Raw genomic sequence first — 46,734 nt, forward strand, 5'->3', positions numbered from 1 at the left:
GACCCATCAGCCCGAACATCCCGTGATGAAGGCGTTGGTCGCTAACGACCGTGAGGCGTTTTACGTCAGCGAAATCGACTCCCGCGAGCGCACCGGCTATCCGCCGTTCGGCCGGCTCGCCAGCCTGATCATTTCTGCGGGCGACCGGCCGACCGCGGAAGGCTTTGCGCGCCGCCTCGCCGCTGTGGCCCCGATCGACGAACGCATCCAGGTGCTGGGACCCGCCGAAGCGCCGCTTGCAGTGATCAAGGGCCGCTATCGGTTCCGGATCCTGGTGAAGTCGCTGCGCAATGTCGACCTCTCGGAATATTTGCGCGAGTGGCTCACCGCCGGGCCGAAGACCAAGGGCAACCTCAAGCTCGAGGTCGATGTCGATCCGCAGAGCTTTTTGTAGCTGCAGCAACGTCTCCCCCCGTCATTGCGAGAAGCGAAGCGACGAAGCAATCCATCTCTCCTCATGCGCGGAGGGATGGATTGCTTCGCGGAGTCTGTCATCGGGGCGCGCGTTCGCGCGACCCGTTGGCTCGCAATGACGGGGAAATAGCTGTGAAAACAAAAAAGCCTGCCGTCATTTGCGACGGCAGGCCTTTGTTGCCGCGGAAGGTTCCGCGACGGTTACGCAACGCAACGCTTACGCGATCTGATGGACCGGAAAAGGCGCGCGATCGCGCGCTTTACGAGACGACTTCGGCAGTGACGTGCCCAACGCCAGCGCCGGTCAGGCCGATGGCCCGGGCTGCGCCCTTGGAGAGGTCGAGCACGCGTCCTCGGATGAAAGGACCACGGTCGTTGATCGTGACGATGACGCTCTGGCCGCGATGGGTGACGCGGAGCTTGGTGCCGAACGGCAGCGAGCGATGGGCCGCGGTCATGGCGTTCTGATTGAAGCGCTGACCAGAGGCAGTCTTGCTGCCGGATTCATTGCCGTAAAAGGAGGCCTTGCCCGAGAAGCCGTGCCCGGAGCCCGACGGGCTGATCGAGGCATTGGCGTCCAGCCAATTACTGCTCTTGGCCTTGTGAGCGTGGCTGGCGTGATGGCGGTGATGCCTGGATTTTGCAGAAGCTTCGGTGACGGCGCCACCGACCAGGAGAGTTGCGGCGATCAAGGCAAGCGCCGTGCGCGACCGGGTTAGAGTTCCCGGCACAACTTTATTGGTATGCAACATTAAACTAGCCCTCAGATAGTATTGCCACATGCGTGGCAAATGGAACCCCCGTCCCAGTTTCAGTGAGGGCCGTTTGATGAGGCAATGAGGCATGAATTGGGCAGTAAATCGGGAATGTCTCGGGGTGACATATCATGTTACCGAGATCGCTAATCGAGCGATATTCCGTAATCTTGCGTGTTAACAAATTTTTAACTAATTCAATACTGTCCATTACTCGCGAATACGGTCATTCGCATGCGTGGACAGATTAAGGTAAGTAAAGGGCAAATGGAGAGGATCAGGGCGGTTCGTTCCGAACGCTATCGGTCATAGCCGCCATGCAAATACGGGCGGAACAAATTGGCCAGTCGGGGACCACTCCAGATCGCGTGCACCGGCGGAGTCATTCCGGCGCACCGATTCCCCATCAAACCGCATTCGACCCGGGCCTGAAACCGGGCCTGAAAATTGACGTGCGACAAGGCACCGCCTGAACACGCGGTCATGTTGCACCTGCGCGCTCGCTATGTTAGCAAAGCCGCGATTTTAACGATCCCGGCACCTCTCGTGCCGGTCGAAAATCGAAGTCCCGCTTGAATTCCAAGGGCTTGGATCGCTAGGCGCCGCTACCCGTGGCGACGGTTTTTCCCTTGCGAGTTTGACATCTGAAAAGAGCGACTCTGTGGCTGCTGAAGATCCGTCCGTTTCGGGAGTGTCCGGCCGTTATGCTACGGCCTTGTTCGAGTTGGCGCGCGAGGAGAAATCCGTCGACGCGGTAAAGGCCGACCTCGAGAGATTCGAGGCCATGCTGAACGAAAGCGCCGATCTCAAGCGCCTCGTCCGCAGCCCGGTCTTCTCGGCAGACGCGCAGGCCAGGGCGCTCAATGCCTTGCTTGATAAGGCCGAAATTACCGGCATTTCCGCCAAATTCCTTAAGGTGTTGACCGCAAACCGCCGGCTGTTCGCCGTGGCCGATGTGATCCGCGCCTTCCGCGCGCTGGTGGCTAAGTTCAAGGGCGAGGCGACCGCCGACGTCACCGTCGCCGAACAGCTCAGTGACAAGAATCTCGACGCGCTGAAGACCGCACTGAAATCGGTGACGGGCAAAGACGTCGCGCTCAACGTGAAAGTCGACCCCTCCATCATTGGCGGCCTTGTGGTCAAGCTCGGCAGCCGCATGGTGGATAGTTCGCTTCGCACCAAACTCAATTCGATCAAGCACGCGATGAAAGAGGCAGGCTGATGGACATCCGCGCCGCGGAAATTTCCGCGATCCTCAAGGACCAGATCAAGAATTTCGGCCAGGAGGCTGAGGTCACCGAAGTCGGGCAGGTGCTGTCCGTTGGCGACGGTATCGCCCGCGTCTACGGTCTGGACAACGTTCAGGCCGGTGAAATGGTCGAATTCGAGAACGGCACCCGCGGCATGGCGCTGAACCTCGAAACCGACAACGTCGGTATCGTGATCTTCGGTGCCGACCGTGAGATCAAGGAGGGCCAGACCGTCAAGCGCACCCGCGCCATCGTCGATACGCCGGTCGGCAAGGGTCTGCTCGGCCGCGTCGTCGACGCGCTCGGCAACCCGATCGACGGCAAGGGCCCGATCCAGGCCGACAAGCGCATGCGCGTTGACGTCAAGGCGCCCGGCATCATTCCGCGCAAGTCGGTGAGCGAGCCGATGGCGACCGGCCTCAAGGCGATCGATGCGCTGATCCCGGTCGGCCGCGGCCAGCGCGAACTGATCATCGGCGACCGCCAGACCGGCAAGACCGCGATCGCGCTCGACACCATTCTGAACCAGAAGCCGCTCAACGCGCAGCCGGACGAGAACATCAAGCTGTATTGCGTCTACGTTGCGATCGGCCAGAAGCGCTCGACCGTTGCCCAGTTCGTCAAGGTGCTGGAAGAGCAGGGCGCGCTGGAATATTCGATCGTCGTCGCTGCCACCGCATCCGACCCGGCGCCGATGCAGTACATCGCGCCGTTCACCGGCTGCACCATGGGCGAGTACTTCCGCGACAACGGCATGCACGCCGTCATCATCTATGACGACTTGTCCAAGCAGGCCGTCGCCTACCGCCAGATGTCGCTGCTGCTGCGCCGCCCACCGGGCCGCGAAGCCTATCCGGGCGACGTGTTCTACCTGCACTCCCGCCTGCTCGAGCGCGCAGCGAAGCTCAACAAGGACCAGGGCTCGGGCTCGCTGACGGCGCTGCCGGTCATCGAAACCCAGGCCAACGACGTGTCGGCCTACATTCCGACCAACGTGATTTCGATTACCGACGGTCAGATCTTCCTGGAAACCGACCTGTTCTTCCAGGGCATCCGTCCCGCGGTGAACGTCGGTCTGTCGGTGTCGCGCGTGGGCTCCTCGGCGCAGACCAAGGCGATGAAGAAGGTCGCCGGCAAGATCAAGGGTGAGCTGGCGCAGTACCGCGAAATGGCGGCCTTTGCGCAGTTCGGCTCCGACCTCGACGCCTCGACCCAGCGCCTTCTGAACCGCGGTTCGCGCCTGACTGAACTTCTGAAGCAGCCGCAGTTCTCGCCGCTGAAGATGGAAGAGCAGGTCTGCGTGATCTGGGCCGGCACCAACGGCTATCTCGACCCGCTTCCGCTCAACAAGGTGCGCGCCTTCGAGGACGGCCTCTTGTCGCTGCTGCGCGGCAAAAACGTCGAGATCCTCAACGGCATCCGCGACAGCCGCGATCTCTCCGATGATCTCGCGGCCAAGCTGAAGAGCGTGGTCGAAGGTTACGCCAAGACGTTTTCTTGATGATTTGCCGTTGCGGCCCGGCGGATAGCCGAGCCCGACGAAAGAGTGGCTTGCGGTCGGGTGCCAGACACCGGATCGCCGGGGTGAACTGAGAATGGCTTCACTTAAAGACATGCGTGTCCGCATCGCCTCGACCAAGGCGACGCAGAAGATCACCAAGGCGATGCAGATGGTCGCGGCCTCCAAGCTGCGGCGCGCGCAGACCGCCGCCGAAGCGGCCCGGCCCTACGCCGAGAAGATGGATGCGGTGATTTCCAACATCGCCGCTGCCGCCGCCAGTTCGCCGGGCGCTCCGGCGCTGTTGGCCGGCACCGGCAGGGATCAGGTGCATCTCTTGCTGGTCTGCACCGGCGAACGCGGCCTGTGCGGCGCGTTCAATTCGGCGATCGTGCGTCTGGTCCGTGAGCGCGCGTTGTCGCTGATGGGCCAAGGCAAGGACGTCAAGATATTCTGCGTCGGCCGCAAGGGCTACGACCAGCTCCGCCGCACCTTCGATAAGCAGATCATCGAGCACGTCGATCTGCGCGGGGTTCGCCAGCTCGGCTTCGTCAACGCCGAGGACATCGCCAAGAAGATCCTGGTACGGTTCGAAGCCGGCGAGTTCGACGTCTGCACGCTGTTCTATTCGCGCTTCAAATCCGTCATCGCGCAGCTTCCGACTGCCCAGCAGGTCATTCCGTTGGTGGTCGAAGAGCCGGCCGCCAATGCCCGTCCGTCGATCGCTTACGAATACGAGCCGGAAGAAGACGAGATTTTGACGCGGCTATTGCCGCGCAATCTTGCGGTGCAGATCTTCCGCGCGCTGCTGGAGAACAATGCCTCTTTCTACGGCGCGCAGATGAGCGCGATGGACAACGCCACCCGCAACGCCGGCGAAATGATCCGCAAGCAAACCCTAGTCTACAACCGAACCCGTCAAGCCCAGATCACCAAGGAGTTGATCGAGATCATCTCCGGCGCCGAGGCGGCGGTCTAGCGCACGAACTAACCGACGGTCGTTCAAGTACAGAATTTCGAAGGAGAGCAATTCATGGCCACAGCAGCTAACCAGATCGGTCGCGTCACCCAAGTCATGGGCGCCGTTGTCGACGTGCAGTTCGAAGGTCATCTGCCGGCCATTCTCAATTCGCTGGAGACCAAGAACGGGGGCAACCGTCTGGTGCTGGAAGTCGCGCAGCACCTCGGTGAGTCCACCGTGCGCACGATTGCGATGGACGCTACCGAAGGTCTGGTACGCGGCCAGGAAGTGACCGATACCGGCGAGCCCATCGCAATTCCGGTCGGTGATGGCACACTCGGTCGCATCATGAACGTCATCGGCGAACCGATCGACGAAGCCGGTCCAATCAAATCCGAAGGCAAGCGCGCCATCCATCAGGAAGCGCCGACCTACACTGACCAGTCCACTGAAGCCGAAATTCTTGTGACCGGCATCAAGGTCGTCGACTTGCTCGCTCCCTACGCCAAGGGCGGCAAGATCGGCCTGTTCGGCGGCGCCGGCGTCGGCAAGACCGTGCTGATTCAGGAGCTGATCAACAACGTCGCCAAGGCCCACGGCGGTTACTCGGTGTTCGCCGGCGTCGGTGAGCGTACCCGCGAAGGCAACGACCTCTATCACGAGTTCATCGAGTCCAAGGTCAACGCCGATCCGCGCAATCCCGATCCGAGCGTGAAGTCAAAATGCGCGCTGGTGTTCGGCCAGATGAACGAGCCGCCGGGCGCCCGCGCCCGCGTCGGCCTCACCGGCCTGACCGTCGCTGAGCACTTCCGCGACCAGGGCCAGGACGTGCTGTTCTTCGTCGACAACATCTTCCGCTTCACGCAAGCCGGCTCGGAAGTGTCGGCGCTGCTCGGCCGCATCCCCTCGGCGGTGGGCTATCAACCGACGCTTGCTACCGACATGGGCGCGCTGCAGGAGCGCATCACCACGACGCATAAGGGTTCGATCACCTCGGTGCAGGCGATCTACGTGCCGGCCGACGACTTGACCGACCCGGCGCCCGCCACCTCGTTCGCCCACTTGGACGCGACCACGGTGCTGAGCCGCGCGATTTCGGAAAAGGGCATCTACCCGGCGGTGGACCCGCTCGACTCCACGTCGCGCATGCTCTCCCCGCTCGTCGTCGGAGAAGAGCACTATCAGACCGCGCGCATGGTTCAGCAGGTGCTGCAGAAGTACAAATCGTTGCAGGACATCATCGCCATTCTCGGCATGGACGAACTGTCCGAAGAGGACAAGATCGCGGTGGCCCGCGCCCGTAAGATCGAGCGCTTCCTGTCGCAGCCGTTCCACGTCGCCGAAGTCTTCACCGGCTCGCCCGGCAAGTTCGTCGACCTCGCCGACACCATCAAGGGCTTCCGCGGCCTCTGCGAAGGCAAGTACGACCATCTGCCGGAAGCGGCGTTCTACATGGTCGGCACCATCGAGGAAGCCGTCGAGAAGGGCAAGAGGCTGGCTGCTGAAGCTGCCTAGTGACGATACGGGCGCTGTCTCTGATCCTGGCAACTGCTGGGATCCTGTTCATCGCCTTTCTGGCAGGTTCGTGGAATAAGGCTGCCTATGGGTTGGGGTGCTTTTATGCGAAACAACCGCTCGGCTCAGCGTGTAATCCTCAGGAAGGTCTGAGCGCTTTTCTGGGGTGGTTTTTTCCGACTGCTGCAATTCTATACGTCGTTTGGGGCCTTGCATTTGCAGCAAGAAAATTGATGAAGGCAAAGTAGGACCGCCATGGCTACCTTCCATTTCGATCTCGTCTCGCCCGAAAAACTCGCCTTCTCCGGCGAAGTCGATCAGGTTGACGTTCCCGGCGTGGAAGGCGATTTCGGCGTACTCGCCGGACATGCGCCGGTCGTGGCAGCGGTTCGTCCGGGCATCCTGACGATCACCGCGGACGGCGCGCACCAGAAGATCATCGTGCTCGGCGGTCTTGCCGAAATGTCGGAAAATGGACTGACGGTGCTGGCCGACGTCGCTACGTCGATGGCCGAGGTCGACCGCGCGCAGTTCGCCGAGACCATCGCCGAGATGGAAGCCAAGCTCGCCGAGAAGGAAGGCACCGAGCTCGATCACGCCATCGAGCGGCTGGACCACTTCAAGAGCATCCAGATCGAGCTCAACGCCACCGCTATGCACTAAGCCCCGGGGCACCGCTCCGGGGCACAATGAAGACCCTGACACGCCAGCGCTCGTCACACGGTGACGGGCGCTGAGCTTTTTTGCGGCAGTATTTCTCTCGCAAGGCTGCTCCCCAGGCACGGCTCGGAACCGCTCCAGCTAGCGTCGCTGAACCGAGCCGCTGCTCTGGCTGCTGCTTGCTTCGGTGGCCGGTCCCACCGCAACGGTAACGCTTTGCGGCGCGCCGGAACGCTCAACGGTCAATCGCACCTGTTCGCCTATCCGCGCGAGTCCGATCCGGTTTCTCAACTGCGCGGCAGAGTGAATGGGGCGGTCGTCCGCCTTCAGCACGATGTCGCCCTTACGCAGGCCTGCCAATTCGGCAGGCGAGCCCGGGCTGATTTCGGCAATCCGGGCTCCCTCGCTGCGTCCGCCGTCGGTCGCGGGATTTAGTTCGCGCAGCGAGATGCCGATCCGGCCACGCTCGACGCGGCCGTTCTCGACAATCTGTTCCATCACGCGCCGCGCCATATTGACGGGGATCGCAAAGCCGATGCCGACATTGCCGCCGGCCGGCGAAATGATCGCTGAATTGATGCCGACGAGCTCGCCCTTGAGATTGACCAGCGCGCCACCCGAATTGCCCGGGTTGATCGCGGCGTCGGTCTGGATGAAATCCTCATAGCCCTGTCTGCCGAGCCCGATCCGGCCGAGTGCACTGACAAGGCCGGAGGTCACGGTCTGGCCAAGCCCAAACGGATTGCCGATGGCGAGGACGAAATCGCCGACTTCGAGCGCGTCACTGTCGCCGAACGCGATCGCCTTCAATGCGGACGGCGATTGAATCCGCAACACCGCAATGTCGGTGCCGGGATCGCGCCCGACGACCTTGGCCGACAATTGCCGACCGTCCTTGGTCTTGATCTGGACGGTGGCGACCTGGTCGACAACATGGTTGTTGGTCAGGACATAGCCTTTCTGCGCATCGACGATGACGCCGGAGCCGGTCGCGTTGATTTCCTTCTCGAGTTGCTTTGGGACGTCGAAAAACTCGCGGAATAGCGGATCGCGGTAGAGCGGATTGTCCTGGCGGATCTTGCCGTGCACGGCGATGTTGACCACAGCCGGCGTGACCTCGCGCACCAAGGGCGCCAACGTCGGTACTGTGCCGCCGGTTCGCAGGTTCGGAATTTGTCCCGAGGCCTGAGTTGCAATAGTCGCGGCGCCGACCAGGCCCGCCAGCACAATCGCGAAAAGTCGGTTCACGTGGGTTCTCGTCCGCGGATTAGAAGGGGTCGGATCAGGAGCCGGCTTGCGGTGCCGCGCCGTGCTGCAAGGCAAGCCACGGCCCCGCCCACAAAGCGGCCGCGTGGTTAATCCATGCAATGGCCAGAATGGCGGGTGTCAGCATGATGAAAGCCCCCGAACGGCTGTTTTCCAACGCGGCCGCCATGGCGTGCTGATTTCGACGTGCCGCTGGAGTTCTTCATCGCCGTCAAGCTGACGCAGAGCGGCGAGAATGTCGGCGAGGCGGATGGTATGATCCATGCCCGGAATCTCGCGCAGGCTCGGGCAGGATTCGACCGCGAACATGTCGGATGCCCACGACGACAAGATCACCCGCTTCTCGGCGTCGGAAAGCTGCTGGTCGTTCAATACTTCATTTGGGGAGCCGTAATGTGCGGCGGGATGAAATAACGCAAATTCAGTGGTGCTCAGATCGGCCTTGTTCATCGACAGGGTCTCCTTGCTCTCCTTTCGATCGAGACGTTGGTGGTGGCGACGGCGCACTGCGCCGTCGCCAATTTCGTCACTGATTGACGATGGGAATACGCTTGACGGCCGATTGCGCCTGTTCGGATTTCGGTAGCGTGATGGTCAGGACGCCGTCATGGAATTTGGCTTCGGCCTTGTCTTCCTCGACGCCATCGAGCGGGATTTGCCGCTCGAACGCACCGTAGTAGCGCTCCGAGAAATACTTTCCGCCATTATCGGTCCGTTCGGATTTCTTTTCGCCGCGCAGCGTCAGAACGCCATTGGCGATCTCGACCTGAACGTCTTTTTCCGTCAGCCCGGGCAGCTCAGCCGACACCTTCAGCTCCTTGTCGGTCTCGTTGAGCTCGATGCGCGGCCATCCGAAGCGACCTTCCATCAGCGGACTGCCAAAGCGGGCAGGCATCCCGAAGCCGCGGAAGGCCTCGTCGAACAGCCGGTTCATTTCCCGGTGCAGGGTGAAGAAGGGATCGAAGCTGTCGCGCGTTGGCGCAAGCTCCTGGTTTCTCGACCAGGGGATCAGATCACGAAAAGCCATAATGTCCTCCTTACAGAGATTGTTGATGTTGCTTGCATTGGCTCGCGCGCGGCCGGTTATCCGCGCGCCGAACCGGTACTGCCGAAGCGGCTTAAGCCGCCTTCTGCTCGATCTGGTGGGAAGCGCCGGCGTTGCCGATCGGGATGCGCCGCGGCTTCATCGCGTCAGGCACTTCGCGAACGAGATCGACGATCAAGAGGCCATCCTTGAACGAGGCCTGCTTGACCTGCACATAGTCGGCGAGATTGAACACCCGCCGGAACGGCCGCGCCGCGATGCCGTGATAGAGGTATTCGCGTTGCTCGGCGTCGGGCTTCTTGCCCTCGATGATCAGTGTGTCGCGTTCTGCGGTTACGGCAATATCGTCCATGCCGAAACCGGCAACCGCGAGCGAAATCCGGTAGGCGTCTTCGCCGCAGCGTTCGACATTATAGGGCGGGTAATTGTCGTCGGCCGAATGCCGCAAGCTGCTATCGAGCAGGTCGGCCAGATGATCGAAGCCAATCGTGGAACGCCACAGGGGCGAGAAGTCAAAGGTCCTCATAGCCAAGTCCTCCTAAGAGCAAGATGGATACGAAGGAGCGTCGGACACCATCCGGCGCCCACTCAACTCGCCGGACCCAGGCTGGCATCCGGCACCGCTGTCGGCGGCAAAAATCGAATTAGAAATCGATCGAAAAGTTTCAAGACCGGCGGGCCAAATTTTCGGTGCACCGTTACGCCGGTGGTCGGATACTTAATCGGGCGGTAAGCCGCCCGACCCCGGTCCCGCCGATGCCGAAGGCGCGGTTCGCACAACCGGATGAAGCCGGGCGCGCTCAACAATTTGCCCGATATTGCGCCCCGAGTGCTGGGCCTGCATCTCATTCGGCCTTTGGCCGACGGCGAGCAGCATGAACAAGGCTCGGTAGCCATGATAGCGGGCCGCCGGCCGGCTGCGTTCCCTGCCGCTCATGATCGGCCTGCCGCTCTCGTCCGTTACCCGCCATTCCCAACTGCGGCGACGCTTGGTTACGATCACGTCCTTCATGTCAGGCCACCATTGGGTCACGCCGGTTATTCCCGGCCCTGGCAAGACCAGCCAACAACGGCGCGCCGCCATGGACATGTCAGGCTGCCGACGAGATCGGCGGCCCCGGTCTATGCGAATGCCGCCCCGGGGCCTGGAAGGTGAGCGGAAATGTAGAGGCAGCGAGTCGTTCCAGAGCCGACTGTTCTTCGGAGAGCCGTTTTTCGATGTACTGTTGTTCAAGCTCTGTCAGCCTGGTTTTAAGAAGCCGGCGATAACGGTCGATGTTGTTGCGGTGTGTACGCAAGCGGGCCAGTTTTTCGTCGATCATCTTCGTCGTTCCTTGACGGTCGCTTTCGTTCCTCTGCGTGAGTAAGAGCGGTGAAGCCGCTTTGCGCAAAAAATATTCAGCAACGAGCCGCTGTCAAGCGCCTCGCATCCGCCCTCTCGCAGACTCAGCTAAAACTAGGACCTTTTTCGGTTCTGATTGGAATCTAGCGGGCGAATTCCGCGAACTGCTGCACCACCATCCGGTACACGTCGCGTCGGAACGGCACTACGAGGTCCGCGACACGGTTGAGCCGTTCCCAGCGCCAGGAATCGAATTCGGCCGGCTGGCCGTTGCGCTGTGTCAGCGGATCGATCTCGTCGTCGCGGCCGGTGAACCGCAATGCGAACCATTTCTGCCGCTGGCCGCGGAATTTCGCCAAGCGATGGTCGACTGGCCCATCATACGGCGGAAATTCGTAATTCATCCAATCGGTCTCGCCGAGGTATTCGGCGCTGACCGCCCCGGTCTCTTCCCAGAGTTCGCGCATGACGGCATCGCGCGGGTTCTCATTGGCGTCAATGCCGCCCTGCGGCATTTGCCATTCCAGACCCGGCAAGATGATTTCCGGCCCGTCGTCACGAAAGCGGCGGCCGATCAGCACCTGACCGGAGGTGTTGAACAGCGCGATTCCCACGTTGGGGCGATAGGGTTTGTCGGACATTGCAGCCGTCACTCCGGGCGCGCGCTGGCGCGAACTATGGTGCGCAATTGCGCACCTGAGAATCTCGAGATTCTCCGATGTGCACTTGCACATCGTAGTTCATGCTTCGTATGCCCCGGAACGACGGAGCACTGCTTGGAAGATGCGTCATGCTAACCGCCTGCAAGGCTGGCGAATTCCTTGACCACGCGTTCATAAACCGGCCGCTTGAACGGAACGATCAGGTTCGGGAGATTCTTCATCGGCTCCCAGCGCCAGCTCACGAATTCGGCCTTGTGCCCTCCGCCGCCGGGACTGGCGACGTTGATCTCGTTGTCCTTGCCGGTGAAGCGCACCGCGTACCATTTCTGCCGCTGCCCGCGATAACGGCCCTTCCAGGCGCGGCCTGCCACCGTGCGTGGAATGTCGTAGATCAGCCAATCCGGGACTTCGCCGAGCTTCTCCACCGAGCGAACGCTGGTTTCCTCGTAAAGCTCGCGCTTGGCGGCCTCCCAGGTGTCCTCGCCGGGATCGACGCCGCCCTGCGGCATCTGCCAGACGTGGGTTTCATCGACATGCTCGATGCCGCCGGCGCGCCGGCCAATGAAGACCAGCCCGGCCGCATTGATCAGCATCATGCCGACGCAGGTCCGGTAAGGCAGGTCCTCGTAGCGCGCCATCCCGTCAGGACTCCTTTGCCTGCAGCAAGTCCACCCGCAAACCGGCCGCGGCGGCGCAGTCCGAGGGAGTCCGGATTGCTGCCATCAGTTTGATCTCTAGCCTGATTTTGATTTCAGCATTGCCGTTGTCAATGGCACAAGCATGATGCCGCGGGCCTCAAGAGTCTTGATCCAGGCGGCAATCCGCTCGATCGAAACCGGTAGCGCCGAGGCGACGCCCACGGCCAGTCCGCGCTCCTTGGCGAGCGTCTCCAGTTTCACCAGCGTCCGGTCGATTTCGGCCGAGGTCGGCACCGCATCGATGGTGAAATCGGCCTTGGCGAAGGGCATCGATTGGGCTGCCGTCAGGGACGGCGCCGCGCTCCGCGGCGAGGAGCCGTCGTCGAGATAGCCGAGGCCGCGCTTGGCTGCCTCTCGGATGATCGGCTGCATCACCGTGTCGGTCGCCGTGAAACGCGCCCCCATGAAATTCGCGATCCCGGCATAGCCCTGGAACCGGCTGAGGTGCCAATACAGCCGGTCGATGTTCTGCTCCGGCGTCAGCGTCGTGAGCAGGGTCTGCGGGCCGGGATCATTATCGGGATAATCGAACGGCTCCATCGGAACCTGCAGCAGGATCTCATGGCGCTGCGCGCGGGCCCGCTCAGCCAACTTGGCGGGATCCGCCCCATAAGGCGTAAACGCCAGAGTCACGGCCGGCGGCAGTTTCATGATGGCATCGGTCGTCTTGGCAGCGCCGACGCCGAGGCCACCGATGACGATGGCGACCACCGGCATCTTTGCGGCCTTGGTGCGGTCGGCGTCGGCTGCGTAGACGGTGAAGGGTTTCAGACCGTCGGCAACTGCCGGGATCATGCCGTAGCGCGATTTTTCCAGGAGCCGCTGGTCGATGCCGGCCATCGCGGTTGCCGGTGCGGAGTCTGAGCCGGATTTGTCGGCGGCATCGCTGCCGATCACGACGTCCTGGCGCTTGCCGCTGGAGCCATCGATGATGGTGATGGTCTTGTTGTCGCCGGCCGGAGCCTGCTGGGATGGACTTTTTGCGGCCTGTTCGGTGTGGCCGGAAGTCGCCGGCTGCTTGTCGTCCCCCGCCGGCTTGCGCAATGCAACGCGCGCGACGGGCTCGCCACCCAGTGGGTTGTCCGTAAACAGAGCGATCGTCAGGAAGGCGACCAGGAACAGGCCGAGCAGCATGGCCAGCGCCTGCACCGCGGTGAACGGCAGCCGAAACCGCCGCTTCTGGCGCTCCGTCTTCTGTCCAAGCGGCGTGCTCAGTTCGTCGGCCGTTTCCGTCATAGACCTCCCCGAATCAACCTCGCCGACGATACCACGAGGAGTCGGATCGGGCGCTGCGCCGCGCGCAAAAGCCGCCTGGCCGGGGCAGCGGAGGGGCCGGAACCGCAACAAAAAGGCGGCCCGGAGGCCGCCTCTTCACTAAAATTTACGGGGCTATGATCAGTTCGCCGCCTTGGCTGGCTTGTCGACTGCCGCCTTGTCGCCGGTTGCCGGTGCGCTTGCCGTCGACTTGATGCCGTGCAGCAGGTCGGCCGCGGTCTTCAGCGCCTTGTCGTCCTTGGCGTCCGGCGGCACGTAGGATTGCGAGCCGGTCTTCTCGTCGCCATCGTTCTTCAGATGGCCGCGCAGCGAGGCCTCGCCCTTGGTGTCGGTACGCGACTTCAATTCGTCCGGCACGTCCTGCAGCACCTCGATATCGGGCACGATGCCCTTGGCCTGGATCGACTTGCCCGACGGCGTGTAGTAGCGCGCGGTGGTGAGGCGCAGCGCGCCATTGCCGCTGCCGAGCGGGATGATGGTCTGCACCGAGCCCTTGCCGAACGAGCGCGTGCCGACAAGCGTCGCGCGTTTGTGGTCCTGCAGCGCGCCGGCGACGATTTCGGAAGCCGAAGCCGAGCCGCCGTTGACCAGCACGATGATCGGCTTGCCCTTGGTCAGGTCGCCCGAATGGGCGGCGCGGCGCTGCGTCTCCTCGGCATTGCGGCCGCGGGTCGAAACGATCTCACCGCGCTCCAGGAAGGTGTCGGAAACGGTGACCGCTTCCTCCAGCAAGCCGCCGGGATTATTGCGCAGATCGATGATGTAGCCCTTCAGCTTGTCGCCGATCTGGTTCGAGAGGTTACCGATCTCGCGCTTCAGGCCCTCGGTGGTCTGCTCGTTGAAGGTGGTGACGCGGATATAGGCGATGTCTTCCTGTTCGACGCGCGCGCGGACGGAGCGGACCCGGATGTTGTCGCGCACCAGCGTCACTTCGATCGGATTGTCCTGACCCTTGCGGATGATCTTGAGACGGATCTTGGTGTTGACCGGTCCCCGCATCTTCTCGACCGCCTGATTGAGGGTGAGACCCTGCACGGCTTCGTCATCGAGATTGGTGATGATATCGTTGGCCATGATGCCGGCCTTCGACGCCGGCGTATCATCGATCGGCGAGACGACCTTGATCAGCCCGTCTTCCATCGTGACCTCGATGCCGAGCCCGCCGAACTCACCGCGGGTCTGTACCTGCATGTCACGGAAGCTCTTGGCGTCCATGTAGCTGGAATGCGGATCGAGGCCGGTCAGCATACCTGAGATCGCCGATTCGACCAGCTTGGAGTCGTCGGGTTTCTCGACATAATCGCTGCGCACGCGCTCGAACACGTCGCCGAACAGATTGAGCTGGCGGTAGGTGTCAGACGTCGCAGCACGCGCACTCGATCCCATCAGCACGGAACGAGGCTGCGTGACGAAGAGCGTCAAAGCCGCACCGGTGGCGGCGCTGAGAAGAATTACAGAAGTCTTGCGCATCATCCGCGAACCTTTTCGCCTTCATTTGCGGCCCACCATGGGCCTGAGTCGATCGGAGTGCCGTCCTTGCGGAACTCGACATAGAGCACCGGCTGGCTCGCGGTCGTCGCGAGAATGGATGCGACTTGGGACGTCGTTCCCATGGTCGCGACCGGCTCTCCCGTAAGTACAAACTGGCCGATGTTTACCGAAATGCGCTCCATCCCGGCGATCAGGACATGATACCCGCCCCCGGCATTGAGGATCAAGAGTTGTCCGTAGCTGCGGAAGGGTCCGGCGTAAACAACCCAGCCGTCACACGGTGTTGTGACCTGGGCCCCGGCGCGCGTCGCCAAAGAAATGCCTTTTTCCACGCCACCCGCGCCGTCGGAACCGCCAAAATCGCGAATCTTGCGGCCATTGACCGGAAAGGCGAACAACCCCTTGGCGGAGGCAAAGGCGATCGCCGGGCTCAGCCGGGCGGGATCTTTCAATGCTCCCAGATTGGGCTTGCCGCCCGGGGCAGCCGGGGCGCCCTGCAGGCTGGCGGTTGCGGCCGCCTTGGCGGCGCTCTTCAAATCCTGCTCCATTTTCGCGATCAGGCCTTGCAGACTGTCGACCTGCTTGGACAGGTTGATGGCGCGTGCGCCTTCGGCCTCCATGTCCTTTTCGATCGCGCTCTGCTTGCGCTGTCGTTCTTCCACCAGCGCAGCCAGCCTGACAGAATCGTCCTTCAACCTGTCGCGGTCCCGGGCCAGCACGTCGCGCTCGGTGGCGATGGTCTTGCGCAAGTTCACCAGCTCGCCGAGATCGGTGGCGAGTTTCTCCGCACGTCCGCGCAGTTCGGGGACTACCGATCCCAGCAGCATGGCAGTGCGCAGCGATTGCAGCGCGTCCTCGGGCCTGACCAGCAGCGCGGGCGGGGTGCGCCGTCCGGCACGCTGCAAGGCGGCCAGCACCTCGACGATTTCGGAGCGGCGTGAATCGAGCGAAGCGCGGATTTGCTGCTCGCGGCTGTCGAGCGGGCGTAGCCGCCCCTCGGTCTCGCCGATGCGTGTCTCGACGTTGCGAACCTGGGTGGCGATGTCGATCAGTTGCTGGTTGAGCTTGGAGCGGTCCTGTCCGATCGCCGCAATATCGGCCCTCAGCTTTTGTTGCAGCTCGGCCGCCTTGCGCTGCTGCTCGCGCGTGGCCTCCAGCTCCTGCTCGCGCTGCTTGATGGCATCGGGGGAAACGGCGGTCGCTTGCTGCGCGGTCGCCGCGGATTGCGCAATCGCCGGCGAAAGCAACATCACGGCGAAGCTTGCGGACAGCAGGATCAGAGGAAACGAGACGGCTGACGTCGGCGCGCCGCGATGGGCGGTGCGAGGGTATGAATGAATGTCCCGCGTTGAATGCATCCGGCTATTCAGCGTTCTCTGTATTCACGTCACCGTGCCTTACGCGCGGTGGTAGGGGTGGCCGGCCAGAATGGTGGCGGCCCGGTAAATCTGTTCAAGAAGCATGACGCGAACCATTTGATGCGGCCAGGTCGCCGAGCCGAACGCAATGCGCAATATAGCCTTGCGCTGCAAATCGGGCGAAAGTCCGTCCGCGCCGCCGATGGCGAAAATTGTGTTGGCAACCCCTTCATCCCGCCAAGCGCCGAGCTGCCGGGCGAAGGTCGCGCTGTCGATGCTCTTGCCGTGCTCGTCCAGCGCCACCAGCACGGACTTCTCCGGTATCGTCGCCAAAATCGCGGCGGCCTCCTCCGATATCCGGGTCGCAATGTCGCGTGCGCGGCTTTCGGGAATTTCATGGATCGAAAGCCCGCGAAAGCCGAGCTTGCGGCCGATGTCCTCGAAGCGCTCGCGATAGCGCTCGGCCAGTTCCTGCTCCGGGCCCTGCTTCAGCCGGCCAATTGAAACCACGACGAGGCGCATGAATGCTGTTTCTGGCGCGCACTTTCCGGCACGCGCGTTTTTCGCGCGCGCTGGAAGACTACATGCGCCTTAGCCGATTCGCATCGGCCGAGGTTTCAGATCGCTGCCGCCGCCGGGTTTTGCGTCCACAACCTTTCAAGATTGTAGAATTCACGCACCTCGGGTCTGAACACGTGCACGACCACATCGCCGGAATCGATCAGCACCCAGTCGCAATTGGGCAAGCCCTCGACATGGATGTTGTTGATGCCGGTTTCCTTCAGGGCTTTCGTGACGTTTTCCGCGATCGCACCGACATGCCGGTTAACCCGGCCGGTCGTGACGATCATGTAGTCGGAAAAGGCGGATTTGCCGCGAAGGTCGATGGTGATCGTTTCTTCCGCCTTCATATCGTCGAGGCGGGAGAGGATCATATTCAGCGTCTTGTCGGCGTCGGGTTGCGCCTTCAAGGCTGCAGCTTGTGTCGATGTTTTACGCGCGGTCTTGGCGGTCGTGCTCGGAACCTTGGGCAAAACAGACTTGGACTTTGACAATACAGATGTGGCCAGGGACCATTCCTTTCACTGTATCGCGAACGCCGAATCCCGACGTCCGCGGACCATATTAGGCATGTGGGGTTAATGGTTTCAATGTTCCAGTGTCCCACCCGCCGGTTCAAACCGAACTGTCACTTCTTTTTTGCCTTCCAGCTCCCGTCGGAGTTCCGCAGGCCCGTCGACGACAGGTTCAGTTTCATGCCGGTGAGGAAAACCCAGGCCGGCGCCTGCTGATCGGCTAGCCGGGCCGCCTGATTCTCGGGCAATCGATACCGTGCCAGCGCCTGGGCAGCCGGCGCGGCGAGCGCCCGGAAACTCTGCGGCGGACGATCGATCACGGCGAGCGGCACCTCGGCAGCGATGCGCCGCCAATCTTTCCAGCGATGGAACTGCGCGAGATTGTCGGCGCCCATGATCCAGACGAAGCGCACGCCGGACACGCGGCGGCGCAAATGAATGATCGTATCGACAGTGTACTTGGTGCCGATGACAGCTTCGAGACAACTGATGTCGATGCGCGGATCGTCGGCAACGTCGCGCGCGGCGCGCGCCCGTTCGGCAAGGCCGTGCAGCCGGCCGGTATCCTTGAGCGGATTTCCGGGGGTCAGCAGCCACCAAACGCGATCGAGCTTCAAGCGCTTCAACGCAAACAGGCTGATGGCGCGATGCGCCGCGTGCGGCGGATTGAACGAGCCGCCGAGCATGCCGACGCGCATGCCATTGGTATGGAAGGGAATGTCTTGCGCGGCGGATTGCAATTTCATCGGACGGGTCACCGCGGGCGCGGGCTTGCGGTCACGGCCGCGTCTGCCCGGTGCCGTGAACGCGGTATTTGAAGCTGGTTAATTGCTCGGCGCCGACCGGGCCACGGGCGTGGAATTTGCCGGTGGCAATCCCGATCTCTGCGCCGAAGCCGAACTCGCCTCCATCGGCAAACTGCGTCGAGGCGTTATGCAGCACGATCGCCGAATCGACCTCTCTGAGGAATTTCTCGGCCGTGTTGGCATCCTCGGCCACGATCGCATCGGTGTGGCGCGAGCCGTGGTTCCGGATGTGCGTGATTGCCCCGTCAACGCCGTCAACGACACGCGCGGCGATGATGGCGTCAAGATATTCGGTATCCCAATCCTCGTCGGTCGCCGGCTTCACCCGCGCGTCGACCTTCTGCACGACGTCGTCGCCGCGCACCTCACAGCCGGCCTCGACCAGCATCTCGATCAGCGGCTTCAGATTGGCGGCGGCGCCCGCGAGATCGACCAGCAGCGTCTCCGCGGCGCCGCAGACGCCGGTGCGGCGCATCTTGGCGTTCAGCACGATCGACTTAGCCATTTCGAGATCGGCGGTGCGATCGACATAGACGTGGTTGACGCCTTCGAGATGCGCAAACACCGGCACGCGCGCTTCCGCTTCAACCCGCGCCACCAGGCTCTTGCCGCCGCGCGGCACGATGACGTCGATGCCGCCGTCCAATCCGGATAGCATCAGCCCGACCGCCGCGCGGTCGCGCGTCGGCACCAGCGTGATCGCCGCTTCCGGCAGGCTGGCCTCGCGCAGGCCCTGTACGAGGGCTTCGTGAATCGCCCGGCAGGAACGGAAGCTGTCGGAGCCGCCACGCAGGATCACGGCATTGCCGGACTTCAAGCACAGCACGCCGGCGTCAGCCGCGACATTGGGGCGGCTCTCGAAGATCACGCCGATCACGCCGAGCGGCACGCGCACGCGCTCAATGGTCATGCCGTTCGGTCGTTGCCAGCTCTCGGTGACGGTGCCGACCGGATCGGGAATGCCGCGCACGGTCGCAACGCCGTCGGCCATCGCGTCGATGCGCGCCGGTGTCAGCGTCAGGCGGTCGATGAAGGCCGAGGTCGCGCCTGTGGCGCGCACCTCTGCGACGTCCTCGGCATTGGCCGTGAGGATCTTTGCCGTGTTGGCGCGAATTGCGCGCTCGATCGCTTCAAGCGCCCGGTCCTTCTGCTCCGGCGGCGCCAGCGCTAGCACCCGCGCGGCCTCGCGCGCATGGGAAGCGAGGTCGGTCATCAAAGCGGGCAGATCGGCGTTACCGTCGATTGCCTTCAAGGGGGCGGTCATCACAGGTCTCAAGGTCTAGAGTAAGGCTATGTCCTAGCACGGAAATCCCGCTGTTGCGAGGTCCGGAGCCGGCATGGCTGGCTGGCGGTACCGGCAAACGGCCACTCGGCCATTGGCCTACTTGGCCGGAATGGCTCCGCTCGGGCCCACCACCAGATCGTCCCTGTGGATCATCTCCGCGCGGCCGCTGATGCCCAAAATCGCCATCACGTCCGGGGAGGAGCGGCCTTTGATCTTCTCCGCATCCTCCGCGTCGTAGGCGACGAGGCCGCGGCCGATCTCGTGGGTGTCGGGGCCGCGCACCACCACGGCATCGCCGCGGGCGAACTGGCCGTCGATCCGGGTCACGCCAGCCGGCAGCAAGCTTTTGCCGGCGCGCAGCGCCGCGACCGCGCCGGCATCGATGGTCAGCGTGCCCTTCGGCTCCAGCGAGCCCGCGATCCAGCGTTTTCGCGCGGTGACGGGATTGGCCGGCGTCAGGAACCAGGTGCAGCGTCCGCCATCTGATATCGCCTGTAGCGGATGCTCGATCTTGCCCGAGGCGATCAGCATATGCGTGCCGGATGTGGTCGCAATCTTCGCCGCCTCGATCTTGGTGAACATGCCGCCGCGCGACAATTCGGATTCAGCCGCGCCCGCCATGCCCTCGATCTCCGAGGTAACGGACTCGACGATCGGGATCAGTTTTGCGTTGGGATTGGCGCCGGGCGGCGCGTCATAGAGCCCGTCGATATCAGACAACAGAATCAGCAGATCGGCGCTCGTCATGGTGGCGACGCGCGCAGCGAGGCGATCATTGTCGCCGTAGCGGATTTCATTGGTGGCAACCGTGTCGTTCTCGTTGATCACGGGTACTGCGCGCCATTCCAGCAGTTTGGCGATGGTCGAGCGCGCGTTCAGATAACGGCGGCGCTCCTCGGTATCCTGCAGCGTTACCAGGATCTGCCCGGCGCCGATGCCGTGGGCGCCGAGCACTTCCGACCAGATTCGCGCCAGCGCGATCTGCCCGACGGCGGCGGCGCCCTGGCTTTCTTCGAGCTTCAGCGTGCCGCGCGGTAGCTTCAACCGGCTGCGTCCGAGCGCGATCGAGCCTGACGAGACGACGAGAACATCGCGGCCTTCGCCGTGCAGCTTGGCGATATCGGCGGCCAGCGCGGACAGCCATGCCGAACGGACTTCGCCTGCATTGGAGTCGATCAGCAGCGAGGAGCCGACCTTGACGACGATGCGGCGGAAGTTTTTGAGCGCGGGGCGTTTCATGATGCGGTCGGATGATGCGGATGGTCGGAAGCAATACGCGCCGGTTTCCCGATTTGGAAGTGGCGCGGCCGCGGGAAGGCTAACTTTGTATCAGCCCTGCGGCGGCGGGACCGGCGCCCACGGGTCCTGACCGCCCTTGGCCTTCAGCGAAACCGGAGCCTCGCCGATCACCTCGACCAGCGCGTTGAGCGCTTCCGGCACGCCTTCGCCGGTCGCGGCGGAGAGCAACAGCGGCGTCTTCTTCGCCGCGCGTTTCAGCCGGTCTTTCTGCTTCTTCACTTCATCCGGCGCGACCGCGTCGATCTTGTTCAGCGCGACGATCTCGATCTTCTCGGCGAGATGGCCCTCATAGGCTTCGAGTTCGGTCCGCACCGTCTTGTAGGCCTTGCCGGCGTGTTCGCAGGTTGCGTCGATCAAATGCAGTAGCACGCGGCAGCGCTCGACATGGCCGAGGAAGCGGTCGCCGAGGCCGGCGCCTTCATGTGCGCCCTCGATCAGGCCGGGAATATCAGCGAGCACGAATTCGCGGCCCTGCGCATTCACGACGCCGAGCTGCGGATGCAGCGTGGTGAAGGGATAGTCGGCGATCTTCGGCTTGGCCGCGCTGACGACGGAGAGAAAGGTCGACTTGCCGGCATTGGGCAGGCCGACGAGACCGGCGTCCGCAATCAGTTTGAGCCGCAGCCAGATCCAGCGTTCCTCGCCTTCCTGCCCGGGGTTGGCGTTGCGTGGTGCGCGATTGGTGGAGGATTTGAAATGCGCGTTGCCAAAACCGCCATTGCCGCCTTCGGCAAGCACGAATTTTTCGCCGAGCTTGGTGAAGTCGTGGATCAGCGTTTCGCGGTCCTCGTCGAAGATCTGCGTGCCGACCGGCACTTTCAGAACGATCGGTTTTCCGTTGGCGCCATGGCGGTCCTTGCCCATGCCATTGGTGCCCTTCTGCGCCTTGAAGTGCTGCTGGTAGCGATAGTCGATCAGCGTGTTCAGCCCATCGACCGCCTCGACGATGACGTCGCCGCCGCGGCCGCCATTGCCGCCGGAGGGCCCGCCGAACTCGATGAACTTCTCGCGGCGGAACGCCACGCAGCCGTTGCCGCCGTCGCCGGAACGGATATAGACCTTTGCCTCGTCAAGGAATTTCATGATTTGTACTAGTTAGGGCAGGGGCCCCCGCGCGGCAACCCTCAAGGCTCGCAACATTGGCGAAAAGCCTTAATTTTCGGGGCTTTTTTTGGTTTCGAACCGGAAGCCACGGCTTCTACGGGGCCGGTCGCCGGCGAACCAGGAACTTCTGCATTCCTTCCAGCACGAGCTCCTTGCGCTGGTTGAACACGGTTGAGCGCAGTGTCACCATGCCGGTCGAGCGGCCCGGAACGAGTTCGATCACTTCGAGCGCGGGGTAGATGGTGTCACCGGCATAGACCGGTTTCAGGAACTTGCTCGACTGCTCGAGGAAGCCGACCAGCGATTCCTCGACGAGATAGGGAAACAGGCCTGCACCCGGCGCGGTATGGACCAGGGTCTGAAAACCATGCGCGAGCAGGTCCGGCATGCCGCGGGCGCGGCAATATTCGACATCGTAATGGATCGGATGGGTGTCGCCGCTTGCGGTCTGGAACGCGGCGAACACCGCCGATGTCTGGGTCCGGCTAGGAATGACGAAGCGTTCGCCGAGCACAAAATCCTCGAACCAGCGTTGTTCGCTCACCATGCGATGCTGGGTGGGGTCGAACTCGGTCATATCGGATTTCCTGCCGATTTTGGAGCGATACCGGTATCGCAGCGCTGTGGCTGCGGCAATCGATCCGTCTCAGTTCGTCATATCCAGGCAATAGCGCGAAGCGCATCTTCGCGCTAAATGTCTCTTGCACCCACGTCTTTACAACGTGCTGCACAAAAAGTGGATGGCCGGGACGCGCTGGCCATGACGAAGAGCAAAAAGCAGGAAACGTCATGAGCCTGTTCGGCAAAATCTCGACCTATGACGAGCGCTCGGCGCGCCTCGCCGGCATTGGATTGATGCTGCTGTCGATCTTCATGTTCTCGTTCGGCGATGCGCTCGGAAAATTCATGGTCGCGACCTATTCGGTCGGGCAGTTGCTTTGGCTGCGCGCCTGCGCGGCGCTGCTGGTGCTATTGCCGGTGATCTGGAAGCAGCGCGCCGAGTTCTCGCGTCTCGAGCGGCCGTGGCTGCAGCTATTGCGCGTGACGCTCTCGACGCTCGAAGTCGCGGCGTTCTTTCTCGCCACCGTCTATCTGCCGCTCGCCGACGTCATCACCTATTATCTGGCCTCGCCGATTTTCGTCACCGCGCTATCGGGTATCGTGCTCGGCGAGCGGGTCGGCTGGCGGCGCTGGACCGCGATCCTGGTCGGATTCTGCGGCGTCCTGATTGCGCTGCGCCCGTCCACGCAAACAGTAAGCTGGCCCGCGATGATCGCACTCGGCGGCAGCCTGTCGTTTGCGTTCCTGATGCTGATCACGCGATCATTGCGGGACACGCCGGATATCGTGCTGACGACCTCGCAGTTCGGCGGCACATTCCTGCTCGGCGCGCTGATGTCGCCAATCGGCTGGGTGACGCCCACCCTCGGCAGCCTCGTCCTGTTCGCTGCGGCGGGCGTGGTTTCCGTCGTTGCGCTGTTGTGCATCAACCGTTCACTGAAATTGGCGCCGGCCAGCGTCGTGGTGCCGTATCAATATTCGATGATCGTGTGGGCGGTGATCTTCGGCTTCGTCGTATGGGGTGACGTGCCGTCGATCTCGACCCTGGTCGGCGCTGCCATCATCATCGGTGCGGGCATTTATATCTTCCTGCGAGAGCAGCAGCTTGGGCGCGAGGAACCGGTGGTCAATCCGCCGGCGTGAAACCAGCCACAGCCGTCGTCCCGGCCAAGCGAAGCGCGAGCCGGGACCCATACCTATCGTCGTCAATTGTTGAAAAAAGCTGCGACAACAGCTTGGCTCAACAACGCGACCCTGTGGTTATGGGTCCCTGCTTTTCGCAGGGACGACGCCCGTTGTTTGCGGAGGCAGGGCGCTCACCGCTCTCTCCTTGTCGAGCTTCCCCAGTTCTTCAGCGATGCCCACACGCTGCGTGTCAGGCGGAAGCGGTCGACCGGGGTCGAGGATCCCAGCGCTTCGAAGCGGTGCAACTCGACGCCGCTCCACTGGAAGCCGCATTTCTCCAGAATGTTTCGCGACCCCGGGTTGGCGACGCGGGCGCCCGAAACGAGATGCTCGGCATCGAATTCTTCGAAGAAGAAGTCGATCACCGCGCGCGCAGCTTCAGTGCCGAAGCCCTGGCCCCAATGTGCGACGCCGAGCCAGTAGCCGAGCTCCGGCGCGTCCGGGTCAGCGCGGTCGATGCCGACCATGCCGATCGGCGAATAGTTATGTTCGATCAGAAACACCGTCTCGCTGTCATCGGTGGCCTTCGCCCGCACGAACTCGACCGCGTGGTCCTGCAGGTAGGGGTGCGGCAGGCGGCGGGTGTTTTCCGCAATGCGGCGATCATTGGCGAGACGCGCAATCGCTTTTACGTCCGCGAGCGTCGGCCGGCGCAGCGTCAGCCGTTCGGTCTCGAGGACGCAGCTACTCGCTTGACGCAAGGTCGGGGTCTGGATCGGGATGTCCTGCAACATGTCGGGCTCCTGATTGCGAATATGCGCAAATTAAAAAGGGGAGGCCGGTTTCCCGCCTCCCCTGGAGCCCTTTTCGACTCCGCCGGTTCAACAGGATCCGGCGGACTCGAATTTCGTCCACCGTCTATTCGGCCGCCTCCGTCATCGGAACTACCGATACGAAAGTGCGACCATTGGCTTTTGCACGGAACTCAACATGACCCTCGACCTTGGCAAAGAGAGTATGGTCGGTGCCCATGCCGACATTAAGGCCGGGATGCCAGGTGGTGCCGCGCTGACGCGCGATAATGTTGCCGGGAATCACGTGTTCGCCGCCATACGCCTTGATGCCAAGGCGCTTGCCCGCTGAATCGCGTCCGTTTCGCGATGATCCGCCTGCTTTTTTGTGAGCCATGGCCCGTCTCCGACTTCTCGAATATTTCTAGATCAATTCCTTGACGGAATCATTTCATTTTTTGTTGCGCTTCAACTTTTCGTCGAAGCGCATCACTTCTTGTCGCTCTTGCCTTCGCGGCGTCTACGACGCTTCAGCGGCGGGAGCGGCGACCTTTTCCCTCTTCGGCCGCGGGCCGATCGAAGGCTTGGCGTTATCGGTCAGGATCTCGGTGACGCGAAGCACCGTGATCTCGTCGCGATAGCCGCGCTTGCGGCGCGAATTCTTGCGGCGACGTTTCTTGAACGCGATCACCTTCGGGCCACGCTTGTGGTCCAGCACTTCGGCCGCAACGGAAGCGCCTGCCACCGTCGGCGCGCCCAGCACCGGCGTGTCACCGCCGACCACCAGAACTTCACCAAGCTGCACGATCGTGCCGACTTCGCCGGCGATCTTGCCTATCTCGAGCACATCATCCGGAACGACGCGGTACTGCCGGCCGCCGGTTTTGATGACTGCGAACATCGTTTTTTTCCTTCGTGTTCGATCCCGGCCTCGGACGTATTCCCGAAAGGGCTGTCCGGGTCGGCTTTTTGGTCAGTCGTTATGGGTACGATTTTCGCGCGGCCGGGGAGCAAACCCCGTAAGATTTCGCGCAAAAACAAGTGGCGCGAGAAATCCCGCGCCGGATGCGGGGACTTATAGCCCGAGAACGCCGCGAGTCAAGGCGAAACGGCCTGAAAATCGGCCAAAAATGAGGGATTTGGCCCGAAAGGGCGAATGGCGAGCAGCGAATGGCGAAGAATAGGGCTCCTTGTTCGCCGCTCCCATTCGCTATTCGCCACTCGCCATTCGCTCGCTTTTTGAAACCAACGGGTTCCCTGCCCGTTGTCGCCAGCGAGATCCGGCAGGGTGAGGGCAATGGCAGAAGACATCACTACCAGTACGGGCATCGCCCGCCACGGGGCCAGCCGCCTGCCGTCGGTGGAGGTCGACAGTTTCAACGTCGAACTGAAGGACGACGAAGGCTTTCTCGGGGACCGCGCCAGCAAGGGAGCCTTCCGCAAGATATTGGACGACTTGCGCAAGCCGCTGAAGAAAAACGGCGACGATCCCTTGGGCAAAAAATCCAGCGGCGACATCGCCAAGAGCGAACTCGACGAGGCGCTGATCGGCGCCGATGTCGGCGCAGCCGCGCTGGTGCACAGCGCGATCGAAGAATTCGCCCAGGAGCTGGCCTATGTGACGCAGCGGTTTCTCAAGACCAAGGCCTGGGCTGACACCGAGCGCATCGTGGTCGGGGGCGGCTTTCGGCAAAGCCGGGTCGGCGAGCTCGCGATTGCGCGTACCGACCTCATCCTGACGGCAGAGGATTTCGAGGTCGATCTGCTGCCGATCCGCTTTCATCCCGATGACGCCGGTCTGATCGGCACGCTGCATCTGGCGCCGTCCTGGATCTTCGAGGGCCATGACAGCATTCTTGCGGTCGACATTGGCGGCACCAACATCCGCTGCGGCGTCGTGGAGACCAGCTGGAAGCAGGCGCCCGATCTGTCCAAGGCTGACGTCTGGATGTCCGAGCTGTGGCGGCATGCCGACGATGAGCCGACGCGCGAAGGCGCGGTCAAGCGGCTGGTGAAGATGCTGAAGGACCTGATCGACGCTGCGGAAACCGAAGGCCTGAAACTTGCGCCCTTCATCGGCATCGCGTGCCCCGGCGTCATTAACGAGGATGGCTCCATCGAGAAGGGCGCACAGAACCTGCCCGGCAACTGGGAAAGCAGCAAGTTCAACCTGCCGGCAAGCCTGGTGGAGGCGATCCCGCAGATTGGCGATCACGACACCGCCGTGCTGATGCACAATGACGGCGTGGTGCAGGGCCTTTCCGAAGTTCCCTTCATGCAGGATGTCGAGCGCTGGGGCGTGCTGACCATCGGCACCGGGCTCGGCAATGCGCGCTTCACTAACAGGCGGAAGGCCAACGGCAAGGACGAGAAGAAGGCGAAAAAGAGCCGGGATTGATCGTTTTCGCGGGAGGTAAGGTTGACTGGTTAGGTTAAAAACGGGTTAGCGTTGCCGTTTCCGCAGCCGTTGCTACCGTTATTTCGTCGCTCCGGCTGACCGGCGAAGCCGCACTTCCCGGCCAGGATTTCAAAGCAGCGGCACGGGACCGCCAGTTTTTGTCGCGTCTGGCGGTCCCACCTCTTTTCAAAAGCCGCCCGGTCCGCTTTTGGCGAATTTCTCCGCCGCGCGCCTTGTCTGCCCCGGCTTCCTCGCCTAGAACACGGTCCGACCGCAGGGCCGAATCCGGCCCGCCTTGGCGCCTGGAGAGGTGGCAGAGTGGTTGAATGCACCGCACTCGAAATGCGGCATAGGTGCAAGCCTATCGGGGGTTCGAATCCCTCCCTCTCCGCCATACTCTGATTAATTCACCGCCTCACAAACCAGTTCGCCGCCACCGCGCCCCGTGATCTCAGCGACCTTGCCGTCGACGATGTGGATGCGGCGGTCGGCGCGGGCGGCGAGCGCTGGATCGTGGGTTACCACAATCACGGTCTGGCCCTGATCGGCGATTTCGCGGAGGATTGAAAACACCTGTTCCGTCGACGCGGTGTCGAGGGCGCCGGTCGGCTCGTCGGCGACGATGATCTCGGGACGGTTGGCAAGCGCGCGGGCGATGGCGACGCGCTGGCGCTGGCCGCCGGAGAGCTGGTTGGGACGCTTGTTGGCGTGCTCACCAAGCCCAAGCGAGCCAAGCAGAGCAAGGCCGCGCTCGCGCATCTCGCCTTCAGTCATCGTGCCGGCGGCGCGCATCGGCAGCAGCACATTGTCGAGCGAGGTGAACTCCGGCAGCAGGAAATGAAACTGGAACACAAAACCGCATTTGGTCAGGCGAACGTCGGCTCGCTCTGTCTCGGATAATTTCGATGTCGGCTGACCGCAGATCATGACCTCGCCCTCGCTGGGAGCATCGAGCAGGCCCAAGAGATAGAGCAGCGATGATTTGCCCGATCCCGATGGCCCGGTAATGGCGACGAATTCGCCCTTGTTCACCGCAAGATCAATGCCGTTGACGAGGGTGTGCGAAACCGCGCCCTCGATGCGGCGAACCAGCTCCACCGCTTGCAAAGCGACCTCGGTCATGATGCCCCCCGAATGATTTCAACTGGATGGACGCAGGTTGCCTTGCGCGCCGGGAAGTAGGCCGCCCCTGCGCAGCAGACAAGGGAAATGCCGCCGACGATCACATAGTGCGTCAGCGAGTAATAGATCTGAAGCGGAACGGTTGCGCCCGTCAGCGGATTGAAGATCGTGATCTTCGACCAGCCGTAGCAGAGCAGGTAACCAAGGATCCACCCGAACAGGATGCCGACCACGCCGATGATGGCGGCTTCGATGATGAAAATCCACCGCACCGCGTACTCGCGCATGCCCAGCGATTTCATGATCGCGATGTCCTGGCGCTTCTCGTGCGTGATCGTCGAGATGATGTTGTAGGTGGCAAAGGACGATGTCAGCAACATCGCGCCCATCACGGTAAGCACGATGAAATCGCGCACGGTAAACGATGACAGCAAGTCGGCATTGGCTTCCTGCCAGGACACTGATTTGTAGCCGGTCTGCGCTTCGACCTGGGCTGCGACCTTTTGCGCCGACATGGGATCGTTCAACCGCAGTCGGAGCTGGTTGACGACCCCGCTTTGTCCCATCATGACCTGCGCGGGGCCCATCAGCGAATAGATCTGGCTCTCATCGACGCGCTTCAGGCCGGAGCGATATAGCCCGGCAACCGTCGAATTCAGTTGGACGCCCTGGCCGCCGATCAAGAGGACGGTGTTGCCGGTTTTCACGCCGAGTTTTTCGGCCAGCGCCTCGCCCATGATGATGCCGTTCGGCGCGCGTGAAAGGTCATCGAGCTTTCCCTCACGCATTTGCGTGGCAAGTTTCGAGACCTGAACCTCACGGCGGGGGTCGATACCGGACAAGGTGATGCCGACGCGCGCGCCGCCGTGATTGATGATCGCGGTGGTCTTCGCCGAGGGAGCCACGTCGCCGGGTATCCAGGAGCGCAGTGAACTCATCGCCGATTCCGGATACTTGATTCCGGGACGTTTGCCGATATTGGCGATGTCGGACATCTGGACCGCCGCATATTCCTGCTCTGCGGGTTGCGTCGGCACGGAGCGCCGCTCATCCTCGACCGTGATGTGCGGCATGGTGTCGACGAGCTGCCGCAGGAAGTCGAGTTGCGAACCCTGCATCAGGCCCGCCATCATGATGGTGAAGCCTACTCCCATGGATACGCCGGCCATGCCCACAAGGGTCTGCCGCACCCGGGTGCTGACGTGAGTCCATGCGATGTTGAACAGAAGCTTCACGGCGGCTACCGGCTGTTACTGATGAGGTTGCGACGGGCGTCGTTCACGACGGAATCGATGTGGGCGGTCATGGCTGCCGAAATCACCGCATCATCGGGATCCGAAGGAGCTGTGGTGACCGCGGCTACCACGGCTGATTCCGGTGTTGCGGCTGGCTGATCGATCGGTTCACTCGCGGCCGCCGGCTCCACAGCTCTGGTCGAGCTGTTGTCGATGCGAATCCTGGCGCCGTCAGCGAGATCAATGCGTGCGGGTGAAAGCACAGGGGTGCCCTTGGATACGTCGCCGATGATCTCGATGTTGCGGCTGCCTCGGATGCCGACTTTTACGGGCACGCGTCTGACCCGGCCGTCATCGACCATCTGGACCGAATCGCCTGCGACGGCTTCTGCAGGCACGACGATAGTCGCCGGCTTCTCGCGGACGATGATATTGGTCTCGACTGACATGCCAATTCGCAGCGGCGTATCCTGTGGCAGCCGCAAATAGACGCGGAAGGTCTTGCGGGTCGGGTCGCCCTTCGGCGTGATCTGGGAGACCGTGGCTCGCAGCGCCCTTCCGGGGAAAGCCTCGCTTCGCAGAAGAGCCTTCTGGCCGGCCGCGATGCGGTTGATCTCCTCCTCATTGATTTCGGCAACGACCTGCATCGGCGCAGGCGGTCCGACCCAGAACAAGACATCGGTGGGGCCGGCGATCTCGCCGACCTCGCCGTCGCGTCGCAGCACCATGCCGTCGAGCGGAGCTCTCAGCAGCAGCGAATCGAGCCGTACCTTCTGCGCGGCGATCCGCGATTTCGTTTCCTCAAGCTTGGTCCAGCGCTGCTCGTATTCGGTGCGCGCGGCGTCGCTTTTGTCGCGATCCTTCTCGGCGCGTGCCAGATCACGTTCGAGCTGGCCGCGATTGATTTCCATCTGATCCAGCGCGCTGCGCTCCTCCGCGTCGTCCTGGCGGCCGAGAATCTGGCCGGCCTTCACCACCTGTCCCTCGCATCTGCAAAGCTCGACCAGCCGGCGGCGCTGCAGCGGCACCACTTTGGCCCAGCGCTCGGGCTCGACGGTGCCGGTGCCGTAAACCGCTTCGGAGACCGGCGCGAGGCCCGCAATGCTGGTGGTCACCAACGGTGCACGAAGCAAATGGGGATAGGCGTAATAGCCAACTCCTGCCGTGGCGACGGCCAGAATGCCGGTTGCGATCAGATGCTGCAATTTCATGGCGCGTCCCCTGAATCAGAAGCCAAATCGCTTGCGCAGGCCCGGTGGAACCTGGTCGAGCAGATCACGAACATCTTCCTTCTTCGCACTCTTCACTGGAGCTGCCGACGTGGCCTTGGGAGATGCCGGCAATACCGTGATGTTGGATGGGGCCGACTGCGACACAGCAGGCGGCGGCGCGGCGGCGGGCGCTGGCTGCACGGCGGCGGGTGCAGGTGGAGGCGCGGCCGGCTCGGGTTGGTCTGAGCTGTCTAGTGCTCTTTCGATTTTCGAAGCCTTGTCGGAAGACTTGACGGAGTCCCTGGCCGCGCCGGCAACCCGAACGGCGCGCCAAGCTCTTGCGGCCACCACGGCGCGGCCGATCTCGTCGCTCGTCATCTTCTTCATGAGGAGGGACATCAGTTGCCGCGCACCGTTGCGGTCCTCGTCGAGCTTGCTCGCAGAAGCGACGATGTGGGCCCAGGAATAGGCCTTCACGTTATCCTTCGCTACGCCGCGCCCGCTCGCGTAAAGGCCGGCAACGATCAGCATGGCATGGGCATGTCCCTGGTCGGCCGCGCGCAAGAACCAGCGAAATGCCTCCTGGTCGCTGCGCGGACGACCGACGCCTGACGAATAAAGCGCCCCGAGATAGAACTGGGCCTCATCATCGCCCGCTTGCGCCGCCTGCTCGTAGCGAGTGGCCATGTCCCGATCGGACGCGGCGTCGGCAAGAGCAGGTTGGAGGCCGATCAGCAGAGTGAAGCAGCATGCAGTTGCTACCACCGCTCGCTTCACGGCCTTCGAAATCGCGCAACGAAATCCTGGCCGCAATGATCGGTTTGCGATTGGGTTGATCGATCGGAGATTTGGGATGCGCCGCATTGTATACGCTTTCAGCTTTGTTCTCTCGTGCCAAAACGGCGTCTGAGCCGCACCTGGCACCCGGAATTTTTCAGCCTGGTCGACGGTCGCCTGCTTGTTACGCAAGCAGCATCTCGTAAGAGGTCGAGCGGTTGACGCGGACTAAGTCTTTTCCACAGCACCTCTCGCGGACTGAAGCCTAGCCCACCTGCGCGCCGACAAATGTGCGAGGCGTCACATATCCAGCTTGCCCCAGCCGGAACTCGGCTTTCTTTTGCCGGTTCCGTTCGACGCGTATCGAACTTGCAGCCAAGCACCCGCCTTCTTGCGCTTCGGCGCAGCGAGCCGCGATGAAGCGAAGCATCGCTTCGATCCTTTGACGATCTGCGCCTACAATGTTGATGTTGCTGACATCGTCGATCTCAGGACAGAGTCCGGGCAGGCCGCAGAAGGGATTGACCTTGCGTCAATGGCGTGTGCCTGGGTCGAACTCTCGAGCCTGGCAACGGGCGAGCCGCGGGCGTTTCAAATCTCCGACTTCAGGTCGGCGAAAGCCTCTTTGAGATAAATGGCGATAGGTCGTTTCCCCTGGTCGCGGTTCCAGTTGTCGATCGCAAGACGAAGCGCTCCGATCGAGATCATGGCGACGATGCGCAGCGCAGGCTGTCGCTTGGGCTGCGGCCACATCTGGCAGAGTGCGTCGAATACCGCTTGTTCTTTCTCTATATATTTCGCCTGGTGTCGTATGCGTAGCGCTTCGTTGGCGCACATCAGGCGTTCGATCACCCTGGTTTGCTTGTAATCGGCCTGAAAGCGGGTCGTCAGCTCCAATAAGGCGTTCTTCACCGCGTTGAGTGGCGACTGTCTGGTCGATTGCTCCAGCACGGCGGTTCGCAGGGTCTCGGTGAAACCGCCGTCCTGCCACGCCAGCAGAATCTCTTCCTTGGACTTGAAGTAGTAGAAGAACGTCCGCCGCGAGATTCCCGCTGCCTCCGCGATCGCCTCGAGCGTGGTGGCCTCATAGCCGCGGGTCAAAAACAGCTTCAGGCCTTGCTCGGCGATACGATGCAGCGTCTCGCGCCGCTTCCGCTCGCGTGGACGTTCCTCCTTGGGGGCCGAACTTTCCATGACCAGTTCTGACACGAATTTGTTATCTTGCAAAATTACACTCAGTGCAATATAAGATTACACCCAGTGCGAATTGTGTTCAAGGTGTGTCTATGAAGAGCAGGGTGGGCGGCGATACTCTCTCGAGGCATGTTCAATCCGCTCTCGCGGGTGGCCGGGGCGAAACAATCGTGGCGGGCAACATGACGCGACGGTACCTCGGCGCCATGCTGCTCGCCGTCGCAATCACGGCCGCCGCTCCGGTAAATCCAGCGCGAGCGCAGTCCGCCGCGCCCGCTTTCATTGATTTCGACTGGGTCGATCCCGCGCGTTCGCGGGCCGTTCCGGCGCGTCTGCATTGGCCCACGAGTGTCGCGTCGGGTTTGCGCGTGCCGCTCATCGTGTTCTCCCATGGCATGGGTGGCTCCCGCCGGGGCTACAGTTATCTGGGCCGATATTGGGCTGCCCGCGGCATTGCGAGTTTGCATGTTCAGCATGCGGGCAGCGATTCGTCGCTCTGGGTGGGCAATCCTCTCACCGTCGTGAACCGCTTGCAGCGAGCGGCTCATGAGAGCGAGGCGCTTGCGCGGGCCTGGGATCTGCGCTTCGCCCTGGACCGCGTGCTGTCGAGCCCCTACGGCACCCAGATCGATCGTCGGCGTATCGTGGCGGCCGGACATTCATATGGCGCGAACACGGCCCTTCTTGCGGTTGGCGCCCGCGTGATGCGTGAAGGGCAGTGGGTCGAGGCCCGCGACCCGCGCTTTGCGGCGGCGATCGTGATCTCTGCGCCGCCGTTCTATGGCGAGTCCGATCTTGCTTCGGTGCTGAGCAAGATCACGGTTCCGAACCTGCACGTGACTGCGACCAACGACGTCATCGAAATTCCCGGATACCACTCGCCCGCTGCCGATCGGTTAACCGTTTTCAACGGCATTGCCACACCCCGCAAGCTGCTTGCTGTATTCGAAGGCGGCTCGCACAGCATCTTTACAGATCGCTCGTTCACAGGCGGCCCGGCGCTAAATCCGAAGGTGAAGGCTGCGACAGCGGAACTCACTCTGGCTTTTCTCGACCTGGCCTTCGACGGCAACGGGACGACGCTCACGCGCTGGAATGCGACATGGCAGCCAATCCTGGCATCAGAGCCCGGCACCGCGCTTTCTCCTGTTCCGGTCGCGCGTTCCCGGCGCATGGTCCAGGGATCGGCGGTTGGCCTCGTTGCCTCGCCATGAGATGGGTCCTGGCCCCGACGCTAGGCTTGATGGCTGCCGGTTGCGCGACCGCACCACTGGAGCGGTCCGGGTCGTTAGCCTCTTACGACAATCTGACGCCGTCCGATGGTCTTCTGACCAAGTCGCAAGTTCGGGTCAGCAAAGCTGATGTTCTCGGCGCGAAGACCGCGCGGATCGAGCCAACCGCATTCACGGTAGCCGCGGCAAGAGAGCCGTTCTCGGACCAGCAGCGCAGCCTGATCAAGAATGCGGTAAACAGAGCGATGTGTTTTGCGCTGAGCGAGCGCTTCCGAATTGTAGCACCGACAGAAGCGGCGGACTTGAGTGTCCGGGCGGTCATTACCCACATTGCGCCGACCGATGCGACGGCCGCCGGCGTCTCCAAGGTCGCAAGCGTTGTACCGTCTGTCGTGGCTCCCGGTGTGCCCATCCCTGTGCCGCGGCTTCCGATCGGACTCGGGAGCCTGTCTGTCGAGGCCGAGGCCCGTGATCGCGGCGGCAACCAAAAGGCTGCCATGATCTGGGCCCGCGGAGCGAATTCCTTCACCAGCGCTCCGCGCGTATCGAGCGACGGGGATGCCTATGATCTCGCCAGTGCTTTCGGAGACGATTTCGGGAAATTGCTTGTTACTGCCGAGAGTCCGTTCGGGAAGATCTCCGCGCCGCCATCCATCGGCAGCCTGAAGGCCTCTCTCGGTGGCGCGCCGAAGGAGGCGATTTGTGAAGCATTCGGGCGAGCGCCGGGACTGACCGGCATGATCGGAGAGAGGATTGGGCTGCCGCCGGATTGGACCGACCGGGGTGCGTCGGCGAACGTAGCGCCGGAAGCGTCCGGTACTGATGCTGCTGGCGATCCCTCGAGAGGAAATTGAGCAGACTGCCTGCAGACGACTCGACATCTCGACCCGAAACTCCGGTGGCGCCTGTTCAAGCCCCGGCAATCAGCCGCTCAACGAAAAAATCTGGTGGAGACACGAACGGGACATTGACCGAGATCGACCTCGACGCGCTGATAGTGCTTGGTTGATCGAGATCGGGTGCGCGCCGATGTGCCTTATCGAAGGAGGGCCGCCGCAATGAATGACATCGGCGAACTCTTCATCCTCGGCTTCTTCGGCAAGATCGTTCCCAATTGGCTGAAGGAATTTGCGGCCCGCTACGGTCTCGGTGGGGTGATCCTGTTCGACTATTCCTGCCGGACGCGAGAATACGACAACAACATCGAATCGCCTGAACAGGTGCAACGCCTCTGCGCCGAGATTTCCGCGCTGCCGTCGGGGCCGATGGTGTTCATCGACCAGGAAGGTGGGTTGGTGCGGCGGCTGAAGGAAAGCCGCGGGTTTGCGCCGCTTCCCAGTGCGAGGGAATTCAATCTCCTTGCACCGGATCAAAAGCACGCGATCCTCACCGCGAGCTTTGCCGAGATGCGGCGGCTCGGCATCCATTATGATTTCGCGCCCGTCATCGACGTCGACTACAATCCCGACAACCCGAATATCGGGAAGATCAAGCGTTCCTACTCCGCCGACATCGCCGAGGTGGAAGCCAATGCGTTGCTGGCAAGCGAGGTAGCGCGGACGCATCGTATCGGCCTGTGCCTGAAGCATTTCCCCGGCATCGGCGGCGCGGTGGTGGATTCGCATCAGGAATTCATGGATATCTCCGATGCCTTTCGCGGTGAGCAGGAAGAGCTGTTCTATTCGCTTGCGCCAAAAATGTTCGGCGATGCAGTGCTGGTCAGCCACGCCATCGTCAGACAATGGGACGAACATTGCCCGATGACGCTGTCCGCGGCGGGGCTTGGCCGTTTGCACAAGCGCCTTCCGGATACGCTCTTGATCACCGACGACATGCAGATGCAAGGATTGCAGAAGGCGTTGGGCACGCGAGAAGCCAGCCTGCAATCGCTCAAAGCCGGCATGGATATGCTCTGCATCGGCAACAATTTGTTCGACCAGGAACAGGAGATGGCCAAGATTGCCGAATACATCGCAGAGGGCCTGCGCGAGGGAACCTTGTCCGGTTCGGCGATCGAGAAGTCGATCGCGCGTGTAGGCAGGCGAAAGGCGCTCCTGACGGCCTGACACGGTGGGCCCCAAATCCGAAGCACATCAGGCGGACAATGTGTTGCGTTGCCAGGCCGTTGAGACTACAAGCGCTTTTTCAGCGGGAAGACCGACGATGGCTCATAACTTCGCGATCAACGACGACGTCCATCACCAGCAGCAGGGGCCGCAGGGCCGCGCCACGGCGAAAGAACGAAGCGTCTACACCATCGTTTCCTGCCTGCCGATCGAAGCCGACGGCCGCCCACGCTATCGCATCAGGAGCAAATCCGAGAATGTCGAGCGCGTCGTGACCGAGGAGCAGATCTCCAGGCTCGGCTGACCTTAGGTCCACTGCGCCTTCTCGTGCGCTGCGGTGCCGATCGCCTTGTCATCGTAGGTCGGATAGAACTCGGTGCGGCAGTCCTGGCCTCACTTTCCGGCCGAACAATCTCTCAGCCGAACGTATTCGTCAGGGCGATGCCGCCAGCACGCCGGTGCGGAACGGGCGTCGAGGGGGAGGGAGACCCGTGCGCCGACGGGAAACCACATCGAGAGCGGCTGAGATCCATTAACAAAGCAAATGCCATCACCGTTAAGATACGGGGCCAGTGGCCTAAGGCCCTTATGTTCGGATCACGCATTCTTCTTCGAAAACATCTGATTGCGAGTGATTTTTAGCCAATTCAGTCCAGTGGTGGGACGCACCGGCGGGATTCTCCGTATTCTTACCGGTTAAGAAATTAACTATGAAAGAGGGTGGAACCGATAAAATAGTTATATGTCGGGACAAGACCATCGCGCCGCTGATTCGCACTTCACGAAGTGGATGGAACACATCACACCTCTCGAGGAGAATCCTGAGATCGTCCGGCTGTCGGCTGCGCGCTCGCGTGCCGCGGAAGAGGCGGGAGCGGCGATCGCGCGGCAGTTGAACGGACCGCTGACAGCGCTGCTGCTCTACATGAATGAGATCAAGCAGCACAGCCAGCAGTTTTCGCAAGGATCCGGCAACCGGCTCTACCTGCAACAGGTGGTGGAGAACGCGCTTCAGCAAACCGAACGTGTGCACGCTCTGGTGAAACAGATGTCGGACAATCATCAAGCGTCCGACGCCGTTCGCAAGCAGGCGAGCGAGGGCCACGTCGGCCGCTCCGCGGATGGCGCCCGCAGGCCGGGCCTGTTGTTGGCCCAGGAGTCCGGGCAGAAGCCTCTGACCAGGCGCGAGCGCGAGGTGCTGAGCCTGATCAGCGAAGGTTACTCCAACAAGCAAGGCGCCTTGCGGATGAATATCAGCCCAAGGACATTCGAGAGCCATCGCGCCGAGGCCATGCGCAAGCTCGGCGCCCGCAACACCGCGGATCTGGTTCGCAAGGCGCTGCTGCAGCCCGCCTGATTTTTCGCGAACCCATGCTTGCGATCCGCGGCCCAGGCCTGGCCATTGTTTGCCATGAGACGCCAATTGCGCCAATCGACCGACAGCAAGGCGAAAACGTAGCGCGCGAAGCCCGTCGCAATCATCACGCGTCCCGCGGCCGGCCATGTGCGTTGGCAACTGCCACTTTCCATTTTCCCTGGCGACCGCGCGCCAGGCTAACGCTGTCGATCCGGATGTGATCGCCCAGGAAGTCGATGAACGCGCGCACACGGGCGGGCAGGGGACCGCCCTGGCCTAGAAAGACGGCATGAACATCCTCGCAGTCACCCGGGTTGAAATCCTCCAGAACAGGCACGAGGCGGCCCGCCTCGATATCGGGACCGATATGGAACAGGGCAAGGCGCGCAAGTCCCGCGCCGCCGAGGGCGAGAAGGCGCGCGGCCTCGCCATCGCTTGCCCGCGCAACGGGCGGCGGTGATAGCGACTCGATGCCTTTGCCCTTGCGAAACGGCCAGCCCTCGACGATGCGCGAGAAGGTCCAGCCGATGCCTTTATGGCGCGCAAGATCGCCTGGCGTGCGAGGAGCTCCGTGCCGCGCAAGGTAGTCCGGCGATGCCACAACGGCCATTCGGCTCGTACCGAGCTTGCGCGCCACGAGGCTCGATTCCCGAAGCGGGCCCACGCGTATGGCGATGTCGGCGCGCTCTTCCAGCAGGTCGATGACCGTGTCCGAGAGCATGATATCGAGCGTGACCTCGGGATTTTGCGCAAGGAACAGAGGCAGTAGCGGCATCATGTGACGCATCCCGAACGGGACGTTGCTGTTGACCCGGAGATGGCCGCGGGGACAGGCGCCTGCCGATGCCTCGCGCTCGGCCTCGTCCATATCGGCTAGAATGCGCATGGTCCGGTCGTAAAAGGCTTGCCCCTCGGGCGTGAGCTGTAGCTTGCGCGTTGAGCGGTTGATGAGGCGTGTGCTGAGCCGCGCTTCGAGCCGCGACACAAGCTTGCTGACGCCGGAAGGCGTCAGCTTGAACTCGCGCGCCGCCGCAGTGAAACCGCCGAGGTCGACGACCCGCACGAACACTTCCATCTCGGCGGCACGGTTGGTGTCGAAGCGGGGCATGATGAATTCATCTCATAAATGAATGGAATTGTCTCCCTCTAGTTCCAGATGACGCGACGCATCATTATTGGCCGATCACTGCTGATCGGGAGCCAAAACAATGCCTGTTGCCGTCCTCGCCCTTACCGCTGGCGCCTTCGGCATCGGCACGACCGAGTTCATCATCATGGGTCTGCTGCTACAGGTCGCTGCCGACATGCAGGTCTCCGTCTCGGCCGCCGGCCTGCTGATTTCCGGCTACGCGCTCGGGGTTTTCGCCGGCGCACCGATCCTGACGCTCGCCACGCGCCGAATGCCGAGAAAGGCGGTGCTGCTGGCGTTGATGGCGATCTTCACGCTCGGAAATGCCGCCTGCGCAGTCGCGCCCAGCTATGCCGCGCTGATGGCAGCGCGCGTTCTGACCTCGCTCGCGCACGGTACCTTCTTCGGCGTCGGATCGGTTGTGGGGACAGGGCTTGTCGCACAAGACAAGCGGGCTTCGGCGATCGCGATGATGTTTACGGGCCTGACGGCCGCCACGCTGCTTGGTGTGCCTTTCGGTGCCTGGTTCGGCCTGTCGTTCGGCTGGCGGTCCGCGTTCTGGGCCGTGGCGGCGATCGGCGTCGTCGCGTTCATCGTGCTCGCCCTGCTGGTGCCGAACCATGTGGGCCGCAACGGCGAGAACACATCGCTGCGCGAAGAGCTGACGGTGCTCGCCCGGCCGCAGGTGCAGCTCGGGTTGGCGATGACCGTGCTTGGGTTCGCCGGTCTCTTCACGGTATTCACCTATATTCAGCCGATCCTTACCAAGGTTACCGGGTTTTCGGAGGCGGCGGTCTCGCCGATCCTCCTCGTATTCGGCGTCGGGCTGTCGATCGGCAACATCGCCGGGGGACGGCTTGCAGATAGTGGCTTGCCGCGTGCTCTGATCGGAACTCTCGCCGGCCTCGTCATCGTCCTCATCGTGCTTGCGCTCGCGCTCTCTGCCAAGGCGCCGGCCGTGCTGCTGGTCGGCCTGCTCGGCGCGGCAGCTTTCGCCACGGTGGCGCCGCTCCAGATTCGCGTGATCGAGAAGGCGGGAGCGGCCGGGCAGAACCTTGCTTCCAGCCTGAACATCGCCGCCTTCAACCTTGGCAACGCGCTCGGCGCCTGGGCTGGCGGCGTGACCATCGATCGCGGTCTCGGCCTCGCCGCCTTGCCAGTAGTCGCAGCGGTTATCACGGCCCTCGGTCTCGCGCTGGCGTTCTGGAGCCTGCGGCTCGACCGGATGTCCGCAAGCTCGATCACGTGTCCCGCAGAATAGGAGTGTAGATCATGGAATATCGCAATCTCGGTGCCTCGGGCTTGAAGGTGCCGGTCCTCAGCTTCGGCGCGGCCACGTTCGGCGGCCAAGGCCCGCTCTTTTCCGCCTGGGGCCGCTCGGATGCCGAGGAAGCGCGGCGGCTGATCGACATTTGTCTCGACGCCGGCGTTACGCTGTTCGACACGGCCGATGTCTATTCGAACGGCGCGTCCGAAGAGATACTGGGTGCAGCGATCAAAGGCCGCCGCGACAAACTATTGATCTCGACAAAGACAAGCCTGCCGATGGGTGATGGTCCGTTTGACGCCGGCTCATCTCGTCACCGCCTGCTCGGCGCCATCGATGCGTCCCTGAGAAGGCTGGGCACGGATTACATCGACCTGCTGCAGCTCCACGCGTTTGATGCGGGCACGCCCATTGCAGAAGTGCTCTACGCGCTCGACGTGTTGGTGCGTGCCGGCAAGGTGCGCTATGTCGGCGTCTCCAACTTCTCCGGCTGGCAGGTGATGAAATCACTCGACCTTGCCGAGCGTCACGGCTGGCCGCGCTACGTGGCGCATCAGGTCTACTATTCCCTTGTTGGACGCGACTACGAATGGGAGCTGATGCCGGTCGGGCTCGACCAGGGCGTGGGTGCTCTGGTGTGGAGTCCGCTCGGTTGGGGCCGGCTTACCGGCAAGCTCAGGCGCGGTCAGCCACTGCCGAAAGACAGTCGCCTTCACGAGACGGCGCAATGGGGCCCGCCGGTCGAGGACGAGCGGCTCTATCGCGTGATTGATGTCTTGGACGAAGTCGCGGACGAAACAGGGAAGAGTGTGCCGCAGATTGCGATCGCCTGGCTTCTGACTCGGCCGACTGTTTGCTCGGTGATCGTCGGCGCCCGGAACGAGGTGCAGCTCCGCGACAATCTCGGTGCGGTTGGCTGGTCGCTGAGCGAGGAGCAGATACGGCGGCTAGATGCGGCCAGCGACGTCATGCCGGCCTATCCCTACTATCCGTACCGAACTCAGGCCGGATTCGCCCGTCTCAATCCCAAGCCCGTATGACAAGCCCGGATGAACTGTTCGCGATTTTGACGACGGTCCGATCCGATCGATCACAGGCCGAGCCGGCATCTCGATCCGCCGCGATCGGGCCGTTCTGCCGTTCAGCAAAAATCTTCCACGAAGGAGCGCCCCCGCGGCGCGGGCCGCGACGAGAGCGTCGGCTTGGGCACTTCCGGGACGATCGTGATGGTCCACGCCGCCGGAACGCTCGACTTGTTTTCCACGATCGAGCGGACGTGGCCGGTGACCGCCGATCCGGCCGAACGCACGGTTGCAGTCCTGCCATTGAACTGGGCGATACGGAAACGCCGCACTTCTTTCTGATCGCTCGTTTCAAACGTGAACATGAGGGCACTCCCTTGGTCCACGCAACTATCCTCAGTCAGGGTTATCCGGAGGTGAAAATCTCAAACCGTAGAAGTACGGCTAACCTCGCGTTTCGGGATGATGTCAGCCGGCTGCGTCGGGAAACACCGCTTCCATCTTGGTCTTCAGCGTTGCGGCGTTGAACGGCTTGACGATGTAATTGTTGACGCCGGCCTTCTTCGCGGCGATCACGTTTTCGGTCTTGGATTCCGCGGTGATCATGATGAAGGGCGTCTTGGAGAATTCCGGGCTGGCGCGGACTTCCCTAAGCAGGTCGTAGCCAGTCATCGGCTCCATGTTCCAGTCGGAGATCACGAGCCCGTATCGCTTGGTCTGCATCTTGGCGAGCGCAGCCGATCCATCGCTGGCCTCGTCGACATTCTCGAATCCGAGCTGCTTGAGAAGGTTGCGGATAATGCGGATCATGGTGCTGTAGTCATCGACCACCAGGATCGGCATCGACAGGTCAAAAGCCATGTTCGTACTCCGCGCAAACAGTATGCCGCCGAACACGGGTGAATGCGCGTTGCACGCGAAAGAGTCTCGAACCCGCACCCGTCAGCACCGTGACAACTATCAGGGCTCGTTGAACAGCGCGTTAATCTCCTGCGGCTGAAACGCCGCAGAAGCCGCGATTGGCCGTACTAATACGGTGAGGTAGGGGGCCGGCGCAATCTTCGCGCGTAACGGCGATGCGATGCGTATCGCAGATCGGGCTGCGGCCGTGGTCGACCGCAGCAAGCGACTACGCAGCCGCGCTGTGGATGCGCGGATGGAGCAGCCGCGTGTACTGCGACTTAACTGTCGCGTAGCACTCGCAGGAGGTCTTGATCAGGCCGTCCACGTTGGTGATTTCGATATGCCCCCGGCTGTAGTGGATGAAGTCCGCCTGCTGCAGCGTATGGGCCACCAGCGAAACGCTGTTGCGGCGTGCGCCGATCATCTGGGCCATCGCTTCCTGGGTCAGGACCAGCTTGTCGCTGCCGGAGAGGTCGCGTGTATGCAACAGGCACCGCGCTAGCCGGGATTCCACCGTATGCGAGGCATTGCAGCCGGCGGTCTGCTGGATTTGCGCATAGACGGCGAGGCCATGCCGCGCCAGTGCGGTACGCAACGTTGCGCTCTGGTCAGCGGCAACACGAAGCTGGTCGAGATCGATCGTCGAGGCCGCGCCCGGCACCAGCACCACGGCGGTGTTCAACGCCACGGGGTCGCCGAGGGCAGCGAATGCACCGAAGATACTGTCGCGGCCGATCATCGCGATCTGGACGTGCTCGCCGCGCGCGAGCTTCACGACCAGCGAGATGACGCCCTTGTGCGGAAGATACGCACGCTTGAGCGTTTCGTCGACTTCGATCAGCACCATGTCCTGGCTGAGGTCGGCGGCGCGCAGATGCGGGCGGATCAATTCGAAATCGTCCGCGGTCAGCGAGGACAGAAATCCATTCGGAGAACGAGGGGCTGAATCCAAAGCAGTCTCCTGCCCTATGGCCAAGCCGGTCTCTGGCGTCTGCTGCGTACAGTCCGAACTGCAGGATGATCCTTGCACATAATATTGGCAAGAAATATTGGCAAGAAAAACTGGCAAAATGGACGCAGACAATCGGCGTTACGACGGGGCTCTCCGGGACGAACCGCGCCGCAGGCATTTGTGCGAGTGCCGTGCCAGTACCAGCATTTGAGTGGCCGCGTTTCGGCGCGCGCGGATCCGCTCGGCCGAGCCCGGCGCCAAGACGGTTGGATCGATCAGCGCCTGTCGTCGCGAGCACCTGCAAGTGGCAAGGAAGTCCCGATCGCCGTCGCGACTTCCGCGCGCTGTCGTTCCGAAAAATCGCGGGCCATCGTCGATCCGCCATTGTCGGGCAACCGTAGATTGATGGCGCCGACGCATCGATCAGGTGGGCCTTGACCCGCTCCGACGCTTCGCGATTTAAGCGCCGCCGGCAATACCTGCGAACATCGAAGCGCGGTTGCTGCTTGCATCGATGGCGGAGCTGAACCGAAGCAGCGACGGCGCGACCTGCCGTGTGGCAGGCCATGTACAATTCCCAATTCGATCAGCCCAGGTTGTGGAACCGGGATTATGCACTGTATAGGGCAGACAGGGTGGCCTGCTTACGGCGGAAATGGGTTGGCGCACTGATTCGCAAGATAAAGCTGCCGCACGATCAGTCGAGAGGTTCCTTTTGTGGAACCGCCCGGCCGGGTGGACGGAGCGCGTCCTACCTTCCGGGGGCTGACATGACACGTGTTCTCATCGTCGATGACGATCCCATGGTCTGCGCGGCCATCGAGATCTATCTCGAACGTCACGGTTTTGAGGTGACCATAGCCGATGGTGGCGAAGCCGGGCTTCGCGCGCTGGAAGACTCCGGCTTCGACCTGATGCTCGTCGATATCTTCATGCCGCACATGCGCAGCTTCGAATCGATCAGGATTTTCCACGAGCGCGCCCCGACGATTCCGCTGGTTGCGATGTCGGGATACGCCTTTGCCAATCTCGACTCGCCGGCGCCGGACTTCCTGCGCATGGCGCTCGAGCTTGGCGCCACACGCTGCCTGCGCAAGCCGTTCACGCCGGGGGCACTCCTGGCGGTCGTCAACGAATGCCTTGCCGAAGCCCGCTCACGTTTCAGCGGCATCGCCCAGTCGAACTAGCGACTGGCGAATACGACGCCTTTGTAGCTTGGTACCTCTTCGATGTGAGTGTTCGGTTATGGCGCCCCTGGCGGCCGAAGCACGCAGCCATCGGAGCCTGGCATGATTGTTCGGCCAACCCAGCACGGAAGGCGAGAATCCGTCCCGCGACGAGATCGCGACACGCATCGGCAGGATTCTGCTCATCATAAATCGAAGTAGGGCGACTTCGACGTGAAGCGGCAGGCAGGCCGTGTCTAGAGCATGATGAAATTGGATTTGATTGCGACCACGAAGAAGGTGCGCTCCCTCTCCCGCTTGCGGGGGAGGGCTGGGGTGGCGGTGTCGCCGCGGGCGACACTGCCCGAGTGGAGAGAGCCCCCACCCGGCGCTTCGCGCCGACCTAAGAGCGAGCTTCGCTCGTCTCGACCCCGCAAGCGGGAGAGGTGAAGCGCGTCTGCGGCCAAATCGATCTAACCAAAAATCATCATGCTCTAGCGCCCTCCGTCGTTTCGATGCCCTTCGAGCGCGACGGCACGATCTCGGCTTGCGAAGCGGGTCGCGTCAGAACCGTTTGATGCGACCCACCGCCGTGAGAGCCGCAGTCAGCCAGTCAGGACAAGTCATTTCTCGCAGCAATCGCCAGAATGTTTGCGAGCCGCGGTCATGGCCACTTAACCGTGTTTTTACGGTTTACTGCTTAGGTCAGCTTTAACCATTGGCAGTTCAGTGTCCGATTGCTGCAAATCAGAGCCGTCAAGTTGAGGCATTGTTAAATCTCGCTCTGTATTGCTGGCAGAGCCAAAGAAATGGCTTCGAAACCAGAAGGAAATAAACATGTCAGGCATTGTCCTCTCCGCGTCGGTTCGCCAGAACCTCCTCTCCCTCCAGTCGACCGCTGAACTGCTCTCAACGACGCAGAACCGTCTCGCCACCGGCAAGAAGGTCAACACGGCCCTCGACAATCCGACCAACTTTTTCACTGCTGCCTCGCTCGATAACCGCGCCAGCGACATCAACAACCTGCTCGATGGCGTCAGCAACGGCGTTCAGGTTCTGCAGGCCGCCAACACCGGCATCTCTTCGTTGCAGAAGCTAGTCGACAGCGCGAAATCTGTTGCCAATCAGGCGTTGCAAGCTGCGGTGGGTTACTCTGCAAAGTCCAGCGTCACGACTGCCGTGATCACCGGCGCAACTGCATCGGATCTTCGCGGTACCCCTTCGGCCTTCACCGACGCAGCGGCAACTGCTGGCAGTCCTGTTCTGAATGACGACACCGACGGCGGTGTCGCAATCACGGGCGCTACCTTGCTCGCCGGCACCGCAAGTTCCACCTCGGACAACCTGGCATCCAATTTTGCCGATGCTGATACCATCGTTGTGAACGGCACGACGATCAACTTCAAGAACGGCGGCGGCACCACTGGTTCGGCGACGGCCGGCACCCTGGATCTCGATATCACCACCTCCGACGTACAAGACGTTCTGGACGCGATCGACGCGATCACCGGCACCGCGGTTGCCTCGACGATCTCGGGCACCGGCGCCATCACCCTGCACACCGGCACCGCGCAAGACCTCGTAACCAGCGGCACCGGCCTTGCCAAGCTCGGCCTGACGGCTGGTACGACTGCTCGCGGCGGTGGTGTCAGCGCGCTTAACGGCTTGACCCTGACCATCGGCGCGACCGGCAACGGCACTGCTACCAACATCACGTTCGGTAATGGTACCGGCGGCACGGTGAAATCGCTGAATGATCTGAACACCGCGCTCGCCGCCAACAACCTCCAGGCGTCGCTCGACTCGACTGGACGGATCACCATCACGACGACCAACGAAGCGGCTTCCTCGACGATCGGAGCCATCGGCGGCACGGCGGCTGGTGGTGGCGCGGCTTTTAACGGTCTGGCGGGCGCTGCTCCGGTCGCCGATCCCGGTGCGCAGCTCATTCGTTCCAACCTGGTGGCGCAGTATAACAACATCCTGGACCAGATCAGCTCTACTGCCCAGGATGCTTCGTACAACGGCATCAACTTGCTCAATGGCGATCAGCTCAAGCTGACCTTCAACGAAACCGGCAAGTCGACCTTGACGATCCAGGGAGTGTCGTTCGGCTTTGTCGGGCTCGGTCTGTCGAAGCTGACCGCGGGCACGGACTTCCTGGACAACGCCTCGGCGAACACTGCGATCACCGCGCTTAGCACCGCCAGCAGCGCGCTGCGGACGCAGGCTTCAGCGCTCGGTTCGAACCTCTCCGTCGTGCAGATCCGTCAGGACTTCTCGAAGAACCTGATCAACGTGCTGCAGACCGGTTCGTCGAACCTGACGCTGGCCGACACCAACGAGGAAGCGGCGAACAGCCAGGCGCTGTCGACCCGCCAGTCGATCGCGGTGTCCGCGCTGGCGCTGGCCAACCAGAGCCAGCAGAGCGTGCTGCAGTTGCTCCGTTAATAAGCGCCAAATACAAGATCAAAACGGCGGGGATCTCCCCGCCGTTTTTTTGTGAACGCGACTCTCACCGCGCTGTTTCCAACATCCCATCCGGGAAGTGCAGTCCGCTCGCCGTCGAAGCTTTCAAATTTCGTCGATCGCGTCTCGGCCGCGATCTTCGACTCGCTGCTGCGACCGACCGGCTCATCACGACATTGTTCACCATATCCGTATTAGCACGGACGGTGAAATTAACGTAGCCGTGAAATCCGAAGGGTTATTTCTGGAGAAGACCAGTATCTGAATTTTAAAAAGGCGTGCTCGTATGGATGACCTGTTGCGGGAGTTCCTGACCGAGACCAGCGAGAGCCTGGATACGGTCGACAATCAGTTGGTGCGGTTCGAGCAGGACCCGAGCGACGCGAAGATCCTGGATAACATCTTCCGCCTGGTCCACACCATCAAGGGCACCTGCGGCTTCTTAGGCCTGCCGCGGCTGGAAGCACTCGCCCATGCCGGCGAGACCCTGATGGGCAAGTTCCGCGACGGCATGCCGGTCAAGGCGGAAGCCGTGACGCTGATCCTGTCGAGCATCGACCGCATCAAGGAAATCCTCGCCGGCCTCGAAGCCACCGAGACCGAGCCCGAGGGCACCGACGAAGACCTGATCGAGAAGCTGCATGCGATGGCCGACGGCGGCCATCACGCGGAAGCCGCGGCTGAACCCGCACCGGCGCCGATCCCCGTGGTGGCCGCGCCGCCGGTAGCGCCGGCGAAGACCAAGGGCACGCTGGTCGAGCAGGTGCTGGAACGCCCGTTGCGTCCGGGCGAAGTCTCGCTCGACGATCTCGAGCGCGCCTTCCGCGAGACCGCGACCGAAGTCGCGCCGGCACCGGTCGCCAAGGCGGCACCCGCGCCAGAAGCTGCGAAGGAACTAAAGGCCAAGCCGGCCAAGCGCGCCGCCGCGATCGAGGTCGACGTCCAAGAAGCCGACAAGATCGCCAACCAGTCGATCCGCGTCAACGTCGACACCCTC

The 46,734-nt window shown here is 62.3% G+C and carries 50 protein-coding genes and 1 tRNA gene (1 of these 51 running past the window's edge); 19 read left to right on the top strand and 32 right to left on the bottom strand.

Going from position 1 to position 46,734, the window contains the following annotated elements; genetic code table 11:
• Positions 1-394 carry the end of a primosomal protein N' gene (locus IVA95_RS06420; protein WP_247509747.1) on the top strand. Its footprint begins 1,817 nt before the window's first position, so 394 of the gene's 2,211 nt are visible here — the last part of the coding sequence; its start codon lies beyond the left edge, outside the window; its stop codon occupies positions 392-394.
• A gap of 280 nt (positions 395-674) precedes the next feature.
• Here IVA95_RS06420 and IVA95_RS06425 read toward each other — a convergent pair whose 3' ends face one another.
• Positions 675-1,166, bottom strand: coding sequence for a septal ring lytic transglycosylase RlpA family protein (locus tag IVA95_RS06425; protein WP_247509748.1), 492 nt, complete (start codon positions 1,164-1,166; stop codon positions 675-677).
• A 664-nt stretch (positions 1,167-1,830) separates the two neighbouring features.
• On the opposite strand from IVA95_RS06425, the gene IVA95_RS06430 reads away from it, so the two are divergent.
• The 5 genes from IVA95_RS06430 (at position 1,831) to IVA95_RS06450 (ending at position 7,056) form a co-directional block, all read left to right on the top strand.
• The gene (locus IVA95_RS06430) at positions 1,831-2,391 is read left to right on the top strand and encodes a F0F1 ATP synthase subunit delta (RefSeq protein WP_247509749.1); all 561 of its coding nucleotides are present in this window, start codon (positions 1,831-1,833) and stop codon (positions 2,389-2,391) included.
• Positions 2,391-3,920, top strand: a complete 1,530-nt coding sequence (gene atpA, locus IVA95_RS06435) for a F0F1 ATP synthase subunit alpha (RefSeq protein WP_247509750.1) — start codon at positions 2,391-2,393, stop codon at positions 3,918-3,920. Before IVA95_RS06430 ends, atpA begins: the two co-directional genes overlap by 1 nt.
• A gap of 94 nt (positions 3,921-4,014) precedes the next feature.
• The gene (locus tag IVA95_RS06440; protein WP_247509751.1) at positions 4,015-4,896 is read left to right on the top strand and encodes a F0F1 ATP synthase subunit gamma; all 882 of its coding nucleotides are present in this window, start codon (positions 4,015-4,017) and stop codon (positions 4,894-4,896) included.
• Positions 4,897-4,950: 54 nt separating this feature from the next.
• The gene (atpD, locus tag IVA95_RS06445; protein ID WP_057842602.1) at positions 4,951-6,393 is read left to right on the top strand and encodes a F0F1 ATP synthase subunit beta; all 1,443 of its coding nucleotides are present in this window, start codon (positions 4,951-4,953) and stop codon (positions 6,391-6,393) included.
• 255 nt (positions 6,394-6,648) lie between these two features.
• Positions 6,649-7,056 (top strand): F0F1 ATP synthase subunit epsilon, encoded by a 408-nt coding sequence (locus IVA95_RS06450; protein WP_057842603.1) that lies wholly within the window; start codon positions 6,649-6,651, stop codon positions 7,054-7,056.
• 138 nt (positions 7,057-7,194) lie between these two features.
• Here IVA95_RS06450 and IVA95_RS06455 read toward each other — a convergent pair whose 3' ends face one another.
• The 18 genes from IVA95_RS06455 to IVA95_RS06540 form a co-directional block, all read right to left on the bottom strand.
• Entirely contained in the window at positions 7,195-8,283 is a 1,089-nt protein-coding gene (locus IVA95_RS06455; RefSeq protein WP_247509788.1) for a trypsin-like peptidase domain-containing protein, read from the bottom strand.
• A 156-nt stretch (positions 8,284-8,439) separates the two neighbouring features.
• Positions 8,440-8,769: a hypothetical protein gene (locus tag IVA95_RS06460; protein WP_247509752.1), complete on the bottom strand. Its 330-nt coding sequence runs from the start codon at positions 8,767-8,769 to the stop codon at positions 8,440-8,442.
• Between the two features lie 76 nt (positions 8,770-8,845).
• Positions 8,846-9,346 carry an Hsp20/alpha crystallin family protein gene (locus tag IVA95_RS06465; RefSeq protein WP_213250972.1) on the bottom strand — a complete coding sequence of 167 codons (501 nt, stop codon included), beginning with the start codon at positions 9,344-9,346 and terminating at the stop codon, positions 8,846-8,848.
• Between the two features lie 91 nt (positions 9,347-9,437).
• Positions 9,438-9,890, bottom strand: coding sequence for an Hsp20 family protein (locus IVA95_RS06470; protein WP_213250974.1), 453 nt, complete (start codon positions 9,888-9,890; stop codon positions 9,438-9,440).
• Positions 9,891-10,082: 192 nt separating this feature from the next.
• A complete protein-coding gene (locus IVA95_RS06475) occupies positions 10,083-10,376 on the bottom strand; it encodes a hypothetical protein (protein WP_247509753.1) in 294 nt (97 codons plus the stop codon).
• Positions 10,377-10,455: 79 nt separating this feature from the next.
• The gene (locus tag IVA95_RS06480; RefSeq protein ID WP_247509754.1) at positions 10,456-10,686 is read right to left on the bottom strand and encodes a DUF4349 domain-containing protein; all 231 of its coding nucleotides are present in this window, start codon (positions 10,684-10,686) and stop codon (positions 10,456-10,458) included.
• A 163-nt stretch (positions 10,687-10,849) separates the two neighbouring features.
• Positions 10,850-11,347: an RNA pyrophosphohydrolase gene (locus tag IVA95_RS06485; RefSeq protein WP_247509755.1), complete on the bottom strand. Its 498-nt coding sequence runs from the start codon at positions 11,345-11,347 to the stop codon at positions 10,850-10,852.
• A 152-nt stretch (positions 11,348-11,499) separates the two neighbouring features.
• Complete coding sequence (locus IVA95_RS06490; RefSeq protein WP_213250980.1) at positions 11,500-12,006, bottom strand: RNA pyrophosphohydrolase; 507 nt, start codon at positions 12,004-12,006, stop codon at positions 11,500-11,502.
• A gap of 96 nt (positions 12,007-12,102) precedes the next feature.
• On the bottom strand, positions 12,103-13,302 hold the full coding sequence (locus tag IVA95_RS06495; protein WP_247509756.1) for a divergent polysaccharide deacetylase family protein: 1,200 nt from the start codon (positions 13,300-13,302) through the stop codon (positions 12,103-12,105).
• 159 nt (positions 13,303-13,461) lie between these two features.
• Positions 13,462-14,814: a S41 family peptidase gene (locus IVA95_RS06500; protein ID WP_247509757.1), complete on the bottom strand. Its 1,353-nt coding sequence runs from the start codon at positions 14,812-14,814 to the stop codon at positions 13,462-13,464.
• Complete coding sequence (locus IVA95_RS06505; RefSeq protein WP_247509789.1) at positions 14,811-16,082, bottom strand: peptidoglycan DD-metalloendopeptidase family protein; 1,272 nt, start codon at positions 16,080-16,082, stop codon at positions 14,811-14,813. The genes IVA95_RS06500 and IVA95_RS06505 overlap by 4 nt, the downstream gene beginning before the upstream one ends.
• A 147-nt stretch (positions 16,083-16,229) precedes the next feature.
• The gene (gene rlmH, locus IVA95_RS06510) at positions 16,230-16,712 is read right to left on the bottom strand and encodes a 23S rRNA (pseudouridine(1915)-N(3))-methyltransferase RlmH (protein ID WP_247509758.1); all 483 of its coding nucleotides are present in this window, start codon (positions 16,710-16,712) and stop codon (positions 16,230-16,232) included.
• Positions 16,713-16,807: 95 nt separating this feature from the next.
• Positions 16,808-17,161: a ribosome silencing factor gene (rsfS, locus tag IVA95_RS06515; RefSeq protein ID WP_213250989.1), complete on the bottom strand. Its 354-nt coding sequence runs from the start codon at positions 17,159-17,161 to the stop codon at positions 16,808-16,810.
• Positions 17,162-17,379: 218 nt separating this feature from the next.
• On the bottom strand, positions 17,380-18,012 hold the full coding sequence (locus tag IVA95_RS06520; RefSeq protein ID WP_247509759.1) for a nicotinate-nucleotide adenylyltransferase: 633 nt from the start codon (positions 18,010-18,012) through the stop codon (positions 17,380-17,382).
• 31 nt (positions 18,013-18,043) lie between these two features.
• A complete protein-coding gene (locus tag IVA95_RS06525; protein WP_247509760.1) occupies positions 18,044-19,336 on the bottom strand; it encodes a glutamate-5-semialdehyde dehydrogenase in 1,293 nt (430 codons plus the stop codon).
• Positions 19,337-19,453: 117 nt separating this feature from the next.
• Complete coding sequence (proB, locus tag IVA95_RS06530) at positions 19,454-20,596, bottom strand: glutamate 5-kinase (protein WP_247509761.1); 1,143 nt, start codon at positions 20,594-20,596, stop codon at positions 19,454-19,456.
• A gap of 90 nt (positions 20,597-20,686) precedes the next feature.
• Positions 20,687-21,739 carry a GTPase ObgE gene (gene obgE / locus IVA95_RS06535; protein WP_247509762.1) on the bottom strand — a complete coding sequence of 351 codons (1,053 nt, stop codon included), beginning with the start codon at positions 21,737-21,739 and terminating at the stop codon, positions 20,687-20,689.
• Positions 21,740-21,854: 115 nt separating this feature from the next.
• Positions 21,855-22,337, bottom strand: a complete 483-nt coding sequence (locus tag IVA95_RS06540) for a MaoC family dehydratase (RefSeq protein WP_247509763.1) — start codon at positions 22,335-22,337, stop codon at positions 21,855-21,857.
• Positions 22,338-22,549: 212 nt separating this feature from the next.
• On the opposite strand from IVA95_RS06540, the gene IVA95_RS06545 reads away from it, so the two are divergent.
• Positions 22,550-23,464 carry a DMT family transporter gene (locus tag IVA95_RS06545; protein ID WP_247509764.1) on the top strand — a complete coding sequence of 305 codons (915 nt, stop codon included), beginning with the start codon at positions 22,550-22,552 and terminating at the stop codon, positions 23,462-23,464.
• 173 nt (positions 23,465-23,637) lie between these two features.
• Here IVA95_RS06545 and IVA95_RS06550 read toward each other — a convergent pair whose 3' ends face one another.
• The 3 genes from IVA95_RS06550 to rplU all read right to left on the bottom strand — a co-directional run bounded on the left by IVA95_RS06550 (position 23,638) and on the right by rplU (position 25,138).
• Positions 23,638-24,240 (bottom strand): GNAT family N-acetyltransferase, encoded by a 603-nt coding sequence (locus tag IVA95_RS06550; protein ID WP_247509765.1) that lies wholly within the window; start codon positions 24,238-24,240, stop codon positions 23,638-23,640.
• A 124-nt stretch (positions 24,241-24,364) separates the two neighbouring features.
• Entirely contained in the window at positions 24,365-24,634 is a 270-nt protein-coding gene (gene rpmA, locus IVA95_RS06555) for a 50S ribosomal protein L27 (RefSeq protein WP_028348532.1), read from the bottom strand.
• A 123-nt stretch (positions 24,635-24,757) separates the two neighbouring features.
• Positions 24,758-25,138 carry a 50S ribosomal protein L21 gene (gene rplU, locus IVA95_RS06560; protein ID WP_213251007.1) on the bottom strand — a complete coding sequence of 127 codons (381 nt, stop codon included), beginning with the start codon at positions 25,136-25,138 and terminating at the stop codon, positions 24,758-24,760.
• 396 nt (positions 25,139-25,534) lie between these two features.
• Here rplU and IVA95_RS06565 point away from each other — a divergent pair, with 396 nt between their 5' ends.
• Together IVA95_RS06565 and IVA95_RS06570 are read left to right on the top strand one after the other, a co-directional pair.
• Positions 25,535-26,635 carry an ROK family protein gene (locus IVA95_RS06565; protein ID WP_247509766.1) on the top strand — a complete coding sequence of 367 codons (1,101 nt, stop codon included), beginning with the start codon at positions 25,535-25,537 and terminating at the stop codon, positions 26,633-26,635.
• A gap of 304 nt (positions 26,636-26,939) precedes the next feature.
• Positions 26,940-27,029 (top strand) — tRNA-Ser (locus tag IVA95_RS06570).
• A gap of 8 nt (positions 27,030-27,037) precedes the next feature.
• Here IVA95_RS06570 and IVA95_RS06575 read toward each other — a convergent pair.
• From IVA95_RS06575 to IVA95_RS06595, 5 genes are all read right to left on the bottom strand, one after another.
• On the bottom strand, positions 27,038-27,757 hold the full coding sequence (locus tag IVA95_RS06575; RefSeq protein WP_247509767.1) for an ABC transporter ATP-binding protein: 720 nt from the start codon (positions 27,755-27,757) through the stop codon (positions 27,038-27,040).
• Positions 27,754-28,992: an ABC transporter permease gene (locus tag IVA95_RS06580; protein WP_247509768.1), complete on the bottom strand. Its 1,239-nt coding sequence runs from the start codon at positions 28,990-28,992 to the stop codon at positions 27,754-27,756. Before IVA95_RS06580 ends, IVA95_RS06575 begins: the two co-directional genes overlap by 4 nt.
• Before the next feature lie 5 nt (positions 28,993-28,997).
• Positions 28,998-30,203: an efflux RND transporter periplasmic adaptor subunit gene (locus IVA95_RS06585; protein WP_247509769.1), complete on the bottom strand. Its 1,206-nt coding sequence runs from the start codon at positions 30,201-30,203 to the stop codon at positions 28,998-29,000.
• A gap of 15 nt (positions 30,204-30,218) precedes the next feature.
• Positions 30,219-30,890, bottom strand: a complete 672-nt coding sequence (locus tag IVA95_RS06590; RefSeq protein ID WP_247509770.1) for a tetratricopeptide repeat protein — start codon at positions 30,888-30,890, stop codon at positions 30,219-30,221.
• 681 nt (positions 30,891-31,571) lie between these two features.
• Positions 31,572-32,174, bottom strand: a complete 603-nt coding sequence (locus IVA95_RS06595; RefSeq protein WP_247509771.1) for a TetR/AcrR family transcriptional regulator — start codon at positions 32,172-32,174, stop codon at positions 31,572-31,574.
• Between the two features lie 182 nt (positions 32,175-32,356).
• Between IVA95_RS06595 and IVA95_RS06600 the strand changes: the two genes are divergently transcribed.
• From IVA95_RS06600 to IVA95_RS06620, 5 genes are all read left to right on the top strand, one after another.
• A complete protein-coding gene (locus IVA95_RS06600; RefSeq protein WP_247509772.1) occupies positions 32,357-33,388 on the top strand; it encodes an acetylhydrolase in 1,032 nt (343 codons plus the stop codon).
• 29 nt (positions 33,389-33,417) lie between these two features.
• On the top strand, positions 33,418-34,260 hold the full coding sequence (locus tag IVA95_RS06605; protein WP_247509773.1) for a DUF3313 domain-containing protein: 843 nt from the start codon (positions 33,418-33,420) through the stop codon (positions 34,258-34,260).
• A gap of 204 nt (positions 34,261-34,464) precedes the next feature.
• Positions 34,465-35,472, top strand: a complete 1,008-nt coding sequence (locus tag IVA95_RS06610; protein WP_247509774.1) for a glycoside hydrolase family 3 N-terminal domain-containing protein — start codon at positions 34,465-34,467, stop codon at positions 35,470-35,472.
• A 97-nt stretch (positions 35,473-35,569) separates the two neighbouring features.
• Positions 35,570-35,776: a hypothetical protein gene (locus IVA95_RS06615; protein ID WP_213252721.1), complete on the top strand. Its 207-nt coding sequence runs from the start codon at positions 35,570-35,572 to the stop codon at positions 35,774-35,776.
• A 438-nt stretch (positions 35,777-36,214) separates the two neighbouring features.
• A complete protein-coding gene (locus IVA95_RS06620) occupies positions 36,215-36,829 on the top strand; it encodes a helix-turn-helix transcriptional regulator (protein ID WP_247509775.1) in 615 nt (204 codons plus the stop codon).
• A 124-nt stretch (positions 36,830-36,953) separates the two neighbouring features.
• Here the strand turns inward: IVA95_RS06620 and IVA95_RS06625 are convergent, their stop codons facing one another.
• On the bottom strand, positions 36,954-37,937 hold the full coding sequence (locus tag IVA95_RS06625; protein ID WP_247509776.1) for a LysR family transcriptional regulator: 984 nt from the start codon (positions 37,935-37,937) through the stop codon (positions 36,954-36,956).
• Between the two features lie 100 nt (positions 37,938-38,037).
• On the opposite strand from IVA95_RS06625, the gene IVA95_RS06630 reads away from it, so the two are divergent.
• Positions 38,038-39,219, top strand: a complete 1,182-nt coding sequence (locus IVA95_RS06630; RefSeq protein WP_247509777.1) for an MFS transporter — start codon at positions 38,038-38,040, stop codon at positions 39,217-39,219.
• 11 nt (positions 39,220-39,230) lie between these two features.
• The gene (locus tag IVA95_RS06635) at positions 39,231-40,265 is read left to right on the top strand and encodes an aldo/keto reductase (RefSeq protein WP_247509778.1); all 1,035 of its coding nucleotides are present in this window, start codon (positions 39,231-39,233) and stop codon (positions 40,263-40,265) included.
• A 101-nt stretch (positions 40,266-40,366) separates the two neighbouring features.
• On the opposite strand, the gene IVA95_RS06640 is transcribed toward IVA95_RS06635, so the two are convergent.
• The 3 genes from IVA95_RS06640 to IVA95_RS06650 form a co-directional block, all read right to left on the bottom strand.
• Entirely contained in the window at positions 40,367-40,612 is a 246-nt protein-coding gene (locus tag IVA95_RS06640) for a hypothetical protein (protein ID WP_213252716.1), read from the bottom strand.
• 103 nt (positions 40,613-40,715) lie between these two features.
• Entirely contained in the window at positions 40,716-41,108 is a 393-nt protein-coding gene (locus IVA95_RS06645; RefSeq protein WP_028348548.1) for a response regulator, read from the bottom strand.
• A 268-nt stretch (positions 41,109-41,376) separates the two neighbouring features.
• Complete coding sequence (locus tag IVA95_RS06650) at positions 41,377-42,102, bottom strand: Crp/Fnr family transcriptional regulator (RefSeq protein WP_247509779.1); 726 nt, start codon at positions 42,100-42,102, stop codon at positions 41,377-41,379.
• A gap of 770 nt (positions 42,103-42,872) precedes the next feature.
• Between IVA95_RS06650 and IVA95_RS06655 the strand changes: the two genes are divergently transcribed.
• Positions 42,873-43,289 carry a response regulator gene (locus IVA95_RS06655; RefSeq protein ID WP_247509780.1) on the top strand — a complete coding sequence of 139 codons (417 nt, stop codon included), beginning with the start codon at positions 42,873-42,875 and terminating at the stop codon, positions 43,287-43,289.
• Between the two features lie 665 nt (positions 43,290-43,954).
• Here the strand turns inward: IVA95_RS06655 and IVA95_RS06660 are convergent.
• The gene (locus tag IVA95_RS06660) at positions 43,955-44,116 is read right to left on the bottom strand and encodes a hypothetical protein (protein WP_247509781.1); all 162 of its coding nucleotides are present in this window, start codon (positions 44,114-44,116) and stop codon (positions 43,955-43,957) included.
• On the opposite strand from IVA95_RS06660, the gene IVA95_RS06665 reads away from it, so the two are divergent.
• Together IVA95_RS06665 and IVA95_RS06670 are read left to right on the top strand one after the other, a co-directional pair.
• Positions 44,106-45,719 (top strand): flagellin, encoded by a 1,614-nt coding sequence (locus IVA95_RS06665; protein WP_247509782.1) that lies wholly within the window; start codon positions 44,106-44,108, stop codon positions 45,717-45,719. The two genes, IVA95_RS06660 and IVA95_RS06665, sit on opposite strands and share 11 nt — an antisense overlap.
• A 304-nt stretch (positions 45,720-46,023) precedes the next feature.
• Positions 46,024-46,734: Hpt domain-containing protein (locus IVA95_RS06670; RefSeq protein ID WP_247509783.1), on the top strand; the 711-nt coding region annotated here is incomplete at its 3' end.

Origin of the sequence: Bradyrhizobium sp. 157 (genome assembly GCF_023073815.1) — a bacterium.
Classification (GTDB): Bacteria; Pseudomonadota; Alphaproteobacteria; order Rhizobiales; family Xanthobacteraceae; genus Bradyrhizobium.

Excerpts from the sequence above, each read along its gene's own strand:
- IVA95_RS06625 (WP_247509776.1), bottom strand. The coding sequence starts at position 37,937 with ATGCCCCGCTTCGACACCAACCGTGCCGCCGAGATGGAAGTGTTCGTG.
- IVA95_RS06565 (WP_247509766.1), top strand. The coding sequence starts at position 25,535 with ATGGCAGAAGACATCACTACCAGTACGGGCATCGCCCGCCACGGGGCC.
- IVA95_RS06605 (WP_247509773.1), top strand. The coding sequence starts at position 33,418 with ATGGCTGCCGGTTGCGCGACCGCACCACTGGAGCGGTCCGGGTCGTTA.
- IVA95_RS06520 (WP_247509759.1), bottom strand. The coding sequence starts at position 18,012 with ATGAAATTGCAATCCGCCGCGCAAGACATTCCCTTCCATACCAATGGC.
- rlmH (WP_247509758.1), bottom strand. The coding sequence starts at position 16,712 with ATGCGCCTCGTCGTGGTTTCAATTGGCCGGCTGAAGCAGGGCCCGGAG.
- IVA95_RS06540 (WP_247509763.1), bottom strand. The coding sequence starts at position 22,337 with ATGACCGAGTTCGACCCCACCCAGCATCGCATGGTGAGCGAACAACGC.
- atpA (WP_247509750.1), top strand. The coding sequence starts at position 2,391 with ATGGACATCCGCGCCGCGGAAATTTCCGCGATCCTCAAGGACCAGATC.
- IVA95_RS06640 (WP_213252716.1), bottom strand. The coding sequence starts at position 40,612 with ATGTTCACGTTTGAAACGAGCGATCAGAAAGAAGTGCGGCGTTTCCGT.
- IVA95_RS06490 (WP_213250980.1), bottom strand. The coding sequence starts at position 12,006 with ATGGCGCGCTACGAGGACCTGCCTTACCGGACCTGCGTCGGCATGATG.
- IVA95_RS06485 (WP_247509755.1), bottom strand. The coding sequence starts at position 11,347 with ATGTCCGACAAACCCTATCGCCCCAACGTGGGAATCGCGCTGTTCAAC.
- IVA95_RS06470 (WP_213250974.1), bottom strand. The coding sequence starts at position 9,890 with ATGAGGACCTTTGACTTCTCGCCCCTGTGGCGTTCCACGATTGGCTTC.
- IVA95_RS06495 (WP_247509756.1), bottom strand. The coding sequence starts at position 13,302 with ATGACGGAAACGGCCGACGAACTGAGCACGCCGCTTGGACAGAAGACG.
- IVA95_RS06595 (WP_247509771.1), bottom strand. The coding sequence starts at position 32,174 with ATGGAAAGTTCGGCCCCCAAGGAGGAACGTCCACGCGAGCGGAAGCGG.
- rplU (WP_213251007.1), bottom strand. The coding sequence starts at position 25,138 with ATGTTCGCAGTCATCAAAACCGGCGGCCGGCAGTACCGCGTCGTTCCG.
- IVA95_RS06450 (WP_057842603.1), top strand. The coding sequence starts at position 6,649 with ATGGCTACCTTCCATTTCGATCTCGTCTCGCCCGAAAAACTCGCCTTC.
- IVA95_RS06465 (WP_213250972.1), bottom strand. The coding sequence starts at position 9,346 with ATGGCTTTTCGTGATCTGATCCCCTGGTCGAGAAACCAGGAGCTTGCG.
- IVA95_RS06655 (WP_247509780.1), top strand. The coding sequence starts at position 42,873 with ATGACACGTGTTCTCATCGTCGATGACGATCCCATGGTCTGCGCGGCC.
- IVA95_RS06615 (WP_213252721.1), top strand. The coding sequence starts at position 35,570 with ATGGCTCATAACTTCGCGATCAACGACGACGTCCATCACCAGCAGCAG.
- IVA95_RS06575 (WP_247509767.1), bottom strand. The coding sequence starts at position 27,757 with ATGACCGAGGTCGCTTTGCAAGCGGTGGAGCTGGTTCGCCGCATCGAG.
- IVA95_RS06645 (WP_028348548.1), bottom strand. The coding sequence starts at position 41,108 with ATGGCTTTTGACCTGTCGATGCCGATCCTGGTGGTCGATGACTACAGC.
- IVA95_RS06590 (WP_247509770.1), bottom strand. The coding sequence starts at position 30,890 with ATGGCCACTCGCTACGAGCAGGCGGCGCAAGCGGGCGATGATGAGGCC.
- IVA95_RS06620 (WP_247509775.1), top strand. The coding sequence starts at position 36,215 with ATGTCGGGACAAGACCATCGCGCCGCTGATTCGCACTTCACGAAGTGG.
- IVA95_RS06460 (WP_247509752.1), bottom strand. The coding sequence starts at position 8,769 with ATGAACAAGGCCGATCTGAGCACCACTGAATTTGCGTTATTTCATCCC.
- IVA95_RS06610 (WP_247509774.1), top strand. The coding sequence starts at position 34,465 with ATGAATGACATCGGCGAACTCTTCATCCTCGGCTTCTTCGGCAAGATC.
- IVA95_RS06440 (WP_247509751.1), top strand. The coding sequence starts at position 4,015 with ATGGCTTCACTTAAAGACATGCGTGTCCGCATCGCCTCGACCAAGGCG.
- IVA95_RS06480 (WP_247509754.1), bottom strand. The coding sequence starts at position 10,686 with ATGATCGACGAAAAACTGGCCCGCTTGCGTACACACCGCAACAACATC.
- IVA95_RS06545 (WP_247509764.1), top strand. The coding sequence starts at position 22,550 with ATGAGCCTGTTCGGCAAAATCTCGACCTATGACGAGCGCTCGGCGCGC.
- atpD (WP_057842602.1), top strand. The coding sequence starts at position 4,951 with ATGGCCACAGCAGCTAACCAGATCGGTCGCGTCACCCAAGTCATGGGC.
- proB (WP_247509761.1), bottom strand. The coding sequence starts at position 20,596 with ATGAAACGCCCCGCGCTCAAAAACTTCCGCCGCATCGTCGTCAAGGTC.
- IVA95_RS06600 (WP_247509772.1), top strand. The coding sequence starts at position 32,357 with ATGACGCGACGGTACCTCGGCGCCATGCTGCTCGCCGTCGCAATCACG.
- IVA95_RS06505 (WP_247509789.1), bottom strand. The coding sequence starts at position 16,082 with ATGTTGCTTTCGCCGGCGATTGCGCAATCCGCGGCGACCGCGCAGCAA.
- IVA95_RS06665 (WP_247509782.1), top strand. The coding sequence starts at position 44,106 with ATGTCAGGCATTGTCCTCTCCGCGTCGGTTCGCCAGAACCTCCTCTCC.
- IVA95_RS06585 (WP_247509769.1), bottom strand. The coding sequence starts at position 30,203 with ATGAAATTGCAGCATCTGATCGCAACCGGCATTCTGGCCGTCGCCACG.
- IVA95_RS06660 (WP_247509781.1), bottom strand. The coding sequence starts at position 44,116 with ATGCCTGACATGTTTATTTCCTTCTGGTTTCGAAGCCATTTCTTTGGC.
- IVA95_RS06635 (WP_247509778.1), top strand. The coding sequence starts at position 39,231 with ATGGAATATCGCAATCTCGGTGCCTCGGGCTTGAAGGTGCCGGTCCTC.
- IVA95_RS06525 (WP_247509760.1), bottom strand. The coding sequence starts at position 19,336 with ATGACCGCCCCCTTGAAGGCAATCGACGGTAACGCCGATCTGCCCGCT.
- IVA95_RS06475 (WP_247509753.1), bottom strand. The coding sequence starts at position 10,376 with ATGAAGGACGTGATCGTAACCAAGCGTCGCCGCAGTTGGGAATGGCGG.
- obgE (WP_247509762.1), bottom strand. The coding sequence starts at position 21,739 with ATGAAATTCCTTGACGAGGCAAAGGTCTATATCCGTTCCGGCGACGGC.
- IVA95_RS06550 (WP_247509765.1), bottom strand. The coding sequence starts at position 24,240 with ATGTTGCAGGACATCCCGATCCAGACCCCGACCTTGCGTCAAGCGAGT.
- IVA95_RS06425 (WP_247509748.1), bottom strand. The coding sequence starts at position 1,166 with ATGTTGCATACCAATAAAGTTGTGCCGGGAACTCTAACCCGGTCGCGC.
- IVA95_RS06500 (WP_247509757.1), bottom strand. The coding sequence starts at position 14,814 with ATGATGCGCAAGACTTCTGTAATTCTTCTCAGCGCCGCCACCGGTGCG.
- rpmA (WP_028348532.1), bottom strand. The coding sequence starts at position 24,634 with ATGGCTCACAAAAAAGCAGGCGGATCATCGCGAAACGGACGCGATTCA.
- IVA95_RS06630 (WP_247509777.1), top strand. The coding sequence starts at position 38,038 with ATGCCTGTTGCCGTCCTCGCCCTTACCGCTGGCGCCTTCGGCATCGGC.